General features: G+C 61.3%; 52 protein-coding genes, 5 pseudogenes and 1 other annotated feature (1 of these 58 cut by a window edge). Of the genes and pseudogenes, 20 read left to right on the plus strand and 37 right to left on the minus strand.

From position 1 onward, the window contains the following. Positions 1 to 99: 99 nt before the first annotated feature. The 11 genes and pseudogenes from AC07FD_RS27825 to AC07FD_RS27875 form a co-directional block, all read left to right on the plus strand. Positions 100 to 198: pseudogene (locus AC07FD_RS27825) on the plus strand (IS6 family transposase); the annotation flags it as partial. Positions 199 to 492: 294 nt separating this feature from the next. Next, positions 493 to 930, plus strand: a complete 438-nt coding sequence (locus tag AC07FD_RS27830) for a hypothetical protein (protein WP_478352448.1) — start codon at positions 493 to 495, stop codon at positions 928 to 930. Between the two features lie 340 nt (positions 931 to 1270). After that, positions 1271 to 1585 (plus strand): co-chaperone GroES, encoded by a 315-nt coding sequence (locus AC07FD_RS27835; protein WP_095199210.1) that lies wholly within the window; start codon positions 1271 to 1273, stop codon positions 1583 to 1585. Positions 1586 to 1635: 50 nt separating this feature from the next. Then, positions 1636 to 3279, plus strand: a complete 1644-nt coding sequence (groL, locus tag AC07FD_RS27840; RefSeq protein WP_478352449.1) for a chaperonin GroEL — start codon at positions 1636 to 1638, stop codon at positions 3277 to 3279. Between the two features lie 42 nt (positions 3280 to 3321). Then, a pseudogene (locus tag AC07FD_RS27845) lies at positions 3322 to 3396 on the plus strand (NADH-quinone oxidoreductase subunit D-related protein); the annotation flags it as partial. A 51-nt stretch (positions 3397 to 3447) separates the two neighbouring features. Next, complete coding sequence (locus AC07FD_RS27850) at positions 3448 to 3813, plus strand: 4a-hydroxytetrahydrobiopterin dehydratase (protein WP_136621984.1); 366 nt, start codon at positions 3448 to 3450, stop codon at positions 3811 to 3813. A gap of 35 nt (positions 3814 to 3848) precedes the next feature. Then, positions 3849 to 4175, plus strand: a complete 327-nt coding sequence (locus AC07FD_RS27855; protein ID WP_478352450.1) for an antibiotic biosynthesis monooxygenase family protein — start codon at positions 3849 to 3851, stop codon at positions 4173 to 4175. 67 nt (positions 4176 to 4242) lie between these two features. Further along, positions 4243 to 5163 (plus strand): complex I NDUFA9 subunit family protein, encoded by a 921-nt coding sequence (locus tag AC07FD_RS27860; RefSeq protein WP_478352451.1) that lies wholly within the window; start codon positions 4243 to 4245, stop codon positions 5161 to 5163. A 63-nt stretch (positions 5164 to 5226) separates the two neighbouring features. Next, complete coding sequence (locus AC07FD_RS27865; protein ID WP_095199205.1) at positions 5227 to 5490, plus strand: hypothetical protein; 264 nt, start codon at positions 5227 to 5229, stop codon at positions 5488 to 5490. Beyond that, positions 5490 to 5834, plus strand: a complete 345-nt coding sequence (locus tag AC07FD_RS27870; RefSeq protein WP_478352452.1) for a hypothetical protein — start codon at positions 5490 to 5492, stop codon at positions 5832 to 5834. The genes AC07FD_RS27865 and AC07FD_RS27870 overlap by 1 nt, the downstream gene beginning before the upstream one ends. A 1055-nt stretch (positions 5835 to 6889) precedes the next feature. After that, complete coding sequence (locus AC07FD_RS27875; RefSeq protein ID WP_478352453.1) at positions 6890 to 8104, plus strand: NAD-dependent formate dehydrogenase; 1215 nt, start codon at positions 6890 to 6892, stop codon at positions 8102 to 8104. Between the two features lie 262 nt (positions 8105 to 8366). On the opposite strand, the gene AC07FD_RS27880 is transcribed toward AC07FD_RS27875, so the two are convergent. From AC07FD_RS27880 to AC07FD_RS27895, 4 genes are all read right to left on the minus strand, one after another. Continuing rightward, positions 8367 to 8750: a VOC family protein gene (locus AC07FD_RS27880; RefSeq protein ID WP_478352454.1), complete on the minus strand. Its 384-nt coding sequence runs from the start codon at positions 8748 to 8750 to the stop codon at positions 8367 to 8369. Positions 8751 to 8951: 201 nt separating this feature from the next. Then, positions 8952 to 9431, minus strand: coding sequence for a GNAT family N-acetyltransferase (locus AC07FD_RS27885; protein WP_478352455.1), 480 nt, complete (start codon positions 9429 to 9431; stop codon positions 8952 to 8954). Between the two features lie 280 nt (positions 9432 to 9711). Then, entirely contained in the window at positions 9712 to 10314 is a 603-nt protein-coding gene (locus AC07FD_RS27890; protein WP_478352456.1) for a sulfotransferase family protein, read from the minus strand. Positions 10315 to 10342: 28 nt separating this feature from the next. Next, positions 10343 to 11239 carry a VOC family protein gene (locus AC07FD_RS27895; RefSeq protein WP_478352457.1) on the minus strand — a complete coding sequence of 299 codons (897 nt, stop codon included), beginning with the start codon at positions 11237 to 11239 and terminating at the stop codon, positions 10343 to 10345. Between the two features lie 160 nt (positions 11240 to 11399). Here AC07FD_RS27895 and AC07FD_RS27900 point away from each other — a divergent pair, with 160 nt between their 5' ends. Further along, entirely contained in the window at positions 11400 to 11591 is a 192-nt protein-coding gene (locus AC07FD_RS27900; protein ID WP_478352458.1) for a hypothetical protein, read from the plus strand. A gap of 343 nt (positions 11592 to 11934) precedes the next feature. Here AC07FD_RS27900 and AC07FD_RS27905 read toward each other — a convergent pair whose 3' ends face one another. Continuing rightward, a complete protein-coding gene (locus AC07FD_RS27905; protein ID WP_095199198.1) occupies positions 11935 to 12120 on the minus strand; it encodes a hypothetical protein in 186 nt (61 codons plus the stop codon). Between the two features lie 156 nt (positions 12121 to 12276). On the opposite strand from AC07FD_RS27905, the pseudogene AC07FD_RS27910 reads away from it, so the two are divergent. After that, a pseudogene (locus tag AC07FD_RS27910) lies at positions 12277 to 12625 on the plus strand (sunset domain-containing protein). A gap of 550 nt (positions 12626 to 13175) precedes the next feature. On the opposite strand, the gene AC07FD_RS27915 reads toward AC07FD_RS27910, so the two are convergent. After that, positions 13176 to 14204, minus strand: a complete 1029-nt coding sequence (locus AC07FD_RS27915; protein WP_478352459.1) for an IS110 family RNA-guided transposase — start codon at positions 14202 to 14204, stop codon at positions 13176 to 13178. 106 nt (positions 14205 to 14310) lie between these two features. Between AC07FD_RS27915 and AC07FD_RS27920 the strand changes: the two genes are divergently transcribed. Then, a protein-coding gene (locus tag AC07FD_RS27920) for an IS3 family transposase (protein ID WP_478352460.1) occupies positions 14311 to 15542 on the plus strand; the annotation gives its coding sequence in 2 pieces (ribosomal slippage) (positions 14311 to 14602 and positions 14602 to 15542; 1233 coding nt in all). Then, positions 14595 to 14711: a sequence feature (AL1L pseudoknot), on the plus strand. It overlaps the preceding gene by 117 nt. Positions 15543 to 15593: 51 nt before the next feature. Here the strand turns inward: AC07FD_RS27920 and AC07FD_RS27925 are convergent. Further along, the gene (locus AC07FD_RS27925) at positions 15594 to 16001 is read right to left on the minus strand and encodes a hypothetical protein (RefSeq protein WP_183459610.1); all 408 of its coding nucleotides are present in this window, start codon (positions 15999 to 16001) and stop codon (positions 15594 to 15596) included. Positions 16002 to 16179: 178 nt separating this feature from the next. Between AC07FD_RS27925 and AC07FD_RS27930 the strand changes: the two genes are divergently transcribed. Then, positions 16180 to 16425 carry an aminotransferase class V-fold PLP-dependent enzyme gene (locus tag AC07FD_RS27930; RefSeq protein WP_478352551.1) on the plus strand — a complete coding sequence of 82 codons (246 nt, stop codon included), beginning with the start codon at positions 16180 to 16182 and terminating at the stop codon, positions 16423 to 16425. 136 nt (positions 16426 to 16561) lie between these two features. Here AC07FD_RS27930 and AC07FD_RS27935 read toward each other — a convergent pair. Continuing rightward, positions 16562 to 16705 (minus strand): annotated as a pseudogene (locus tag AC07FD_RS27935) (site-specific integrase); the annotation flags it as partial. Positions 16706 to 17032: 327 nt separating this feature from the next. After that, positions 17033 to 17339: pseudogene (locus AC07FD_RS27940) on the minus strand (Lrp/AsnC family transcriptional regulator); the annotation flags it as partial. Positions 17340 to 17794: 455 nt separating this feature from the next. Between AC07FD_RS27940 and AC07FD_RS27945 the strand changes: the two are divergent. Next, the gene (locus AC07FD_RS27945) at positions 17795 to 18199 is read left to right on the plus strand and encodes a hypothetical protein (RefSeq protein WP_478352461.1); all 405 of its coding nucleotides are present in this window, start codon (positions 17795 to 17797) and stop codon (positions 18197 to 18199) included. A gap of 60 nt (positions 18200 to 18259) precedes the next feature. On the opposite strand, the gene AC07FD_RS27950 is transcribed toward AC07FD_RS27945, so the two are convergent. From AC07FD_RS27950 to AC07FD_RS28030, 17 genes are all read right to left on the minus strand, one after another. Further along, on the minus strand, positions 18260 to 19915 hold the full coding sequence (locus AC07FD_RS27950; RefSeq protein ID WP_478352462.1) for an ABC transporter substrate-binding protein: 1656 nt from the start codon (positions 19913 to 19915) through the stop codon (positions 18260 to 18262). Positions 19916 to 20081: 166 nt separating this feature from the next. Next, positions 20082 to 21437 carry an MmgE/PrpD family protein gene (locus AC07FD_RS27955; protein ID WP_478352463.1) on the minus strand — a complete coding sequence of 452 codons (1356 nt, stop codon included), beginning with the start codon at positions 21435 to 21437 and terminating at the stop codon, positions 20082 to 20084. Between the two features lie 17 nt (positions 21438 to 21454). Beyond that, entirely contained in the window at positions 21455 to 23185 is a 1731-nt protein-coding gene (locus AC07FD_RS27960; protein WP_478352464.1) for a thiamine pyrophosphate-dependent enzyme, read from the minus strand. Positions 23186 to 23240: 55 nt separating this feature from the next. Continuing rightward, complete coding sequence (locus tag AC07FD_RS27965) at positions 23241 to 24140, minus strand: LysR substrate-binding domain-containing protein (RefSeq protein ID WP_478352465.1); 900 nt, start codon at positions 24138 to 24140, stop codon at positions 23241 to 23243. Positions 24141 to 24240: 100 nt separating this feature from the next. Beyond that, positions 24241 to 26658: an FAD-dependent oxidoreductase gene (locus AC07FD_RS27970; RefSeq protein ID WP_478352466.1), complete on the minus strand. Its 2418-nt coding sequence runs from the start codon at positions 26656 to 26658 to the stop codon at positions 24241 to 24243. A gap of 46 nt (positions 26659 to 26704) precedes the next feature. Beyond that, positions 26705 to 28225 carry a trimethylamine methyltransferase family protein gene (locus tag AC07FD_RS27975; RefSeq protein WP_478352467.1) on the minus strand — a complete coding sequence of 507 codons (1521 nt, stop codon included), beginning with the start codon at positions 28223 to 28225 and terminating at the stop codon, positions 26705 to 26707. A gap of 191 nt (positions 28226 to 28416) precedes the next feature. Beyond that, the gene (locus tag AC07FD_RS27980) at positions 28417 to 30279 is read right to left on the minus strand and encodes a D-apionate lactonase family protein (protein ID WP_478352468.1); all 1863 of its coding nucleotides are present in this window, start codon (positions 30277 to 30279) and stop codon (positions 28417 to 28419) included. After that, positions 30276 to 30650 (minus strand): putative quinol monooxygenase, encoded by a 375-nt coding sequence (locus AC07FD_RS27985; RefSeq protein ID WP_478352469.1) that lies wholly within the window; start codon positions 30648 to 30650, stop codon positions 30276 to 30278. The genes AC07FD_RS27980 and AC07FD_RS27985 overlap by 4 nt, the downstream gene beginning before the upstream one ends. Next, the gene (locus AC07FD_RS27990; RefSeq protein WP_478352470.1) at positions 30647 to 31726 is read right to left on the minus strand and encodes a Gfo/Idh/MocA family protein; all 1080 of its coding nucleotides are present in this window, start codon (positions 31724 to 31726) and stop codon (positions 30647 to 30649) included. Before AC07FD_RS27990 ends, AC07FD_RS27985 begins: the two co-directional genes overlap by 4 nt. Before the next feature lie 3 nt (positions 31727 to 31729). Beyond that, a complete protein-coding gene (locus tag AC07FD_RS27995) occupies positions 31730 to 32584 on the minus strand; it encodes a fumarylacetoacetate hydrolase family protein (RefSeq protein ID WP_478352471.1) in 855 nt (284 codons plus the stop codon). Then, entirely contained in the window at positions 32585 to 33601 is a 1017-nt protein-coding gene (locus AC07FD_RS28000) for a zinc-binding alcohol dehydrogenase family protein (RefSeq protein ID WP_478352472.1), read from the minus strand. Between the two features lie 4 nt (positions 33602 to 33605). Beyond that, complete coding sequence (locus AC07FD_RS28005; RefSeq protein WP_478352473.1) at positions 33606 to 34421, minus strand: MBL fold metallo-hydrolase; 816 nt, start codon at positions 34419 to 34421, stop codon at positions 33606 to 33608. Positions 34422 to 34423: 2 nt separating this feature from the next. Further along, positions 34424 to 35638 carry a cytochrome P450 gene (locus AC07FD_RS28010; RefSeq protein ID WP_478352474.1) on the minus strand — a complete coding sequence of 405 codons (1215 nt, stop codon included), beginning with the start codon at positions 35636 to 35638 and terminating at the stop codon, positions 34424 to 34426. A 111-nt stretch (positions 35639 to 35749) separates the two neighbouring features. Further along, entirely contained in the window at positions 35750 to 36769 is a 1020-nt protein-coding gene (locus tag AC07FD_RS28015) for a substrate-binding domain-containing protein (RefSeq protein ID WP_478352475.1), read from the minus strand. An 85-nt stretch (positions 36770 to 36854) separates the two neighbouring features. Further along, positions 36855 to 37871 (minus strand): ABC transporter permease, encoded by a 1017-nt coding sequence (locus AC07FD_RS28020; protein ID WP_478352476.1) that lies wholly within the window; start codon positions 37869 to 37871, stop codon positions 36855 to 36857. Continuing rightward, positions 37868 to 39400 (minus strand): sugar ABC transporter ATP-binding protein, encoded by a 1533-nt coding sequence (locus tag AC07FD_RS28025; protein ID WP_478352477.1) that lies wholly within the window; start codon positions 39398 to 39400, stop codon positions 37868 to 37870. Before AC07FD_RS28025 ends, AC07FD_RS28020 begins: the two co-directional genes overlap by 4 nt. A gap of 4 nt (positions 39401 to 39404) precedes the next feature. Next, positions 39405 to 40343: a ketopantoate reductase family protein gene (locus tag AC07FD_RS28030; protein WP_478352478.1), complete on the minus strand. Its 939-nt coding sequence runs from the start codon at positions 40341 to 40343 to the stop codon at positions 39405 to 39407. A gap of 201 nt (positions 40344 to 40544) precedes the next feature. Here AC07FD_RS28030 and AC07FD_RS28035 point away from each other — a divergent pair, with 201 nt between their 5' ends. From AC07FD_RS28035 to otnC, 3 genes are read left to right on the plus strand one after another with little or no spacing between them, the layout of a single operon-like run. Next, positions 40545 to 41297, plus strand: coding sequence for an FCD domain-containing protein (locus AC07FD_RS28035; protein ID WP_478352479.1), 753 nt, complete (start codon positions 40545 to 40547; stop codon positions 41295 to 41297). Beyond that, on the plus strand, positions 41294 to 42544 hold the full coding sequence (gene otnK, locus AC07FD_RS28040; RefSeq protein ID WP_478352480.1) for a 3-oxo-tetronate kinase: 1251 nt from the start codon (positions 41294 to 41296) through the stop codon (positions 42542 to 42544). Before AC07FD_RS28035 ends, otnK begins: the two co-directional genes overlap by 4 nt. Beyond that, complete coding sequence (otnC, locus tag AC07FD_RS28045; protein WP_478352481.1) at positions 42541 to 43179, plus strand: 3-oxo-tetronate 4-phosphate decarboxylase; 639 nt, start codon at positions 42541 to 42543, stop codon at positions 43177 to 43179. Before otnK ends, otnC begins: the two co-directional genes overlap by 4 nt. Before the next feature lie 742 nt (positions 43180 to 43921). Here the strand turns inward: otnC and AC07FD_RS28050 are convergent. The 6 genes from AC07FD_RS28050 to AC07FD_RS28075 form a co-directional block, all read right to left on the minus strand. Then, a complete protein-coding gene (locus AC07FD_RS28050; protein WP_478352482.1) occupies positions 43922 to 44128 on the minus strand; it encodes an IclR family transcriptional regulator domain-containing protein in 207 nt (68 codons plus the stop codon). Between the two features lie 445 nt (positions 44129 to 44573). Next, positions 44574 to 45533 (minus strand): dihydrodipicolinate synthase family protein, encoded by a 960-nt coding sequence (locus AC07FD_RS28055; protein WP_478352483.1) that lies wholly within the window; start codon positions 45531 to 45533, stop codon positions 44574 to 44576. Positions 45534 to 45587: 54 nt separating this feature from the next. Continuing rightward, positions 45588 to 47279, minus strand: a complete 1692-nt coding sequence (locus tag AC07FD_RS28060) for a hydantoinase B/oxoprolinase family protein (RefSeq protein WP_478352484.1) — start codon at positions 47277 to 47279, stop codon at positions 45588 to 45590. Then, positions 47276 to 49354 carry a hydantoinase/oxoprolinase family protein gene (locus AC07FD_RS28065; protein ID WP_478352485.1) on the minus strand — a complete coding sequence of 693 codons (2079 nt, stop codon included), beginning with the start codon at positions 49352 to 49354 and terminating at the stop codon, positions 47276 to 47278. The genes AC07FD_RS28060 and AC07FD_RS28065 overlap by 4 nt, the downstream gene beginning before the upstream one ends. A 7-nt stretch (positions 49355 to 49361) precedes the next feature. After that, entirely contained in the window at positions 49362 to 49547 is a 186-nt protein-coding gene (locus AC07FD_RS28070) for a 4-oxalocrotonate tautomerase (protein WP_478352486.1), read from the minus strand. 22 nt (positions 49548 to 49569) lie between these two features. Further along, positions 49570 to 51102, minus strand: coding sequence for a UxaA family hydrolase (locus tag AC07FD_RS28075; protein ID WP_478352487.1), 1533 nt, complete (start codon positions 51100 to 51102; stop codon positions 49570 to 49572). Positions 51103 to 51325: 223 nt separating this feature from the next. Here AC07FD_RS28075 and AC07FD_RS28080 point away from each other — a divergent pair, with 223 nt between their 5' ends. Further along, on the plus strand, positions 51326 to 52027 hold the full coding sequence (locus AC07FD_RS28080; RefSeq protein WP_478352488.1) for a GntR family transcriptional regulator: 702 nt from the start codon (positions 51326 to 51328) through the stop codon (positions 52025 to 52027). Positions 52028 to 52056: 29 nt separating this feature from the next. On the opposite strand, the gene AC07FD_RS28085 is transcribed toward AC07FD_RS28080, so the two are convergent. The 5 genes from AC07FD_RS28085 to AC07FD_RS28105 all read right to left on the minus strand — a co-directional run. After that, complete coding sequence (locus AC07FD_RS28085) at positions 52057 to 53100, minus strand: motility associated factor glycosyltransferase family protein (RefSeq protein ID WP_478352489.1); 1044 nt, start codon at positions 53098 to 53100, stop codon at positions 52057 to 52059. Between the two features lie 90 nt (positions 53101 to 53190). After that, the gene (aldA, locus tag AC07FD_RS28090) at positions 53191 to 54660 is read right to left on the minus strand and encodes an aldehyde dehydrogenase (protein WP_478352490.1); all 1470 of its coding nucleotides are present in this window, start codon (positions 54658 to 54660) and stop codon (positions 53191 to 53193) included. A gap of 19 nt (positions 54661 to 54679) precedes the next feature. Then, positions 54680 to 55987, minus strand: a complete 1308-nt coding sequence (locus AC07FD_RS28095; RefSeq protein WP_478352491.1) for a TRAP transporter large permease — start codon at positions 55985 to 55987, stop codon at positions 54680 to 54682. 8 nt (positions 55988 to 55995) lie between these two features. Continuing rightward, positions 55996 to 56433 (minus strand): TRAP transporter small permease, encoded by a 438-nt coding sequence (locus AC07FD_RS28100; RefSeq protein ID WP_478352492.1) that lies wholly within the window; start codon positions 56431 to 56433, stop codon positions 55996 to 55998. 51 nt (positions 56434 to 56484) lie between these two features. Next, positions 56485 to 57283: the 3' portion of a DctP family TRAP transporter solute-binding subunit gene (locus AC07FD_RS28105; RefSeq protein ID WP_478352493.1), read on the minus strand. The gene runs 227 nt beyond the window's last position; 799 of the gene's 1026 nt are visible here — the last part of the coding sequence; the start codon falls outside the window, past its right edge; the stop codon is at positions 56485 to 56487.

The raw sequence follows: 57283 nt of genomic DNA on the forward strand, positions 1-57283 counted from the left end.
GCATCGCCATGCGTGCCGACAAAACCGACAAGAGCTTTGCCGCGTTCATTCACCTCGCCGCCGCCATCATAAGCTCCAGATGAATATCAACAGCCCTTAGCCAGGCGCCAGGTCATGCCGGAAGTCGTACACTGGAGCCACAAGGGTCCCAACGACCGGGCGGAGAACTCGCATCGGCCCGGCCTTCGGCGGTTTCGAAGCTAAACTGCCACTCCCTTGATCCCTCTGCCCCGGCCAGCAATGGAGCCGGGGCACTCCAGTACAGACTCTGCCCATCGATCGGCACGGACTCCAGACCGACATCGTCGAACAGCCGCGCATTTGACCGCGTTCGCCAAATTATGGCCGGATCTTTGCGAAGCCTCCACATCTGCGTGAACGAAGCCCTCCAGGCATCATCGTGATTGGACTTCACGATCCGTTGGAGTCACGCTGGCTGCAGGCATAAGAAGGATATGGGTGGACCAACTATCGTCCGAATAGGAGGCCAAGATGAAGCACCAAACGATCGAGCAACTGCAGATCGTCGCCGAGATCGATCAGGCCTACCCGCGCCAGACCATGTCGCGCAGCGAACGTCTTGAACGCTGGGCGGAGCTCCTCGAACGGAACCCTGACCGGCGCCTCTCGACGCTGCCTCAGACTGAGTACCAGCCGGCTAATGCGCGCGCGATCATGCGCGGCCACGACACGCCGATTTCGATCGCTTTCGAGGATCCTGTCCTGCGCGCCGCCGGGTTGGAAAACGACAACTACGGCGGAGCGAAGCGGTTCTTCGAACTGACCGACAGGCAATTGCATGAGATCATCTGCTATTGCCATTTCGGCGCGACGGTGAACGCCGCAACGGCCGCCCGTCACATCCGTGCGGCGATTGCAGGGAGACAGCCCGGCATGTTCGCTCGGATGCGTGAGGCGTTCGTCGGATAAAGCCGGCGCCGTTTCGCAGCATCATTTTTGAAGCGGCTCGCATGGAAAGCCGCCGCCGCAGCGCAGGCAAGCGCTCCCCACGCGGGAAGGCTGCGTTGCATGAGGGGATGGTGCGGTCATGATTATCCAAGGTCCTTTTCGAGAGCGGCGGCAAGGTCTGCTGGGCAGAGCTGCACCATCTGTTGCGCCGAACTCTGCAGGGCGATTGCCGGCAGGTGAATGAACGCGCCGACGCGTCGCCAGGCAAGCCTGGAAAATTTGGCACTCCTATCATTCGAGTGCCAAAGGGGCTATGTTAAGTGTTGCAGTCGCTCTATGTGCGGCGGCAGAAAGAACCCCAATGAAATTCCGACCACTCCACGACCGCGTCGTCATTCGGCGCGCGGAAGGCGATACCAAATCCAAGGGCGGAATCATCATTCCCGACACCGCCAAGGAAAAGCCCCAGGAAGGCGAAGTGATCGCCGTCGGCCCAGGCTCACGTGACGAGAGCGGCAAGCTGATCCCGCTCGACGTCAAGGCCGGCGATCTCATCCTGTTCGGCAAATGGTCCGGCACCGAGGTCAAGATCGACGGCGAGGATCTCCTGATCATGAAGGAGAGCGACATTATGGGCATCGTCGAGAAGACCAAAGCGGGCAAGAAAGCCGCCTGACCGGGCGATTTGCGCTCTCCTAATTTCTAGGCTGAACTGGACGTAAAATCATGTCTGCCAAGGAAATCAAATTCTCCACCGATGCCCGTGACCGCATGCTGCGCGGTGTCGAGATCCTCAACAATGCCGTGAAGGTGACGCTCGGCCCCAAAGGCCGCAATGTCATCATTGACCGCGCCTATGGCGCGCCGCGCATCACCAAGGACGGGGTCGCCGTCGCCAAGGAAATCGAGCTTGCCGACAAGTTCGAGAACATGGGCGCGCAAATGGTGCGCGAAGTGGCCTCGAAGACCAACGACCTTGCCGGTGACGGGACCACCACCGCCACGGTGCTGGCCGCTTCCATCCTGCGCGAGGGCGCCAAATTCGTTGCCGCGGGCATGAACCCGATGGACCTCAAGCGCGGCATCGATCTTGCTGTGGCTGCCGTGGTGAAGGACGTTCAAGCCCGGGCCAGGAAAGTCAAATCTTCGGACGAGATCGCCCAGGTTGGCACGATCGCCGCCAATGGCGACGCGTCGGTCGGTGCCATGATCGCCAAGGCGATGGACAAGGTCGGCAATGACGGCGTCATCACCGTCGAGGAAGCCAAGACCGCCGAGACCGAACTCGACGTCGTCGAAGGCATGCAATTCGACCGTGGCTATCTTTCTCCCTATTTCGTCACCAATGCCGAGAAGATGCGCGTCGACATGGAGGACCCTTACATCCTCATTCACGAGAAGAAACTCGGAAATCTGCAGGCGATGCTGCCGATCCTTGAAGCCGGGGTGCAAAGCGGCAAGCCGCTGCTGATCATCTCCGAGGACGTCGAAGGCGAAGCGCTGGCGACCCTTGTGGTCAACAAGCTGCGCGGCGGCCTGAAGGTCGCGGCCGTCAAGGCGCCGGGCTTCGGCGACCGTCGCAAGGCCATGCTGGAAGACATTGCGGTGCTCACCGCCGGCCAGATGATTTCCGAAGACCTCGGCATCAAGCTCGAGAACGTCACCATCGACATGCTCGGGCGGGCCAAGCGCGTGCTGATCGAAAAGGACACGACCACGATCATCGACGGCGCCGGCGAAAAAGCCACCATCCAGGCGCGTGTCCAGCAGATCAAGTTGCAGATCGAGGAAACCACCTCCGACTACGACAAGGAGAAACTCCAGGAGCGGCTGGCGAAGCTGGCTGGCGGCGTTGCCGTCATTCGCGTCGGCGGCGCGACCGAGACGGAAGTCAAAGAAAAGAAGGACCGCATCGACGACGCGCTGAACGCCACGCGTGCGGCGGTGGAAGAAGGCATCGTTCCGGGTGGTGGCGTGGCGCTGCTGCGCGCCAGGTCGGCGCTTAACGGGCTGACGGGAGCCAATGCCGATGTGACGGCCGGCATTTCGATCGTGCTGAGGGCGCTCGAGGCGCCGATCCGCCAGATCGCCGAGAATTCCGGCGTCGAAGGCTCGATCGTCGTTGGAAAGCTGATGGACAGCAAGGATCACAATCAAGGTTTCGATGCTCAGACCGAACTCTACGTCGACATGATCAAGGCCGGTATCGTCGACCCCGCCAAGGTCGTTCGGACGGCCCTGCAGGATGCCGGCTCGATTGCCGCGCTCCTGATCACCGCTGAAGCAATGATCGCGGACATTCCGCAGAAGGATGCGCCCGCTATGGGTGGCGCAGGAGGTATGGGCGGAATGGGCGGAATGGACTACTGAGCGGCGCCTGAAACTATAGCCAGGACGCCGGAAGGCCAGCGACGCGGGCACATGCGAGCCGATATCTCGGCGATCATCGGTTCGCTTGACATCGTGTTCGGGGAGATCGATCGATAGGCGCTCGTCGCTGTCGTTTTTGCTGCTAAAAATGGTCTTGGAGACAAGAACATGACCGACACTCTTGCCGAGAAAACATGTACGCCTTGTCGCGGCGGCGTCCCGCCGCTCACGCGTGATGAAGCCCAACGCTTCCAGGCACAGGCTCCAGATTGGGAGCTGGGTGACGATGCCCACCGCATCCAACGGAGCTTTCGATGCCGCAATTTCCGGGACGCGCTCACCCTTGTTCAGGAGATAGGTGAGCTCGCCGAAACCGAAGGCCATCACCCCGACATCAGCTTCGGCTGGGGCTATGTGACGGTTTCCCTGAGCACCAAGAAGATCAAAGGACTGCACGAGAACGATTTCATCATGGCGAGCAAGATCGATCGGGTGCTCGATCGCTCGGGCCGGCCCGTCGACCGCCAGCAGTGACACGGCAGATCCATCGCCAATCTAGCGAGGTTTCCATGACACAGATCCGAACCGACAACCAACCCGTCACCCAAATCACCATCGTCGATTCTGAACCGGACAAGCAGGCCGAGGCATTGTCCGTCATGACCGAGCGGGTGCGCTTTATGGCGCGCCAGCCTGGCTTCATCTCAATCAGCCTGCATCGCAGCCTCGACGGGCGGCGCATCGTCAACTACGTCCAATGGCAGAATCGCGATCTCTTGCGATCGGCTCATCAATCGCCGGAATTCCGGAAGGAGTGGGGTCATTTCGATCAGTTGACGGACGAGATCGATCCCAATCTGTACGAGGTAGCCCAGGTGATAGATAGTGGTCAGTAGGCGTGCCGCCCACGTGACCTGAACCGCCGGGTCGAGACGGCCGACAAGAGCTGACAAAGTCTAAGCCATGGCTGCCATGAACCATCGCGTCGTCACCGTGTTCGGTGGAACCGGGTTTCTCGGCCGCCGCGTTGTTCGGCATCTCCGCGATGGTGAGTTTTTCGTTCGGATCGCATCAAGACATCCGGAACGGGCCAAGAAGCTGTTTGGTTCTGATGATCCGCAACTTCAATCGGTCGAAGCCAATATCCACGATGAGCGGGCGATCGCCGATGCACTTGCCGGTGCTTACGGTGTTGTAAATGCGGTCAGTCTTTATGTCGAACAGGGACAGGAGACCTTTCATTCCGTGCATGTCGAGTCAGCCCGGCGGGTTGCAGCCCAAGCACACCGAGCTGGCGTCGAACGGCTCGCTCACATTTCAGGAATCGGCTCCGATGTTGCCTCGCCGTCGCTCTACATCCGTAAGCGTGGCGAAGGCGAACTGGTGGTGCGTGCAGCGTTTGCTGACGCCACTATCATCCGCCCGGCGGTGATGTTCGGACCGGATGACGCGTTTCTCACCATTGTCCTCAAACTTCTCCGCCGGCTTCCAATCTATCCGATGTTCGGTCGCGGCCTGACGAGATTGCAGCCGGCCTATGTGGGCGATGTGGCAGAGGCGACCGCAAGAGCGCTGCAGGGGACGGAGACGCATGCGATCACGTACGAGTGCGGCGGTCCTCGCGTCTATTCTTACAAGGAATTTCTCAGAGCCGTTGCGCACGAAGCCGGTCTTAAGCCCAAACTGATTCCAATCCCATTTGCCGCTTGGCACGCGCTGGCTTGGTTCGCCGAAATGCTCCCGAGCCCGCCTGTCACTCGGAATCAAGTGGAACTGATGCAGGTCGACAACGTGTCATCGCCGGAGATGCCGGGATTTGGAGAACTTGGAATTTCGCCGTACTCGGTCGAGGAAATGCTCCAGGAGATATTGTGGGATCACTGATCAAAGAGCTTCTTCGGCTAGTGCGCTCCCGCCAAGGGGAACGACAAGGGCAAGGTCGAGGGCATGGTGAAGTATTCCCGCTCGAACTTCATGACGCCGATACCGGCGGCGGCGAGCGTCGATGAGGCTTCGGTCTATCGTCTGCTCAGGGCGCACGACCTGATCAACAGTCCGGCCTTCATCGTCATGAAGGCTGCCAACGAGTTCAAATTGAGTCGTATGTACCAAACCGGCACACTATATATCGATGGTCGCCTGCACCTTCCCGGCAAGCCGGCGAGTGGAAGAGACCACCACGCTTTCGCCCAACAAAGGGAGAAGCGATAATGACGTTCAATGACTCAGCGGACTCAAAGCAGCTTTCAATACTGGCCACAGTGGTCGATGATTATTGCCGTCAGGCCGGGATAGCAGTGGGCGATCCGGCCAGGGAACGTCTTGGCCGTCAAATCATCGAGTTGTTCCAAAGCGGCATGGATCATCCAGACGAGTTGTTGTTGGCCCTAAACCATCACTACGACGAGTGGCTTGGTGAGGTTGGCCTGCCGTCGTCTTGTGCCGACCAAGCCGCATCGCTGATCTCTGGCGCTGCTCCCTCTCCTGCGGATCACCCGTCGATGTCGCCGCTACGCTTCCCCCAACGAAAAACCCCGCAGGGGCGGGGCTTCTAGTATTTTTCGGCGCGGGCTTGCGCGCTCCACTGAAAACAGTGACGGAGCAGTTAGGCGACAGGGCCAGCGTCTGCCGTTACTGCGAGTCAGGATATCGTTGCATCATCGGCGTTCCGAGCCGCGTCGAACGCGACAGGTCGATTCATGACATTGCTGACGGCAGAACCAGCGAGTGTGCGCGTCACGGAAGCCGGAAAGCAGCGGTCGTTCAATTACGGAATTCGGATGCAATTGTATCGACTCCGACTGTCCTTGCACACCCTGCAAAGCTGCGCCGATGGCGCTTGCAAGGACGACAGGAAAACACCACCTATAGACTGATAGCGAACAAGCTGGAAACGTCGGTTCAAGTCCGACGGCCCCGACCAAATCGGGGTTTCGTCTAGGGTAGGACACCACACTTGGTAAACGCCGCTCCCTTCCGGTCGAGCGGCGTTTTCGTATCTTCTGTAAAAAGGTAACAAACGGCCCGCATTGTGGAAAGGCTAGCCTTGTAGCGCTGGCTAGTGCGTCCGCAACTCGAACTTGATCAGGACTTGCATAAGCTGCCTGTCTGTCTCGTCACTTTCGCCATTTCCAAGTGTGACTTCGGTGAGCGTTGCGAACTGGCTTGGCAATACCGTCTGAGCGGCAAGCGATGCGAGATTCCTCTGCTTGATAAGCGCTGACTAACAGGTTGTTTGCAATCTTTGAGGGGATGCAGAAGCCCTTGAGGCCTGCGAAGTCGGAGCCTGTCAGTGATCATGATGCACGGTGCCCAACCACGGCAATTCTGAAGTGTCCGCATCAAGCATTTGTTGTCAGCAGAGCGTGCGCGCGGTCTGAAATAAAGGAACTCGAACGCTGCACCAGTGCCGCCCGCAGCACTTGAAACCATGCCCGGGTCTTCCATGTAATACGCAATAGCGCACAACTTTCCGAATGAGGAAGCGCCGGCAGATGAGTCTGCTCCCCACCAGCAATTCAACAGAGCATCGCCGTGCCGACCATCGTTGGCCGGCAGCGTTAACAACAGAGCGTTTTCCTCTTCGTTGTCAGACGAAGGGAGATACACAATGGCAAAGGTCGTTTGCGTCCTCTATGACGATCCGGTCGACGGTTATCCGACAAAATATGCGCGGGACGGCCTGCCAAAGCTCGACCGCTATCCCGGCGGCCAGACACTTCCCACGCCGAAGGCCATCGACTTTGAACCGGGGGTTCTGCTCGGCAGCGTATCGGGCGAACTCGGCCTCAGGAGATTTATCGAAAGCGCCGGGCACAGCCTGGTTGTGACTGCGGACAAGGACGGTCCCGACAGCGTTTTCGAACGCGAACTCGTCGGCGCTGAAATCGTCATCTCGCAGCCGTTCTGGCCGGCATACCTGACCGAAGAACGCATAGCTAAGGCAAGCAGACTGAAGCTTGCGATCACCGCCGGCATCGGATCCGATCATGTCGATCTTCAGGCCGCCATGGACCGCGGTATCACGGTCGCCGAGGTGACTTACTGCAATTCGATCAGCGTGTCCGAGCATGTGGTCATGATGATCCTGGGGCTCGTGCGCAACTACATCCCGTCCTACCAGTGGGTCGTGAAAGGCGGCTGGAATATCGCCGACTGCGTCGCACGCTCCTACGATATCGAGGGCATGCAGATCGGAACCGTCGGTGCCGGCCGGATCGGCAGCGCGGTGTTGCGCCGGCTGAAGCCGTTCAACGTCAAGTTGCACTACACCGATCGCCACCGCCTGCCTGAGGTGGTCGAGAAAGAGCTTGGCGTCACCTTCCACAAGGACCCCGCATCCATGGTCGGCGTCTGCGACGTGGTCACCATCAATGCACCTCTGCATCCCGAGACGGAAAACCTCTTTGACGAGACGATGATCGCCAGGATGAAACGCGGCGCCTATCTGGTGAACACGGCGCGCGGCAAGATCTGCAATCGTGACGCCATCGCCCGCGCGCTGGAGAGTGGCCAACTCGCTGGCTATGCCGGCGACGTCTGGTTCCCGCAGCCGGCTCCCAAGGATCATCCGTGGCGATCGATGCCGCATCACGGCATGACGCCGCACATTTCAGGATCGTCGCTCTCCGCCCAGGCGCGCTACGCCGCGGGCACCCGCGAAATTCTCGAATGCTGGTTCGAAGGCCGGCCGATCCGTGAGGAATATCTGATCGTCGATGGCGGCAAGCTCGCCGGCGCCGGTGCACATTCCTACAGCGCCGGCGACGCCACCCGCGGTTCGGAAGAGGCAGCACGCTTTAAGGCCAGGAGTGATCCGAGCTAGATCGATTTCCGCTGCGCTCGACTCGGACGGGAAGAAGACAAGGGTGACGTGGGGCAGATCAACATGGGTCCTGCTGCCAAGGTTGACGAAAAGACCAAGGCCGAACTCAAGAAAAATTGGACGATGATGCTGGCCGGTTTGAAAAAGTCCGCTAAAGAAGATTGATGTGTCCGTGCCTCTGATTAGGGTTAACACGCTAGGGCGGAGCGGTTGGACGGGGACTCATCCCAACCGGAACAAGTCAGCATCCGCGCATGTATTCTCAAATTTCGTTGACTGACAAGTCTTCCCGATGTGTCGCGATCTGCCATCTATTCCCCCACGCATCCCGCATCATCGCTCGTCGGTCGCCATAAGGCGTGTCCTTGGGTTCCTCAATCGACTCTCCGCCCGCACCGATTGCACGCCGGTACGTTTCGTCAGCGTCTTCTACATACACATAGAGGAAAGCCGGCATTGCTTCGCGTTCGCCATCGCCGCTGACCATCACGATAGGGTCGCCAATCTTCATCTCTGCCGGCGCCCCAGTCCGGTACTCGCCGGTCGCGTCGAATACGGTTTTGAGAAATTCGACCAAGCCCCTGACGTCGTCGGTGACGATTCTCGGTGTGACGGTGCGCCAGCCATCGGGCTGAAATTTGACCATTTGCTCACCCTATCAATCAGCCACGACAGTTGCATGAGGGGCGAGGGGTTAGCCATGCTGCGCCTCGTAGGCTCTGCACGTTACCGGCGGATCGGCGCGGTTGGCGCTGCAGTCGTTCCTCGAGGGATCCTAAGCTTTCTGCCGCAAGTCGAACAAGAGCGCGTGCTCGGGTTATAGGGCCAGGTTCGGTCCTCAGGGCGCTTACCCACGTAGGAACAGATGAACTTCCTGACCGGGATGTTCAGTGGACGGGTAGGGAGACCCATTGGCCGTGAAACCGCGAGCCGGCAAGATTCGTCGCATGGCGGCATTATTGCTGCGTGTTGTAGCGAACACGGCTGATCCGCTTGCGAATGACAGCGCCGCGTCGACGAGACGCCAGCCCAATTTATGACGGCGATGGCTTTCTGCGACGACCACATACCCTAGTTCGACTGGGTAGGCGGCGGCGTCAGCATTTGATTTCGACTTGGCAAAGACGGCGGTTCGATAGTCCGGCTTTGGATTTATAATCGCGGCAGTTCCGACCAGCTTCTCACCGTCATAGAGCATGACTAGGCCCCGCGCACCCTTGATGCGTTCAAGCAGCCCATAGTGGGAAACTTCGCCCTTCGAAACAACCAACTTGACAAAGGCATCGAGTTCTTTGTCGGCATATCCATGCGGGGGCTTGGCGGTCAACGAACTGAGATGTTGCATTGCTTGACATAGGTCACTCAGATTGAGGTCGCAAATTCATCGACACGGGCGGGCCGAGAGCGAGGCAATTTTCAGGCGTGAATTGCGCGCCGGCGCTCCCGGTCTCTCGGCGAGGCCCTCCGCGCCGCCGGGCTGCCCTAGTAACGGTGCAATTTACGATGCTTGCACAACCGGACAGCAGCGAACGTCTCCTTGTGAGCGCATCACGGTCACCGGTCCTTTGATCCGAAGGTCTGCTTTCCACCCCTTGCAGACGGTCAGACTAGTTCTGTGCAAGAGCCGACTGAAAGTCCTTGGTGTTGTTGCGATTGGGATAGGACTGGTCCGGCACCGGCACGCCGAGATGCAGGCAGAGCGGCTTCCACCCATCTCCCAGATTGTGGACCAGCAGCCGACCCGGCGGCACTGTCGCAATGACCGCCCTTACATTGGCCTCGTAGACGGCTATGGCATTAGCGCGATCGTGCGGCCGGCCGCCGAAGACCTGCCTGGAGATCAAGGCAAGACCCAGCGACTCCTGATCCGTGCTCCGGCTGATGCCTGCCAGGATCGTTTTCTCGAAGCTTTTCCACCAGCTTTCCGGCGATCGGTATGTCAGAATGACCCGGGCGTCTGGATAGAACTCAATCAGGTCACGCCAATAGTGCGCCGAGGGCCAGTCGATGCAGGACGCGTAGCCGGCAAACAGCTGGTTCCAGCCTGGTGCCGCGCCCTGCGCCAGCGCACGCCAAAGCCGCTTCTGGCCTTCATTGGCCATGACTTCGGACATGTGGTGACAGGGGCCGAAGCCAAGGATCGTCAGCGCCTCGCGCATCGAATCCGTTCCTGTCCGGCCAAAGCCCGTTCCGATTACCCTTATCGCCATTGTCCCCCCGTTCAGGCCTACAGCCAGATCAGTCGCTTGCGAGCACCAGGCGGTTTCCCTCAGGGTCGGAGAGGTCCAGCGCCCCCTCCGTTTGCAGCGAGGGCACCTGCGCATCGCCGAGACGTCGCGCGACGGCCGCGAGGTCTTCCCGGGTAGGAATCACGACGGTAAAATGCTCCAGACCCGCCGCGCCGAGCGGTGGCTCCTTCAGCTCGTCGCGAGCCCAGATGTTGAACGCCACCATGTGTGTGCGTTCCTCGGTGCCGCAGTCGAACAGGCCAAACGTTGCAGACTGGATATGTGGCCTGAAGCCAAGCACTCCGAGGTAGAACGCCATCAGCGTTTCGGGCGACCGTGCGCGCATATGAATGTGACCGATGAAGGTATCCGCCGCCAGCGGAACTTTGACGCGGTCCGCCGGGTCGAGCTCCTGCAGCAATCGATCGATATCCAGAGGTTCGAGCCCGGAATGCCTTGTGCCGTCCTTGGCGACAAGCGAAACACCGCCGCCAGCCATCTCTTCCCTGGAAGCGAAGCGCCCGGGTGTGTCGAAGCAGATCTCGATCCCGTTGCCGGAAGGGTCGGAAACGTAAAGGGATTCCGAGATCAGGTGATCCTGGGCGCTGTGCCTCAGGCCGGAGGCCCGCAGCCGGGCGGCGACTCGGGCCAATTCCTTGCGTGTCGTGACCTGGATGGCGACATGAAAAAGATCGCGGGACTTTGACGGCAGGACGGTTGTTGCCCCGGCAGGCAGCACAATAAGGATCTTGCCGTCGACGCCGAGTTCGGCGATCCCGCCGTCCCTGGTCAGGGTCGAGAGGCCGACCACGTCACGCCAGACCGGTAAGGCGGCTGGAATGTCGACGACGCGCAGATGAACCGGGCCGAGACGGGTGGTGCTGGCCAGAATTTCTTGGCTCTTCATCGGCCGTTGTCTCCCTGCAGCGCTGGAACATTAGCTGCGAAAGATATGCCTGTCTTGCGCATAGTTCGGGTCGACCGCTCCCGGGCGCGTATTCGCCTGTGGTAGCCGGGCCGTTGCCGCTCCTGCTGTCATTTGCGATATCCGGCGGATGGGGGAGCAGATGGACAAGGCAAGCGCGGAGCACCGCTACGAGGACTGGGACAAGCTCAACGCGGAGCAGGATGCGCTCGGCGCCTTCGAGCCTGTCATGACGCATTCCTTCGGAATTGATCCGCAGGACGGCCGGCCCGTGATGTTCCACTTTCAGATGATCTGCGACCTAGCGACCGTCGTCGACTTCGGTGAGTCGTGATCGCCGAGCCTAAGCACATATTGAGGCCGACCGCTGGCTCTCCGCCCCAATGCCGCATCGTGGAGGTGGTGCGTCGCTACCGCGTAGGGTGGTCGTGGCATGAGTGCCGATGTCCGCTTGGGTCAAAGTCGACATTCAGCCGGCAGGCAAATCAAGCTAACAGAGTAGCCGAGAATTTCGTCCAGTTCAGATCGCCACCGTGCACTGGTGGCTCTGAATCAGGTGCTTCTGCAAACGGTGAAGGAAGTCCCCAGACCGCCCCTTGGATCTTGTAGGGCTCTACAGGGCCGGTGAAGCCGCCCCTACGGTTGGGTAGCGACTGCGCGAGACCGGATGGCCATCGCTAGCTCTCCGCATGGCTAAAGACCACAGCGCCGTTGTCGTTACGAACTTCAACGGCGACGATTCCATCGTCACCTTTTCGGGTCTGGAACATCTTGATTGCATGGTCTTTCGCAGTCTTCTCGGCGTCGAACGTCTCCTTGTCGACGATGCCCTGTCTTCCGTACCAGATGACAGTGAAGGCCATTTTTGGTCGTTCCTTTGCACCAAGCATACAGGAATTCAGGGCGGTAGGGATGAAAGCACGGTGCCACATTCAAGCATTGGCGCTCCACAGGGCCGGTGAACTAGCCGCGTCTGGACAAACGGCAAGAGGTCGCATTCTGCCCTGGGGGAAGAGGGCGTGGACAAGCACCCCTACGACAATCGCTCTGGACAGTGGCGCAAGGGTACCGCCGGCAAACGCCGTCGTCGTTCTGGCAGCCCGTCGTGGTGGGTGTCCATCTTTGCGGGCGGCGCATTTCTGGCCGGCTTGCTGACCCTTGAAATCGGCCCACCTCTCGTAGGCTGCAACATCAAGGGCAATATCAGCTACAACACAGGCGAGCGCATCTACCATGTTCCCCGGACAGGAATACTACTGGCAGACACGTATAAGCCTTTGGAAGGGGGAGCGGTGGTTTTGCTCTGAAGCGGCCGCCCGCAAAGCTGGCTGGCGGAAATCGAGACCGGCCTTTCTATTGAGCATATGAGCCCAGTACGAAGACGCCATGTGGCGCGCTCGCCCAGTGTTACGACGCTGAGCTGAAGATCCACATGCAACGCCAGTTGCGAAGCGTCTCTTCGCTCAGCTGTCCGCGGTAGTGAGCGATGACGTCTTAAAGAGTGAGGTAGTTCGAGTCAGACACCGGGCGCTATTGCGTTGATGGAGTTCTTGATCGGCGACCGCCCCTGGCTACCAAGCGCAACGAACGCCGGCGGAAGAAAGAGGCGGCTTAAGGAAGTGAACCGCCCCGGGTTGATCGGAGGCTCCATGTGTGGATGCCCCGTTTCATGCAAGTGCCTTTCGCGTCTTCGAGCATGTGATCGGGTGCGGTCATGTGTCAGGCCTGTGATGCGGCGTCGGAGGTGCCGCTGGCCGTCATGGAGATACGCGGATCAGGCGCAAATCAACTCGACGAGCTTTTCGCTCTTGGAGCCTCGGTGCATTTCCTGATCCCGATCAGACCGATCATTTGCCCCTGACGTTCACGACCTCCTCACATGCCGCCCATCATGGCCTCGCAGTCGCCGAGTGCATGCTCATGCTGCCGCGCTGCCAAGATCCCGGTAATCCTCTTTCTTTGTCAACATCGCCCATACCGAGCGAGCCATCTTGTTGGCCAACGCCATGGCAACCAGCATCAGCGGTTTGCGATCCAGCATTCGGGCGAGCCATGATCCTGGCCGCGCACCGCGGCGGGAGGCCCACTGGATGACGGACATTGCGCCGATGATCAGCAACCGTCGGATGTCCCGCTGGCCCATTTTAGACGTTCGGCCGAGCCGCTGCTTGCCACCGGTCGAGTGCTGGATAGGCACAAGTCCGAGCCAAGCGGCAAAGTCACGGCCGCGCTTGAAGGTCGACATTGGGGGCGCAAACGCTTCCACCGCCATGGCCGTGATCGGGCCGACTCCCGGCATGGTCTGAAGGCGGCGTGTATCCTCCCCGCACTGGGCTTCGCGGCGGAGGATTTTCTCCAGCTCGGCAACTTCGCAGCTCAACCGATCGACCTGCTCCAAGTAGACGCGACCAACGTCGATAACCAGTTGGGGCATCGTAGATTCGGCGGCATCAATCGCGGCAGCCAAGGTTTTCAGGTGAGCCGGACCTTGCGGTGCGATGACGCCGTGTTCGGCAAGATGACCGCGCAAGGCGTTGATCAGTTGCGTGCGCTGGCGCACCAAGAGGTCGCGCGTCCGGAACACCATCGACCTCGCTTGCTGCTCTTCCGTCTTCACCGCCACAAACCGCATCGTTGGTCGAGATCCCGCTTCAGCTATGGCCTCGGCATCGGCGGTGTCGTTCTTCTGGCGCTTTACATAAGGCTTGACGTAGCTGGGCGGGATGAGCCTCACCTCGTGGCCCAGCTCCCGAATTGCCCGGCCCCATTCGTGTGCGCTCGCGCAGGCCTCCATGGCGACCACACAGGTTGGCTGTCGGGCCAAAAACGGGAGGACCTGAGAGCGAGCCATTCTCTTCCGGAATGCGACGCCGCCGTCGGCGTGAGCGCCATGAGCGTGGAAGACGCGCTTCGCCAGATCGATGCCAATGATGGTGACGTTGTTCATGTCGTTCCTCCTGTTGTCCGCAGCCCATTCTGCGATGGCAATTCTGCCACGCCGCTGGCTCGGCGGGAGGGGCATCCACTCCATCAACTCCTGAAAAGGTGGAGCCATGACAAGCAAGACGACCAACAAGTTCTCTCCCGAGGTGCGAGCCCGTGCGGTGCGGCTGGTTCTGGATCACGAAGGCGAGCATGCCTCGCGGTGGGCGGCGGTCTCGTCGATCGCCGCCAAGATAAGCTGCACGGCGCAGACGCTGCATGAGTGGGTGAAGAAGGCTGAGCGCGACAGTGGCGTGCGAGTCGGTGTGCCTACGGATGTGGCGACGAAACTCAAGGCTTTGGAACGCGAGAACCGCGAGCTTCGCCAGGCCAACGAGATCCTTCGCAAGGCTTCCGCGTATTTTGCCCAGGCGGAGCTCGACCGCCGGTTCAAGCCATGATCGCGTTCATCGACGATCACCGCGAGGCGCATGGGGTCGAGCCGATCTGCAAGGTGCTGCCGATCGCCCCGTCGACCTACCACGACCATGTCGCCAAGCGCATCGATCCCTCCCGGCTGTCGGCTCGGGTGAAGCGGGATGAGGCTTTGAGGGATGAGGTCCGACGCGTGTTCGAGGCGAACTTCCGCGTCTACGGCGTTCGCAAGATCTGGCGGCAGTTGCAACGCGAGGGCTTCGATGTCGCCCGCTGCACGGTTGCCCGCCTGATGAAGGCCATGGGCCTCGAAGGCATCATCCGCGGCAAGCCGATCCGCACCACGGTGAGCGACAAGGCGACACCATGCCCTCTCGATCACGTCAATCGCCAGTTCCATGCTCCGGCGCCGAACATGCTGTGGGTCTCCGACTTCACTTATGTCGCGACCTGGACCGGCTTCGTCTACGTGGCTTTCGTCATCGACACCTATGCCCGCCGGATCGTCGGCTGGCGGGTGAGCCGGACGGCGCATGCAGCCTTCGTTCTCGATGCCCTGGAACAGGCTCTCCATGATCGGCCGCCCGTGCAGGGAGGCGGGCTCATCCATCACAGCGATAGAGGCAGCCAATACGTCTCTATCAGATACACCGAGCGCCTGGCGGAGGCCGGCGTCGAGCCTTCGGTAGGCAGCGTCGGCGACAGCTACGACAATGCTCTCGCCGAAACGATCAACGGTCTTTACAAGGCCGAGGTGATCCATCGACGCGGACCATGGCGTAACTTCGAAGCCGTCGAGTTCGCTACGCTCGAATGGGTCGACTGGTTCAATAATCGCCGGCTGCTGGAGCCCATCGGCAACATCCCGCCGGCCGAAGCCGAGGAACGCTACTACGCCATGCTGGATGAACCAGCCATAGCCGCGTGACTCAAACGAAACGGCCTCCGGAAAACCCGGAGCGGTTCAGAAGTGACTTGGCTAGATCAACCGATGCCGCTCCTTAGATTCGTTTGCCCGTCGCCTCGTGCCATTGGTGTCAGTGGTTTTAGCTCGATGCGCCGCGTCGCTTTGAGCCCGATCTGTGTTCTTCTTCCTTCCGCTAGCGCCGCCTTCATTCTCCCATCGCTCGATCGCCCTCCGTTCGAGCGCCTTACGCGTCTTAAGCACGTCGAACTCGATGCCGACGCCAGCCGACAGAGCTTCGCTCGCGATGGCGTCGGCAAGATCGGCGTCGGAGATTTCCAGTTCAGGAAAGATCTGTCTTATTGCTGCTAGGGCTTCCGAGAGAGCAAATGATTTTGGGTCTCTTTGGACCTCGTTGAGGAAGGCGCTAATTGCGGCGCGCACTTCAGGCTGAATTCGGTGGGTCGGGTCCGCGCTATTCATGGCGATTCTCCCTGGCAATCGTCTTAACGGTTCATACACGTTGAGGGTTCCCTCACGCCCGCGGGCAGCAGTATCCGCGGGTATGAGTGGTTGGCCGCATTCACCGTGGCATTTATTCGCCTAGTTCTCCGGCCATTCGCGCAGGACGAGCTGATGACGATGTGGAAGATTGGGCGCGATGTCGGCAATATGTACCGTTGGAACGGCCGGCTTCTGCCGGTCGAGGATCTGCGAGGATCTGCGCGCCCTGGCACGCGAACATGACATCATCACCGTGGTCGACGGAGCGCAGACCTTCGCCCAGATGCCGCTCAGCTTCCGAAAGCTCGACTGCGACATCTTCGTGACGAGCTTGCATAAATGGCTCGGCGCGCCGGTGGGCAACGGCATGTTAGTTGTCAGGGATGGAAGAAAAAGGAATTGACCTGCGGGCTGTCGCGCGTGTTCTGTAAAAAGGTTGGATCGGATACAACATCGCGTCCAAGATATTCTAATCCTCTTTGAGCCGACCACCGGGGAAAGCTGGGGCGCTAATGGCAAGCAAAGATGGGCAAAATCAGAGTGACCCGCGTTGGCATAGGCTTTAGGACCAAGACAAGACGGCCGGTGCCGTGTCCTTCGCCATCGACGAGGCTTAGCTGTTTTCCGGTTTGCTCCACCTGCTTCAATGCCCGGCGAATTTCTCCATCAGTAAGACTAGGCAGGTCTACATCGCGCTCGGCAATGCGAGCGCCGGGCTCGGTCTCACCTCCGGCTTGGCGATTGCGCTAGTTGCTGCCATGGTGGCTGATCGTATCATCTGCGGTTGGTATGATCGGCACCAGTCGGCCCGCGAGGGCCATCAACTGAACGAGTATTTGATCGCAGTCGCAATAGACCTGCACGACCTTAGGGCTGACCGCTCCCCAACCGGAGACGCTGCCGCACGACGTGCGCGTCCTTCTCGAGCGCCTACCGGATGGGGGAGGCAATGCGCAATAATCGAACCTGCTAAATCCGTTGCCTTTGACAACCCGCCACAGCTAGGTCAGTCATGCTCGGGTCGTCCGCGGCGTCGCCAGGAGCAAACAGGTTTCGCTGCCCATTATCCCGGCTATGAGCCGAATGCGCCGTAGCACAGCATCGAAATCAGGCAATGAGGCCGTTCCAAGCTCGACCACCAGATCCCAGCGGCCGTTGGTCGTGTGGATGTTGGAGACTTCGGGCAAGCCACCCAGCGCCCGGATCACGCGGTCGGCAGCGTGGCCCTCAAATCTCTACGAGCATGATGCCACGGATGCGCTGATCCACCGCGTCGGCACGCAAAACAACCGTGTAGCCGATGATCTCGCCGGATCGCCGGTCATGAAGCTCGCGCGTAACCGTATAGATGCCATCTGATGACGGCATCTCCTTTTTGAGCAGGCTGCGGCCCGCAATGGCAGCCGCAATTTCAAGTTCAGGCTATATGGTAGCGGCGGGGTTTTGAACCCCCGAGACGATACGTCTTTATTATCAACCAGTTGAGAGGAATCAGGCCTGTCGGAGTCGGTACTCCTGACCTGTTCGCCAAAAATCGACAGCCGGAACAAGCGCCACCACCCCGGACGTTCACTCTGGCCTGCGAACTGCGATTTCAATATGTCGCGAATATTCGCTGAATTTCACTAAGGTCTGTTGTTCGACAGCTCGGTCGCCCCCGCTATTCGGCACATTTCCCATTTGGAGCCGCCAGCCGGACTCCCAACCTCTTCGGCAAACAATAGAGGCTGCACACGGCAGATAGTGAATTCTCCGTCGCCGACATCGAGAGCATGCCGCGCGTCGACATTGCCCACAGCTACGCCGGCGCGGACGGGACGGCGACAAATGCCTTCACTGATGCCGGTGCGAAGGGCATCGTGCTCGCCGGTTTCGCGCCGGGAATGGGCACGCCGGCGGAGGTCGCGGCGCTTGAAGACGCCATCTCCAGGGGTGTCGTGGCCGCTGCAATCATCTCGTGCGGGAAGCGGCTGTGCCCTGGACAGCGCCAGGCACCGCGCCATTGGCATGTCAGCGCGAGGCCGAGCAGAATGCGTGCCTTCTGGGGCGTCAGATTGTCCGCCGTCATGATGGACAGCGTCATGAATGCCGGCCAGATTATCGAGGATGGCACTCCGGACAGCTTCTTCGGCAACCCCCAACATGCCGGACCAAGCTGTTCCTCGGTCAGATTTTGAAACACTGAACCGGCGCAATCGCTGGCGCTGGTGATGCACAGCGCCACGCTCGCACGGATGTCAGGTGGTTTCGTCCAACCAGACGTTTTCGAAATTCTGTTCGAAAGTCGGGTGGATGCCATAGTTCTTCACCGACTTTGACGAGTGGTTATAGATCTTCCGCCAATAGGGCTGGATGATGACCCCGGACGTCTGCAGGATCTTCTCGATATCGACCATCAGTTCACGCCTTTTGTCGACATCAGCGACGGTCAGCGCCTTGGCGATCTTCTCGTCTAGTTCCTTGTTGGAATAGGCAGACTCATTCCAGGATTCGCCGGTGCGGTAGGCCAGCGCGATGACCTGCACGCCAAGCGGGCGCATGTTCCAGTTGGTCATCGAGAAGGGATATTTCGTCCAGTCGTTCCAGAAGGTGGAGCCCGGCAGGACGGTTCGCTTGACCTTGAAGCCGGCCTCGCGGAGCTGGGCAGCGATCGCATCGGCGGTGTTCTTGTGCCAGTCCTGGTCGAGCCCGATCAGTTCGTGCTCGAAGTCCATCTGGCCGGCCTCGGTCATCAAGGCTTTGGCTTTGGCGATGTCGCGCGACACTTTCGGCAGTTCGGCGTATTCGGGATGGATGGCGCAGACATGATGGTTTTCGCCGAGTGTGCCGGCATCGCCATAGCCAAGCTTCAGCACGGTCGCATTGTCGACGGCGAGCTGGATCGCCTGACGCACCTTCTGTTCGTCGTAAGGCTTGTTGTTGACGTTGGTGCGCGCCACGATGGTGTTGGCCGTCACCACCTCGTGCTTGACCAGACCCATCTTGTCGAGAATGTCGACATAGTCCGCCGTGGTCTCGTAGTTGGTATTGACCTCGCCGGATTCGAAGGCGCTGATCATCGCGTTGGCCTCGGTGCCGTAGTCGATGAACTCGATGCCATCGAGATGAGCCTCGCCGCCCCACCATTTGCCGTTGACGCGGCGCTTCAGCACGACTTTCGAGCCGACATCGTAGGACACCAGTTCGAACGGTCCGGTGCCGATCGGATTCTTCACGAAATTGCTGCCCATCTTCTCGTAGTCGCGGTGCACGATCAGCGCCGGATAATCGGAGAAGCCCGCGATGATCGAGATGTCGGAAGACGGCAATTTCAGCTTGATCGTGTAGTCGTCGACTTTGGTGATGGCACCTTCGAGCGGCTTGCCCGTCTTGGCATCGATGAGCACGCCCATCCGCGCCGCCATCGAATTGCCCGCGGCCGACTTGTCGCACCAGCGCGTCAGGTTGAAGACCACATCGTTGGCGTTGAAATCATCGCCATTGTTCCATTTGACGCCCCGCCGAACCTTCAGCGTGTATTCGGTGGCGTCGTCGTTGATGTCCCAGCTTTCGAGCAGGATCGGCTTGAAGGTGAATTCGTTGGTGTATTTGACCAGCGGCTCGAGTGTCTGTCGGGTGACATTGGCCATTTCCGACCAGTCATACGTCCGCGGATCCTTCTGTTCCTTGACGCTGGTTGCGACTTTCAGCACGCCGCCTTTTTTCGGCTCCTCGGCCCGCGCGACGCTCGGCGCGGCGAGGCCAATCATTGCGTAGGCCGCTGCGGTCGTTGCCCCGAATGCGCTGGCGATCGCCAGGAACTCGCGACGGTCGACCGCCCCGGCCTTGGCGCTCTCGGCCATCGCCGTGACGAAATCAGGAATGCGGCCGCCATTGTTCTTGAACATTGTCACTGCGTTCTCCCATTGGTTTCAGTCCCTCACGCGCTGTTGCTTGCAGCGACTTTGTTGGCCCATCGTAGACATTGGGCGGCACCCAACAGGATCGAAAAGCATTCACCGCAGGCTGAGAATAATTCCGCGCATCGCTGCGATGGCGGTTGTCCGCCCCTTGGAGGTTTCAGCGGTCGAGCGGCGCGACCGTCAGATCGATCAGCCTGCCAAGCCCCTTGCTGTCCAGAGCATCGAAGGACAGCGCCATCGCTTCCATCTCGTCGGCCCGGTCCTTGCCGATCAGCCCGTCGGTGAAGGTCACATATTTCTGGTGAAACTCGTCGTCGCTCATCGGGTTGTCGCGATCGCCTTTCGGCGTGCGCGGTTCCGACATGATCTCGCGTCCGTCTTTCAGGTAGAGCGTCACGTCGGCCCAGCGCTTGCCGACGCTGATGCGGGTGTAGTGTTCGGTCTCGACCAACTCGGTGGCATTGGAAATACGACGGATCTCTTCATCCCCTAGAACCTGCGGCAGCAACTCCTGCGGTCCGATCTTGCCGCGCACGATCATCGTCGCGACCGGGAACGCGATCGAATAGCTCATCTCGTCCAGCGTCTTCGGATTGTGGCCGGCAAGCCGCACCGCATAGTGAAAGGTCTGGATGCGCACGCGCGCGACATCCTTGCTGGAAAGCTTGTTGTCACGCATCAGGTCGCGCGCCGCATCGATCGATGGATGGGCCCAGCGGCAGACCGGGTAGGGTTTGTACGAGGTATCTTCGACGACGCGCCACGCCTGTCCGAGATCGCTCCACCAGGGAGCAGCAGCTGCGCCTTCGGCCGTAATCGCCGGTGCCCCGGTGAAACCGAGTTCCGCCATGTAGGCCGCCATGACGCCGGATGGAGCGCCCCAGCCGACGCCGTCGCGCAGCATGGTCGGGAAATCGATGCAGCGCATCATCTGGCTGCGCGGACCGTGATACTCGGCAATGCCCGCGGCATGGCGCGTCTGCTCCTGGCCGAGCCCGAGCAGCCGAGAAACACCGGCCGCGACGCCGACTGCGGCCCACGCCCCGGAGGTGTGATAGTCGGGCACGGTAGCGTGCAGGGTCAGCCCGGCGCGGTAGGAAACCTCGTAGGCGACGGCCAGTGCGACCATCAGCTCTTGGCCGGAGAGTGCGCCCCCCGAGGCCCTGAGTGAATCCGCAACGGCGAGCAGGGCCGGAAACACGGCCGAGCCTGCATGGCCTTTGCAAGGACTAGTGGTGTCATGTCCATCGATGGAATCGATGGTGAAGGCGCCGGCAAAGGCGGCACCAGCCGGGCTGACGGGGCGCCCGTCGAAGATCATCCGGGCCGCGATTTCGGGCGAGGAACGCCACAGCCGATCGGCGATCTTTTTGGTGATCGACGCGATCTCCGTGGTCGAGCCCACCGCAGCCACGCCAAGCGTGTCGGCAAAGCTGCGCCTCAGCACGGCACGCATCTCTTCGGGAATGGCGTGGTATGTCAGGCTGCCGGCAAACTCGGAAAAGCTAGTCACGTTAAAGTCTCCCACATTCAATTCGATAGGCGTTGCCTGACGGTGCGCCGGCTGTTCAAGGCTGACACCGTCATGTTCGGCCCAAGATGATCGGCGCCAACCTTTATGTGGATGACCGCCGCCTTGCCGCTGGCCAGCGCGCGTTCGAACGCCGGCTCGAAATCGTCGGTCGCTTCCACCGTTTCACCGTGGCCGCCATAGCCGATCGCCACGGTTGCGAACTCTGGATTGGTGAGACCGGTGCCGGAATTGCGGCCCGGAAAGGCGCGTTCCTGGTGCATGCGGATGGTGCCGTAGGAACGGTTGTCGACGATGATGAAGATCGGGTCGAGGCCGTACTGAATCGCGGTCGCGAACTCTTGGCCATTCATCAGGAAGTCGCCGTCGCCGCCGATGTAGATGGCGGGCGCGTCGGGATCGGCGATCTTGGCGGCAACCGCTGCCGGCACGCCAAAGCCCATGGCGCCGCACACCGGCGCCAGCGCGCCGCGAAACCGGCGATAGCGGAAATGGATGTTGGGCCAGTCGGAGGCATTGCCGGCACCTGTGGTCATGAAGGCATCGGCCGGCAGCCGCAGGCTCAGGAACCGCATCACCGCGCCCATGTCGACGGGACCGGCCTGCACGGCAAGATCGAGCATGGCCAGGTAGCGCTGCCTTGCCGAAGCGCAGATCGCCGCGCGCCCCGGATTGCCGCCGGGCGGAACGATGGCCGCCAGGGCAAGTGCAAAAGCGTTGGGGTCGGCCTGCACCAGAAGGTCGGCCTGATAGAGCCTGCCAAGCTCCTCGGCACCCGGATGCACATGCACCAATGGGCAGTGCGGAACAGGCGATGATATCAGCGAGAATTTCAGCGTCGTGCCGTCACCCAGCCGGGACCCGACGGCAAGGATGAGATCAGCTTGCCGGCAATAGTCGTTGGGCATCGGCGCACCACCGAAACCAAGGTTGCCGATGTAGTTTGGATGATCGTGAGGAAACAGCCCCTGGCGGCGGAAGCCGACAGCGACGGGAAGGCCGATGTTCTCCGAGGCCTGAATGATGGCCTCGTGGCCGGCTTGGGTCCAGTTGGCACCGCCAAGCACCAGCAGCGGCCGCCTCGAGCGCGCCAGCATGGTTTCGATCGCCGCCATGTCGGCAGCCAGCGGCGCGACAGGCGTCGCCATCGCCGGCTTCAGGTCGGGTGTGTCGGATTCGGCCTTGAGCACATCTTCCGGCAACACCAGAATGACGGGACCGGGGCGGCCGGAAATCGCCGTCCGCCAGGCCCGATTGACATATTCGGGGATGCGCGACGGATGATCGATTTCCGCCACCCATTTGCACATCGGACCAAAGACGCGGCGATAGTCGAGTTCCTGGACGGCTTCGCGGTCGCGATGCGCGGTCGGGATCTGCCCAACCAGAAGGATGAGCGGCGTCGAGCCTTGATAGGCCGCATGCAGGCCTATCGCGGCGTTCATGGCGCCCGGACCGCGGGTGACGAAACAGACGCCCGGGTCGCCGGTGGCGTCGGCGTAGGCAGCCGCCATGAAGCAGGCACCGCCTTCGTGACGACAGGTGATGTAGCGGACCAAATTGGCGCGCTGCCACAGCGCATCGAGCGCCGTCAGATAGCTTTCACCCGGCACGCCGAAGACGGCCTTGCAGCTGTTTTGCAACAGAGCGCTGATGAGTATCTGACCGCCGTTTCGCAAGATCGCCCCGCTTTTCTTGGCGACCGTAGGGGCGTGTCCATAGCGTCTCAATCGAATAAAATTTCGCTGCCGATGAATTTGATTTCCGAGCGGCGGCGAGAGCCCGTCAGTGACTGCGAAGGCTGGTGCTGAGTGACAGCAGCCAGGCCTTGAAATGCTTGACGCGGGCGAGACCGGCCGAGCGCTTGGGTGCGATGAAGTAATAGGCGCCCCCGGTGGGTACGTCTTCGGCAAACGGTGCGATCAGCGAGCCTCGCTTCAGCAGGAGATCGCCATAGGGCCGCCGGTTCATCGCCACGCCCATGCCTTCGCTTGCGGCAAGCAAGGCGTGCGAGCGGGAATCGAACATCAGCTTCGGGACCTGGTTCGAGCCTGGAACACCCATCTTCTCGAACCAGAAATCCCATTCATGCGGCACGTATTCGCAGCCGATCAGTCGCCGCCCGAGCAGGTCCTGTGGCGTCTCGATCGGCCCGTTGTGGCGCAGATAGTCCGGCGAGACCACCGGCGCGATAACCTCGTCGATCAGCTTCTCGCACATATGTTCCGCCGGCGCCGTCATGGCATAGCGAATGTCGATGTCGATGCTGGAGCCGGAAAATTCGATGTCGTCCGGCTTGGTAATCAGCTTGACTGTGATCTCGGGGTTGGACGACAGGAAATCGTCCAGTTGCGGGATCAGCCACATCTGCGCCAACGACTGGAACAGATGGATGGTCAGTCCGCCATTCTTGGTGTCCTGCATCACCGACAACGTGCTCGCCTCGATGCGGTCGAGCGCGTCGCCCAGCCCTTCCAGATATTTTTCCCCAATCTCGGTGAGCTTCAGGCCGGTCTGCTCACGCAGGAAAAGCTTGGCACTGACGAAGGTCTCCAGCGACTTGATCTGGTGGCTGACGGCGGAGCTCGAAATCAGCAATTCTTCGGCGGCATCGGCCAGGCTGCCGGCCCGTGCCGCCGCCTCGAAGGCCCGCAGCGCGGCAAATGGAGGTAACCGCCTTGCCATTCTTGCTAACTCCTCCACCCGCCGGAACCGAGCGCTCCAGTGCGGCACCTATAGGGGGTTTCAAGAGGCGGTGGAAGATTTGGGTTTTTGGGTAGTTTCGTCACGCCCGCATGCGCAGCCCCTGCGGGTCGTAGCGCGGGCCGTCTGAAACCGACGCGGCGCGGCGTTTGCCGTTGATCTCGACCTCGAAGCCGGCGCCGCTATCGACAATGTGCGATCTGAGATAACCGAGTGCCAGGCTTTCGTTCGTCGCGTAGCCATAAGCCCCCGACGTGACGTAACCGACATAGACATCGTCGCGGAACACCGGCTCGCCGCCGCTGCAATCGGCGTCTCCGGCATCGACGGACAAGGTAACGAAGCGCTCGGCGGCGCCCTGCGCACGATGTTTGCGCGCCGCTTCCTCGCCGATGAAGCCGGAGCGTTTCCAGTCGACGAAACGCTCCATGCCGGTCTCCATCACCGTGTAGTCCGGCGCCAGATCGAAGCCCCAGCTCTTGAAGGCTTTTTCGACGCGCAGGCTGGCCAGTGCCCGGCTGCCGGCCGGCACCAGGTCAAGGTCGGCGCCGGCGCGCAAAAGCGCATTGTAGAGGCCGGCCTGGTACATTGCAGGCGTGTAGATCTCATAGCCGAGCTCGCCCGAAAACGAGACCCTGAGCACGATCGCGTCGGTTGCCGCCTCGAGTTCCATGCGCCTGACCGACAGGAACGGAAACGCATCGTTCGACACATCGCCGTGTGTCACTCCGGCCAGAATCTGCCGCGCGTTCGGCCCGGCGAGCATCAGCCCGCTCCAGCTGTCGGACAGGTTCTCGACCGAGATGCCGGGTGTCTTGTGGGCGTCGAACCAGCGCATATGCTGGCCCTGCATGGTGCCAGCGCCCAGCAGGAGGTAGCTGCCGTCGTCAAGCTTGGACACGGTCACGTCGCCGATTAATCGGCCTTTTTCAGACAGCATCGGCGACAGCGCGACAGCTCCAGATCGTTCGGGGATCCGCCCCGCCAGCAGCCACCGCAGCCAGCCACAGGCGGCATCGCCCGAAATCCGATATTTGGCGAAGGTCGATATCTCGAACAGGCCAGCAGCGCTTCGCACCGCCTTGCATTCCTCGCCGACAGTCTTCCACCAGGTCTGGCGGGCATAGCCGAAAATGTCGCGTTGTTCGTCACCAGGCCGCGCAAACCACAGCGGCTGCTCCCAGCCATTGTTGAAGCCGAAGACGGCGCCCTTGGCCTTCTGTGCGGCGTAGGCTGGAAATGTCCGCAACGGCCGGCCGGCGGCGCATTCGAGATGCGGGTAGGGGCGCTCCTGCCGGTTTTCGTAGTAATATTTGGTCCGTTCGAAGGTGAAGTGCTTGCCGGCCCAGCGGCCGAAGCGGGCGACGTCCCAGAAATTCACGTCCACCTCCGGCTCGCCGTCGACGATCCATTCCGAGATGACCTTGCCGATGCCGGCGCCCTGGTTCAGGCCACTCATCACGCCGCAGGCGCAGAAATAGTTCGTCAGCTCCGGATGCGGTCCAAGCAGCGGCCCAAGGTCGGGCGAGAAGATCATCGGTCCGTTGATGACGCGCTTGATGCCGGCCTCGCCGAGGCATGGCATACGGTCCATCGCCACCTCGAAATTGCGATCCATGCGGGCCAGATCGTTGGGTAGCAGCTCGTGGCCGAAGTCGAGCGGCGTGCCGTCGAAGGCCCAGTGGTGGCAGGTGCTTTCATAGGCGCCGAGCAGGATGCCCTTGCCCTCCTGGCGTGAATAATAGCCGGCTTCGCTCTCGCCGATCGTCGGCAACTCGTGGTCCATGGCTTCGATTTCGGGGATCGCCTCGGTCACCAGGTAGTGATGTTCGACCGGCAGCAGCGGCAGCTTTATGCCGGCCAGCGCGCCAACCTCGCGCGCCCACAGGCCAGCGGCGTTGACGACGAAGTCGGCGTGGATCGTGCCGCCTGGCGTTTCGACGTCCCAGCCGCCATCGGTGCGCGGCGTCGTCGCCGTCACCGGCGTGTGACGATGGATCTTCGCGCCGAGCTTGCGCGCCGCCGCGGCAAAGGCATTGGTCGCCGAGGAGGGATCGACATGGCCCTTGATCGGCTCCCACAGCACCGCCTTGAGGCTTTTTGTGTCGAGAACCGGCGCGCGGTCCTTGGCTTCCTCGAAGCTGATCCATTCCGCCTCGACGCCATTGCGCCGGGCGCGCGCCCGCGCAATCGCCAGCGTCGTCACCTCGTCGTTCGATGCCGCCAGATGCATGCCGCCGGTCGGATGGTAGCCGACAGCCTGTCCGCTCTCGCGTTCGATCTCCGGATAGAGGTTGATCGTGTAGACCTGCAGCCGCTGGGCGTTGGAGGGCCTGGTCAGCGAGAACAGATTTCCGGCGGCGTGCCAGGTAGAGCCCGATGTCAGTTCCGAGCGCTCCAGCAGCACCACATCCTTCCAACCCTTCTTGGCCAAGTGATAGAGGATGGCGCAGCCGGTTATCCCACCGCCGATCACCACCACGCGGGCATGTGTATCCATTCCGTCAGACATCCATTCGGTTTTTTTTAAAAAGGGGAGGAAGCATCTAGCGCAGCGCTTCGAGCTCGATCTTGCGCCGCGCGACATAGTCCTCGAGTTCCTCGATCACCGCCGCGTCGATGGCTGGCGCCTCATACTCGTTGACCATCTGCTTCCAGATGCCGTTGGCGCGGCGGGCGGCGTCGGGGCTGCCCTTGTCCTGCCAGTTTTCGAAGTTCGACCAGTCGGAAACCAGCGGCTTGTAGAAGGCGTTTTCGTAGCGGGCGAGTGTATGCGCGGTGCCGAAGAAGTGGCCGCCGGGACCGACTTCCTTGATCGAATCGAGGCCTATCGTGTCGGCGTTGACGGTGAGCGGCGTCATCCAGGCGCACATCATGCGCACCATCTCGATGTCGAGGATGAACTTCTCGTAACAGCCAACCAGGCCGCCCTCCAGCCAGCCGGCGCCATGGTTGAAGACACTGGCGTGACCGGTCAGCGCTCCCCATAGCGACATCATGGATTCGTAGGCCGCCTGCGCGTCCGGCGCGTTCGATGCGTTGACGTTGGACGAGCGCCACGGCAAGCCATAGCGGCGCGCCATCTGGCCGGTGGCTTGCGCGCCGAGCGTGAATTCGGGTGTGCCGAAGGCCGGCGATCCGGTCTTCATATCGGCATTGCAGATGAAGCCACCGTAGATGTACGGGCAGCCGGGGCGGATGATCTGGGTCAGCGCGCAGCACGCTAGGGTCTCGGCATTCTGCATCACCAGCGCACCGGCAACGGTGGCGGGCGCCATCGCACCGGCAAGGCCAAAGGGCGTCACGCAGACGACCTGACCTAGCCGCGCATATTCAATCACGCCTTGCGCGATCTCGCCGTCGAGCACCAGTGGTGTATTGGTGTTGGTGTTGACGAAGAATACGGGGTTGGCGGCAAGGCTGTCCTCGTCCTCGCCATACCAGATCTTGGCCATCTCGATGGCGTCCCGGGCGCGGTGGCGGCCGATGGTCAGCGGCTTCCACGGCTTGTCCGAGAGTTTGCAGCAGGCCAGGTAGAAATCGAGATAGCGGGTATCGGCGGGCAGGTCCTGGGCCTCGACGCTGGTGCCGCCCTCGATCTGCAGCACGTCGGTCATGTGCGTCATCTTCAGGAAGTTTTCCTGGTCGCGAAACGTGCCAGCGCGGCGGCCGTGGTCGAGGTCGGACACGAAGGGCGGGCCGCTAACCGCTGTGAAAGCAACCTGGCCTTGGCCCATGAACAGCTTCTTCGCCGGGTCGCGGCCACGCACGGTAACGACCGGTGGCGCCTTCGCGACCAGTGCCAGCAGGCCCTCGCGATCGAAGACGACGCGCTCGGTGGCGTGATCGACGGCAAAGCCGGCGCTGGCGAAGAGCTTGCGCGTCTCCTCGTCCTGGATCCGCATACCGACATCTTCGAGCACCGACATCGAGGCGTCGTGGATGGTCTCGATCTGCTCTTCGCTCAGCACCTCGATCGGGGCATGAGGATTGCGCAGTTGTAGCCACTCTCTGGAGAATTCCAGCCTGCCGTCGCGCACCCTGCGCACCCTGGCCGTTGTTCGCATGCTTCCCCGCAGAGGTTCGATCCTAAGCGGCGAGTTGATGAGCTTTGGCGACGAACGGCAATTGAAAACGCTTCAGCCGGCAATGAGTGAATTTCGCCGTCCCCGTACACTGCGATACTCGCTTGGCCTACCGCTGGCGAATTCAGCGAAGGAGCAAGATTACTCTATTCCGGCGCCGCTATGCGCGGGGTTCATATCGATGCGGGTGCAGTGAGCATTATCGTTCGATAGCGATCCAGAATTAACGGCTTGCTTTGCAATGCCTCCATCTTCGCCGACGGCTCGATGATACCGACAATCTGGATAGCCGGTGGGATCGAAAGCTCGATATCTTCAGCAGTGAGATTTGCGATCAGGATGCGGGTGCTCTCGCCGGTGCGATAGGCGACAGCCGCGATGCCGGAGCGATCGACCGCAACTTCGCAGCGTTCGGCGCCCGACGCTGCCGCCAGTTCGGCGTGGACTGCCTGGATCGGCTGGCGTCCCCCGGCATTGTTAAGCAATCCGAACTGCCCCGTGGGGGCCGCGAGGATGAGACGATCCACCCTGGCGGCGGCAGCCTGAGCCGCCACGCCGACAGCGAACGCCGCCCCAAACAACGCGCCATGTCGTGGATCGACGCCGGCAGCAGGCGTGCGCATAAGTGCAGGATTTGCGGCCACAACCTGGCCGTAGGGATTGTGGCGCATGCCGATCGTGCATGGGCCAAGCCAGATCGGTTTTCCTGGACACAGACGTTGCGCGGTGGCGATGACAGATGGATAGACGCTCACGGTCTCCATGACCGAAAGATCGTCGGCGGCATGGACGACGGCAGCGTTGCCGAAGAAAACGAAATCGGCGTCGCCGGTCGGTGGGTTTCGATTGAATTCCGTGAAGAAGGAAGGCGTCCCGGCTCCGACAGCAGCTTCAATGCCAGTCGCCTTCAGAGCATCCAAAAGATTGCTGATAGGCCATTCGTTCGACGGCAACAGGTTCGACGCCCTTGTCTTAAATTCGCGCCGTGGCGAAATCAGGATGGCGCTGGGATCGACGCCCGACGAACGGATTGCATCGACGACAGTCTTTGCCTCGGCTGGCGGGTCGACTGCATCGAAGATCGCCTCGATCGCTAACCGGGCTCCGATCGAGGCGGCGAGGCCGAATGCCTTTGTCAGCATCTGCGCATCATGTCCACGCGCGCTGTCGAAGCGGACAATGACTTCCTGTGCCGGCCCAAGCAGGGATGCCGCGGGCACGGCTGCGGGCAGATCATCTGGATCGAGAAACAAAGCCATGGACGGCATCCGTCCAGCAGGTCCACCGAGCGTCAGTGTCGCCCTGTCGGCGGCTCGGGGTCGCAACGCCGATGACTTGGCCTCAATGGAGACAACGACACGCTGGATATCGTTCGACCCCTTGGGGATAACATAAGGGCGGGGTTTCGACAGCGGGCGGACATATGTCTTGAACGAGGCGTCGGTCCAGTTGCGCTGGTCCTCCATCTCGAAGGCATCGCCTTCCATGGTGACGGTGCAGACCATTCCAGGTTCCGGCTCATGGGTCAGCGCGGCAATGTCGAAGGCCGGTTGCTCCGGGCTGATCGTCTCGGGGAATGTCGTCTCCTCGATCTCGCCGTCGCTGGGTCGGATGGTCAGTCGCCCGCCGGCAGCCTCCGATGGATGCAGGACGACGAATCCGGTGCGATTGGTTGGGAAATCGGTGAGAGCAACGCCTTCCGCTTCCATTGTCAGGACGCCGGAAGCGTTGCCGGCAATCTTCATCCGGTAGGAAAAGCTACCCTGCGGACCCGCACAAAGTCCTTCATAACCAACCTCGAACGCGGCATCGCCTTCCGAGATACGCATATTCGAAAGTTCAGCCTTGTAGGTTCCCCAGGACGCATCCCGCGCCAGATAGTTGATCGCACGCACCGCTTCCACACCGGCGAAGCAGATCGTGCGAAGATTGCCCCCTTCGAGGATGGCTGACAGCGGTCCCGCGGTAAGGATCCGGCGCTCGGCAACCAGCTCGTCCGTGCCGAACAGATCGAACGCACTCAAATTGCCGCTCACGTCGTTTCCCTGATCTTGGCGTTTTCCTGCACGGAATACGCGAGAACGGTCTTGCTGATCACGAGGTCGCGCGAACGTTGGTCGAATTGGCGGAAATGCTCCGAGGCAAGATGGAGGTCGAAGGCTGCGCGATCCTTATAAATTTCATAGAGGAAGACATGCTTTGGACCTGCCGCATCCGCAGGCGTCAGCACATCAAAGCGCAGGCAATCTGGCTCCAGTTTCACGGAAAGAGCCGCGTTCTCGGCAACCAGCCGATGGAATTCGGGAAAGGCCCCTTCAAGCAGTTCGAATACAACGGTGATCGCGAAGGCAAAGGCGCCCCCGCTTTCCTTCGTTCTTTTCGACGTCTTTTGCCGATCCGATGTCATTGCGCCCTCCGATCATTTGAGACGGCGGTGACATATGCGTTCCACTGTGCCGGGAGGATCGCCCGGTGTTCCTCCGCCGCGCGGTATGCGGCGTCAACCAGAGCGTAAGTCCTGAGATTGTCGCTTCCCGACGTCTCGGCGGGCACGCCGCGCTTGAGACAATCGAGAAAATGGCGACAGGCAACGAACGCGCCCTCTTGCGCGACATGCCAGCGATCGCTGGTCCACGAGCGCAGCGGTGAGCCAATGTCTTGCTCGATCGTCGTCCCATTGCTGGTAACCCGCATGCGCGACCCCGGGAGAACGATGATCGAGCCGTTATCGCCCTCGATCTCGACCAGCGTTTCGGGGAACGGATCGGGGTCGCGCCGCGCCTCATAGGTGCATTCAACGACGCTGACGGCGCCGCTTCGATGGCGCAGCAGCATCGTGGCCGTGTCCTCGGCTCGCACCTTCGGATTGCGGCGCTGGGTTTCGCACGAGATGCGCTCGACTTCGCCCAGGAAGACGCGTGCGAGGTCGAGCACGTGGATGCCGACATCGGCGATTGCCAGGCGCTCCTCGTCGTAGAAGTAGGGCTGCGTGCGATAAACATCGAAGCCGGTGCGAAACATTATGCGGCCCCAGCTCGGCGCGCCGATGGCGCCGCTGTCGATGACGCGGCGGACATGGCGCATCGGCGTCTGGAAGCGGAAATTCTCGTGAACCGCCAGCCACACTCCGGCCTTTTCGGCTGCTTCGATGATGGCGACGCAGTCCTCCCAGGTCGGTGCGAACGGCTTCTGCACGACGGTTGCGATGCCGCGCGAAATCGCCAGTTCGCAGAGCGCACGGTGTGTGTCGTGCCGGGTGACGATGTCGACGGCGTCAAGCTGTTCGCTTGCAAGCATGATTGCGGCGTCCTTATAGAACGGCACGCCGAAAGCACGGCCGGCCGCTTCCGCCTTGCCGGCGTCGACATCGCAGACAGCGGCAAGCACGGCGCCTTCGCTCGCGAGGTCCTTCCACGCATGCAGATGGTTCTGCGCGTAGAAGCCGCAGCCGATCACGCCGATCCGGATCGCCCCCCTCGCCATTTTCTATCCCGCAACGATCGGAGTTCTGAGGATGCCGATGCCCTCGGCTTCGATCTCGACGATGTCGCCGGCCTTCATGAAGATCGGCGGCTTCTGGAAGATGCCAACGCCGGCCGGCGTTCCCGTCGATACGATGTCGCCAGGTTCGAGCGGAATGTATTGCGATAGGAAGGAAATCAGCAGCGGCAGCGAAAACAGCCAGTCCGAGGTGCTGCCGTCCTGCAGCGTCTTGCCGTTCAGCCGCGTCTTCAGTGCGACATTGTCGGGATGCGGCATCGCGTCAGCCGTCACGATGCAGGGACCGATCGGAGAGAAGCCGGCAAAGTTCTTGCCGATGGTGATCTGATTGTCCTTGAACTGCACGTCGCGTGCCGAAATGTCGTTGAGCAGCGTGTAGCCGAAGATCGCCGGCATCACCTCGGCTTCCCCAGCCTTGTGCAGTCTCTTGCCGATGACGGCCGAGAACTCCACCTCGTAGTCCATCTGCTCGGTTCTGACAGGCTTTTCCACCGGCACGTCCGGGCCAACCACCGAGGTCGGCAGCTTGGTAAAGAAGAACGGTTCAGTCGGCATTTTCGCGTTGGGGTTTTCCTCGGCGTGGCCCTTGTAGTTGATGCCCGAGCACAGGACCTTGCCCGGTCGGATCGGCGCTTCGAGCGTCACGTCGACCAGCGGATAGCGCGGCGCCTTGGCGACGCCAGCGCGGATCGCATCCAGCATCGCCTTGCCGCCAAGTACGATCTCCATGACGCTGCCGGCGATGCCGGCTTCAGTCAGGCACGCGACGTGATCGCCGTCGAGCACGCCGGCATGATGGGCATGGCCTCCCTTGCGATGGGAGAAAGTAATAAGCTTCATCTAGTTCTCCGAAATGAACACGGCCTTGTGCAAGGCCATTGGATTGTCAGCGAGTCTTTGGAAGACGCCGGGGGCTTCGCCGAGCGCGAAGGAGCTTGCGATCTTCGGGTAATGGATCTTCCCGGAGGCAAGCAGGGCCAGTGCTTCTGGGAAACAATCGACGGAGGCGCGCGAGCCGAGGATCGTCACTTCCTTGCGGGTGAAATCGAGGCCGGGATAGGTGATGCCCTGGCCCTTCCTGACCAGGCCGAGAATGACGATGCGTCCACCGGCGGCGACGAGATCGATCGTCTCTTCCATCATTGTCGCAGCTCCCGTCGCCTCCATGACAACCGGCATGCCTTCGCCTTTGGTGATCTCAAGCACGCGTTCCAGAAGACCGGCACCGCCGGCAATTGGTATGGCGCCGAGGTCGGCTGCCGTGGACAGGCGCTCGGCCGACAGATCTGTCCCGTAGACCTTTGCACCAACCGCACGGGCCACCTCGACGATCGCAAGGCCAATCGGTCCGGCGCCGAGCACCAGCACGGTATCCTCTGAGGTGACCATGCCGCGCCGGCAGCCCTGCACGCCGATGGCCACCGGCTCGGCGAAGGCCGCCTCGAAGTCGGTGAGCGTTTTCGGCACGATGTTGAGATTCTGCACCGGCGCCGTCACGAAATCGGCGAAGCCACCCTCTCTGTGAACCCCGACAATGGTGAGGTTGGCGCAGCAGTTGCGCTTGCCGATCCGACAGGGATAGCAGTGGCCGCAACCGATGAAAGGGTCGACAACGACGCGTGTGCCGATTGCCGGTCCGCTGGTGCCTGGACCATAGGCTTCGACGACGCCGGCAATTTCGTGGCAGCCGATACGGGGATAGGTCACGTAAGGGTTTTTGCCGGTGTAGATGTAAAGGTCGCCGGCGCAAAGGCCGGCGGCTTTCACCCGAACCAACACCTCTCCGTCTCGCGGCTGCGGCTTCGGCGCCTCGGCCATGCGGATCAAAAAGGGTGCGTCGAAGATCGCTGCACGCATGTGCTCAGGCCGCCTTGGCCGGCCGCACGACCTTGCCGTCGCGGTCGAACTCGATCCAGTCGCCGGCACGCAGCAGATAGGGATCGGCAATCGCTTCGCCGCGCGCCTTTGCTTCGCGATGGTGCATCATATATTCGGCGACATCCTTGTCGCCATCGAGTTTGATGTAGTGACAGGGCAGCACCGTCTCGAGGCCAAGCCATTGCGTGGCAAGCACGCCTTCATACGGGCTCATCTCGCCAGTCAACATTTCGCCCGGCATCGGGTTGAGATGCAGGATCTCCTGCGGATTGGCGATGCCGATGCAGCCGACATTCGGCTTGTAGAGCTCGGCCTGCAGCTTGAGATCCGAGAAGATCGCGGTGTCGCCGTAGTGGTAAAAACGCAGATTGTCGTCGGCATAGACGATGAAAGCCATCGGCACGCCGGAAATGAAGGAATTATCCTTCAGCCTGATTTGCGACCAGTGATGGCATTCGAGGGGCTGGATTTCGATACCTGCCACCTTGACCCGGATGCCCCAGGTGGTGGCGCGGATCTGGGTGGCCGGAATGCCGCGATCCATCAGCCAGGCTTTCACCTCTCCGCCGCAGACGACTGGACAGCCATATTTCGCGGCGATCTTGTCGGTGTCGCCGAGATGGTCATAGGCCGCATGGCTGACGATCACGAGATCGACATGATCGAAGTCGGTCGACTTGGTCGCCGCGCCGGGGTTCTGGTCCAAGAACGGATCGCACAGGATGCGCAGTCCGTCGCGCGTCAGGATTTCGTAAGCGGCGACGCCATGGAAGCGCATGCGGGTGGTGGGGTGGGTCATGGTCAATCCGCCTTCTTCTTTTCGATGAGCAGGGGCAAGCTTGCAAAACCGCGTCGATCGCCCCTGGTCTTCCAGCGCGGCGCGACCGCCAGGTCGAGCGCAAGGCCAATTCCGGCCTCGATCAGAGCCTCCAGCGTCACTGCGAATTCCATGCGGGCGACACCGGCGCCAGCGCAGAGATGCGGCCCTGCGCCAAAGGTGAGATGCCTGTTCGGCTTTCGGTCCAGGCGCAATTCGTCTGGCGCCTCGAACACGGTCGGATCGCGGTTGGCTGAGCCGAAGGCCAATGCGACGATGTCGCCGGCCGTTATTCGGCGCTCGTGCACGGACAGGTCGCGCGCGGCGTTGCGGCCGAAAATCTGGATCGGCGCGGAAAAACGCAGGAATTCCTCGATCGCCGTCGGGATCAGGCTCGGCTCGGCGGCCAACCGCGCCAGGCAGCCCGGATTTTCGGCGAGCCAGTGCAGCATGACCGAGAGGCCGTCGGCGGTGGTCTCGAAACCGGCGCCGAAAACCACGGTCATGAAGGACCGTATCTGACCGTCGTCGAGACTTTCGCCATCGATCTCGGCGGCCATCAGCATGCTGATGAAGTCGCCCGTCGGCGCCGCCCGGCGTGCGGCTATCAGCCCGTCGATATAGGCAACGAGTTCGCGGCTCGCAGCCGCGCCGGCAAGGGGATCGCTGACGTCGAACATTTTGGTGATCCAGCCGACCCAACGTTCGGAATCAGCCAGCGGCACGTCGGTGAAGGCGGCAAGCGAAGCGATCGCGACCGGCACACAGAATTCGGCCACGGCGTCGGCGTTGCCTTTCTCCGCCATGCGATCGAGGATGGACCGCGCGAGGTTTTTGATGCGCGGCGTGATTTCCGCGACCCGTTCCGGCGTGAACACCGGATTGACGAGGGCGCGATAACGGGAATGGCGCGGCGGATCGATCTCGATCGGCAGCATCGGTTCGGTGCGCGGCGTGATGACCGGGATAGCGGTCACGCCCGCGACACTCGACGTATAGTCGCGCCAGTTGATGGCGCCGGCGCGCACGTCCTCGTAGCGGGTCATCAGCCAGAAGCCACCATGTTTGTTGGAGCGGGCGATCGGGCACTCACGACGCAACCGATCGTACGCGGCGAACGGATCGCGCACGAACGCCGGATCGTGGATGTCCACGTCTTCCGGAATCTGCGGTTCGTTCATTGCTGCGGTGTTCGACATGGTTTCGGTCTTGCCAGATGACGTTTGAATTGGCCGTCCGGCGGCGGCGAGATGACGCCGCTGGACGCTGCTTGAGCCTTGAACCAAGACTCCGCGATGTCCGCGTTCAGCCTATTTCACATTCAGAGCGGTCAGCACCTTGTCGACATTGTCCTTGGTGATCAGGATCACGCCCGTATCCAGCGAGTCCGGAATCGGACGGCCGCCGTCTTTCGACGAGAGGCCTGCCGACTTCAACGTGTTGGTGTTGTAGTCGTGGAGCAGCTTGACTGCGTAGTAGATGAAGAGCTCACGGTTCTGCACGACGATGCCATCGACCCAGCCCTCTTTCGCAGATTTGAAGAAGTCCGGCGTCTGCTCCATTGCGGTCACCTTGATGTCGCCGGGGTTCTTGCCGGCTTCACGCAATGCCGTGACGATACCGGCACCGGATTCGGAATCGAAACCGGCAAGACCGGCGATGTCGGGATGGGCGGCCAGGATCGCCGCCGTCACCTGCGCCGCCTTCTGTGCGTCGCCACCGTCATCCTCATTGGCGACGATGGTGTATTTGCCGCCACCATTGGCCTCGACATAGGCTTTGAAGCCGGCCACCGCTTCGCGCATGTTGCCGGCGTTGATGATCGACATCGACGCAACCTTGCCACCTTTCGGCAGCATTTCCATCAGCTTCTTGGCCTGGGCGACGCCGACCTGCGTCCAGTTCGTGCCGATATAGGCGAGACGGCCGGAGTCGGGCAGATCGCCGTCATCGACGACCGTCGGCACGCCTTGCTCCATGCACTTCTTGACGGATTCGGTCAGTGACGGATCCCAGCCGCCGACGACGGAGACACCGCTCGGCTTCTGCGCACAGACCTGGTCGACAGCGGAGATGAAGCCAGGCACGTCGAAGTCCGTCGGCCCGGCGACGATCACCTTGACGCCGAGTTCTTCAGCGATCCGCTTCATGCCGACATAGTCATACTGCACGAAGAGCGGCAGGTTGGCCTTGTTGGAGATCCAGTAGTAGGTCTCCTTGGCGTCGGCCGGCCCGAAGGATGATTCCTGCGCGGCGGCTGGAAAAGTGTAGAGCAATGCGGTGGCCGCAAGCGCTGCACCGGAAAGTATCGTTCTCATTATCGATTTCATGCCCGTTTCCTCCTGATGTTTTTGTGTGTTCAGTTCCTGCGTGTCATCCGGTTGTCCGAATGCCTCCTCCCGTCCTCGCCTAAAGTCAGGCGCGGCCGCTGGTCTTGAAACGATCGAGCGAAACGGCGAACAGCAGGACCAGACCCACCACCAGCCCTTGCCAGAACACGCCGATCGCATTGATGATCATGGCGTTCTCGATCAATGCGATGAAAAGCACGCCGAGAATGCCACCCAGGATCGTGCCTTCGCCGCCTTTCAGGCTCGCTCCTCCGAGCACCGTGGCGGTGATGACCTTGAGTTCGATGCCGACGCCGGCGTTGACGACCGCACTGTTGAGACGCGCCGCACCCAGCACACCGGCAAGACCCGCCAGCGCCCCCATGATGACGAAGCCGATCAGGATGAGGCGGTCGACGCGAATGCCCGAGAGTTGGGCTGCGCGCGGATTGCCGCCGATGAAATAGAACTGCCGGAAGAAGCGCGTCCGCGCCACCAGCCAGCCGCCGACGAGCACCAGCACCAGCATCGCCCAGAACGGCGACTGGATCCTGAGCAGCGGGTCGGCGGCGCGGCCATATTCGGCGAAAGCATCGGTGATCGGGGTGACGCCGGTGCCGGCGGTGACATAGGTCAGGCTGCGATAGATGGTGAGCGTGCCAAGGGTTGCGATCAGTGCATTGATGCCGATGCGGGTGACGATCAAACCATTGACCAGACCACACAGCGCACCAACCAGGATGCCGACCAGAACCGCAACCTCGGCCGGCCAGCCCCACCAACCGGCGACGACCGCGGCCCACACACCGGAGAAGGCGAGCGTGGACCCGACCGATAGATCAAAGGTGCCGCCGATCATCAGCAGCATCATGCCGCAGACAAGAATGCCGACCGGGGCAAGATTGAGCAACACGGCGCGCATGTTGGAAGCGGTGGGAAAATTGTTCGGGTAGACGATGCTCATCGCCAGCGCGAGCGCCATGACGAGCACGAACAGCGTCAACTCCCTGGAATCGGCAAGGCGCCGCACGATACGCACGAAAAGGTTTTCGCGCCTGTGTTCGGCATTCTCAGCCATCGGTTGCGTCATCTGCATCGTCATGCCTCTGCCATTCCTGGTTCCTTGCGGACTTCAGCAACCGAAGCCGTGTATCTGGTAGCCAGCCGCAGCACGTGTTCCTCGCTTGCCCCGTCGCCTGGCAATTCGCCAACCGTCCTGCCTTCCGCCATCACGACGATGCGGTCGGCAAGCGCCAGCACCTCCGGCAGGTCCGAGGACACAACGAGCAGCGCGACGCCCTTGTCGGCGAGCGCTCGCAGAAGCCGGTAAATTTCCGATCGTGCCCCAACGTCGACGCCGCGTGTCGGTTCGTCGACGATCAGCAGGCGCGGCTCCATCGCCAGCCATTTGGCCAGAAGCACTTTCTGCTGATTGCCGCCGGAGAGATTGCCGACGATCTGGCGCACGCTCGGCGTCGCGATGCGCAGCTCGTTGACAAAATTCTTGGCCAGCGCCTCGGCCTTGCGGTTGGAGAAATTGGCGCCCGAGGAAACCTTAGAAAGAACCGTCGCGGCAACATTGTTGACGATGTCCATGCCAAGGAACAGACCCGCTGCCTTGCGGTCTTCCGGAACCATGCCGATGCCGGCGTGCTTGCCGTCCCACGGACCTCTCGGATCGATAGGCTTTCCGCCAATCCGGATTGAGCCGCCACGCCGTCGGCGTGCGCCAAATATCGCCTCGCAGAATTCGCTGCGGCCAGACCCGATAAGCCCGGCAAGACAGACGATCTCGCCAGCCCGCACGGTGATCGATGCCGACCGTACAAGCGGTGGCGCGTCAATGGCTTCGGCATCAAGCACGATGTCGCCTATCTTTCGCCCCGCCGCCGCCCGCGAAAAATGCACGTCGCGTCCCACCATCAGGCGGATCAATTCGTCCGTCGTGGTTTCGGCAACGCGGCGTGTTCCGGCAAGCCTCCCGTCCTTGAGCACGGTCACGGAATGGCAAAGCGCGAAAATCTCGGCAAGGCGGTGCGAAACGTAGATCACCGAAACGCCATTGCTCGCCAGCCGGCGCACCACGTCGAACAGTTTCTCGGTTTCGGTAAGGGTCAATGCCGCGGTCGGCTCGTCGAGAATCAAAATCCTGAGGTCTCGCGACAGCGCCTTGGCAATCTCGACGATCTGGGCCTGCGCCGGCGAAAGGGTCGACACCTTCAATGCCGGATCGATGGCGACGCCAAGCTGCGCGATAAGCACCCTTGCACGATCGCGCATAGTGCGAACATCGACCTGGCCCAGCCATTGCGTAGGCTGCCGGCCGGCGAAGATGTTCTCTGCAACAGAAAGCTGCGGAACGAGCGAGCCTTCCTGATGCACGATGCCGATGCCGAGATCGCCCGCTGCTTTCTCGTCGAGGTCAGCGATTTCGGCGCCGTCGACCAGGATGGTGCCCTGATTTCGCGTATAGACACCGGCGACGATCTTGCCGAGGGTCGATTTGCCGGCGCCGTTTTCGCCGAGCAATGCACGGATCTCACCGCCCTCGACGCTCATCGAAACGTCGTCCAGCGCCCGCACACCGGGGAAGAACTTGGAAAGGCCTTCGATTTCCAGCCGCGGCGCCATAGCCCTATTGAGCCTTAACCTGGAGGTAGTGGGCCTGCTTTGCCTGGATCATCCAGACCATCGTTTCGTTGACAGGCGTGGCCACGCCAGTGCGTTTGCCTGCATCGACAATGGCACCGTTGATGACCTCGATTTCAGTCTGCCGTTTGGCTTCGACATCCTGCAGCATCGAAGCCTTGCCGCCGATCGCCTTCTCCAGCAGGCCGGTGATCGCAGCCCAGCGCTCGTCATAGTCGAGCGCGATGCCTTCGGCGTTTGCCACGGCCACGACCTCCTTGAGAATGGCTGCCATCAGATGCTTGGTGTCATCGAAGGCGACGAGCTCGTGCGACATGAAATTCAACAACCCGGCGACCGGCAGCGTGCAGGCATTCAGCGCCAGCTTCTTCCAGACCTCGTCCAGGATCCTGTCGGACTGCGTCGTCTCGATCTGCGCCGCACAGAACGTCTCGATGACCTTGCCAAGGCGCTCGCTCGGCTTGCCGGTAAGCTCGCCGATATAAGTCATGCCGGAGCCTGGGTGCTTCACCCGGCCAGGCGCCAGCAACGTGCCGCCATGATAGGTCAGGCCGACTAGCACGCGGTCTTCGCCGACGATGGATGCGATGCGCGGTGCATTGCCCCAGCCGTTCTGCAGGCTGAGCACGGCTGTATCCCTGGCGATCATGGGTGCCGCAGCCCGAACGGCCGCTTCCGTGTGATAGCATTTGACGAAATTGATGATGAGATCGACCGCTCCGACGCTTGCAGGATTGTCGCTTGCCGGCACCTTGATCACCGGCTGCGAACCATCCTTTTCCTCGATGGTCAGTCCGTTGTCGTTGATCGCCTTCACGGCCGCCTTGGAGACGTCGATCAGCGTGACGTCATTGCCGGCGCGGGCCAGATATCCACCGAATATCCCGCCCATAGCTCCGCCGCCGCCCAGAATGGCGATTTTCATGCATCTTCCTCCCTTGGCGATCGCAATCGCCGCCTCAAAAGCAAGTTGATTTGCAGGGGGCGGAGCTGCCTTGAGGGCGCCCAAACCGGTGCTAGCCGATGCTCATGGAGCCCGGCCTTGTCTTCCCGCTTTTTTTCAATCTTGTGTTTTCAGCATTGCAAGCTGTTGCATGGTTGTCAAGCATGATGGTATGAAAGGTCTATGGTCGACCCTCTTGTCATAGAACGAAAGAAACTCTTCGAGCATGTGGCAACACATCTCGAGGGACAGATCCTCTCCGGCAAACTCAAGCCGGGAGACCAGTTGCCGCCCGAGCGTGACCTGCAGTCGCGCTTCGGCGTCGGCCGCCCGGCCATTCGTGAAGCACTGATCTCGCTGCAGAAGGCCGGCCTCGTCGAACTCACCAATGGTGCTCGCGCCAAAGTCTTGATGCCGACCGCCAGCCATATTTTCACCGGCATGGCACCTGCGGTCAGGCAGATGCTGTCGACGGAATTGGGACAGCGTTCCTTTCAGGGCGCGCGCATGTTCTTCGAGGTTGGCCTCGCCCGGGAAGCCGCCCGGACGGCGACGTCAGAAGATCTGGCCTCGTTGCGTGAGGCGCTCGAAGCCAATCGGCTGGCGATCGGCGACCGTGACCGTTTCACCAGCACCGACATCGCCTTTCACTTCGAACTCGCCCGTATTGCCCGCAACCTCGTCTTCGTCGCCCTGCACGACCAGATTTCCGAATGGCTCAAGGAACAGCGCATTGTGACGCTGGCCGCCGACGGTCAGGAGCAGACGGCGTATGAGGCGCATCGCGCCATTTACGATGGGATCGTTGCGCGCGATCCCGATCGCGCCGAACAGGCAATGCGGTCACATTTGGATCAGCTGACGACGATGTTCTGGCGCCAGCGGGCAAGTGATCATGAGGCTGATGATCATGAGATGGGCGACCACGACGCATGAAGATCGGCGTCATCGGCGACGATTTCACCGGTTCCGGTGACATCGCCAACACGCTCGCCAAGGCCGGTGCGCGCACTGTTCAGTATGTCGGCACGCCGACGGGAAGACTGAAGACTGAGATCGACGCCGCGGTTATTGCGCTGAAGACGCGCTCGATTGACGCCGGCGATGCGGTGACCCAATCGCTCGCTGCCTGCAGATGGCTGATTGCCAACGGCGCCGAGCAGGTCGTTTTCAAATACTGCTCGACTTTCGATTCCACGCCGCAAGGCAACATCGGACCGGTCGCGGAAGCGCTGCTCGTGGAACTGGACACGACACTGGCGCTGGTCTGCCCGGCTTTCCCTGCCAATCGCCGGACGCTCTACAACGGCCATCTCTTCGTCGGCGACCGCCTGCTGAGTGAGTCTGGCATGGAAAACCACCCGCTGACACCGATGACCGATCCCGACATAAGGCGATGGCTTGCGCGGCAGACCACGCTCAAGGTCGGCCATCTCTCTCTGGAAAGCCTGCGTTCGGGCAACGCTCAGGCCGCCTTGCGCCTGGCAAAGCACAACGACGAAAGACTGATCGTCGCCGACGCGATCTCGGATGACGATCTCCTGGCGCTGGGCCGGATAGTCAGGACCCACAGGCTGGTTACAGGCGGATCCGGCATTGCCATGGGCCTGCCCGGCAATTTTGGCATCCAACCGGCAATGGATCGGCAGCCGTTCGCGGGGAGCGATGGTCCTGGTTTCATTCTCTCCGGCAGTTGCTCTTCGGCGACACGCAGGCAGATTGCCGCGTATGACGGCGGTCACCCGTCGAAGCGTCTTGATGCCGCCGACGCGCTCGATCCGGGTGCTGCCGTCGCGAGTTGCCTCGATTTTCTCGTCAGCCACAAGGATACAGGCCCGCTCGTCTATTCGACCGCGGAACCATCGGAGGTGGCTGCAGCCCAAGCCCAATATGGACGCGAAAGGCTGGCGGCATCGTTCGACACCATCTTTGCCGAGCTCGCTATCAAGGCAGTGGCTGCCGGCTTCCGGCGGATCGTGGTTGCGGGTGGCGAAACGTCCGGCGCGGTTGCCTCGGCGTTCGGAGCGGCAGCACTCGAGGTCGGGCCGGAGATCGACACCGGAGTGCCGGTACTCATTCTCGACGGAAAGCCGAGGCTGGTCTTAGCGCTGAAGTCGGGCAATTTCGGCGCCGACGATTTTTTCGAACGTGCACTCGCTACCCTGAAAGGTAGGGCCTCATGACCTTGGAAGAACAGCAGCTTCGCGACGAGTTTTGCCGCTGGGGCGAGTCCCTGTTCATGCGCGGCTACACTGCCGGCTCGTCCGGCAATCTGTCGGCTCGGCTTACCGATGGTTTCCTAGTCACGCCGACCAATTCCTGTCTGGGTTATCTCGATCCCGCCAGGCTGTCGAAACTGGATGCCCAAGGTGTTGCTGTATCGGGCGATGCCCCGACCAAGGAGATTCCGCTTCACATGGCATTCTATGAGGCGCGGCCGCAGACAGCCGGCGTCGTGCATCTTCACTCGACCTACGCCACGGCGCTCTCCTGCCTTGAAGACACCGACCCTGACGATGCTATTCCGCCAATCACGCCTTACGTGGTGATGCGCGTCGGCCGAGTGCCGCTTTTGCCTTACACCCACCCAGGCTCTGCTAACGTAAGGCCGCTGGTGTTGGCCAAGGCCCATGAACATGCCGCCGTCCTGCTGGCCAATCATGGTCCGGTGGTCTCGGGGCGCAGTTTTCGCGATGCTGTTTTTGCCGCAGAGGAGCTGGAGGAAACGGCAAAGCTGGTATGTCTGACAAAAGGGTTGGCTGTGCGGCAATTGGCTAAGCAGATCGTCACCGAGCTCGAGCAACGTAGACAAAAGTGAATGCCTGGAACCGGCGCAAGGAGACGGAGGACTCGCCAAGCTCGGCTCTTTGGCGGTCGTGAAACTATGCGGAACGATAGAAGACTTCTGATTTTGGCCCGCGAAAAGCCAACAAATCAAGGTCCTCTGGCAACTTCCGAGCCCAACTGATCATTGATTTTGCGCCGAAAAAGATGCCCTAGGTGGAGCGGTGACGGTACTGTTCGAGATGGTTTGGGTGCGTTGTCGAACGCACAAAAGTGCAAAAATCGCCCGATTGATCCCGATAGTTGGTGAAACCACAAAATATTTTCTTGTGGCGATTTTCCCTTTAAAATCAAAAGCGTAATTTTTTGATGGTCCTAGTGTCGGTATTTGCACGGCACAAAGAAATATTTGACAGAGATTTCAATGGGTTACACACTGATTAAACAATCGAGTGGGAGTGAGGGTACAAACGGCGGCAATAGCGTAATTCCGGCGGCGATTTTCGCCGCTCCGCGGTTGTCGTCCCAGATCGTTTCTCGTTCTCCTTTATCTAGCGTTCCCATCTCTGCCTAACAGGTCCCATCTGCACTCACTTTCAGGATGGTTGTAAAGTGGGTTCGAAGAGCGAGAGTGCTTTGGCCTAGAATGGCGTGCAGAAGGGCGGGTCTGCTTCGCGCCTCAAGTCGGCCGCTCAGGCTCTCTAGTCGGTGAGCAGACATTTGGTACGCAAAGCGTATTGTCTGCGTCCAAAGCAGTTCACGCCTCCTGGTCGCAGTTACCTGGCTGAGGCGATGCGAGAACCTTCGAGGGGATTCAGCGCCTCTTCAATTTGGCGGGTCTCTCGATGCAGCAATCCAACCAGCGATACCAAACGGTCCGGAGCCAGTCGCGCACTCGTCATGTTTATTGCAATAGCAGCGATTACATCTCTTCCGCGAGGCAAAATGGGAACTGCGAGCGCCGAAATGCCAGCGACCAGCATCGTCGAACGCGTAACCGCGATCTCTAATCACCGCCAGCGCCGCACGCACCTTGATACCTGTGAGGTTTCCGTATCGGCGATAAACGCCTGCATTTGTGTCGATAATGACCTTTGCCTCGTCCTCCGGCAAAATGATGCCAAGATGGCTTGACTGGCGGGTCCGACGCCCATCGGGATCTGCCCTCCGACGTGGCCGGTCAAACTGTCGATTACATAGGCGCCTTCCTGCCGGTCATCCACTCAAACCGTGTTGAATCCAGCGCGCGCCATCAAAAAACGGTGTCGCCAGTCTCCGCAAACAGCCGCATTAATGCAGGGCCATCCTGTATGCCACCTCAGCAGTACTCAGGCGCCCGGCCAGCCACTTTGTCGGACAGAAGAATCCGGGTGGATTGTGCCCGCTCGACGTTGGCGTCAAGGGCCTCACTCTGCCGGCATTCAAGGGCTAGCTTTTGCTTTGCACTTCGCCACAGACATCACTGGCGGCCACATCAGCCCTTCCAACTTTGCGACCGGCCAAGCATGATAGATCTGAAATCGCCTGCCTGATAATCTCCTCGACGTTCGCCCGTTCCTCACCAGTGATCGGGAGGCGTGGCTTTCGGACATGCTCTGGGGCGCCGTCCACCAGATGCTCGGCAAGTTTTATGTACTGGACCAACTTGACGTCGGTATCGAGATGGAACGCCGGCGTCAGCAGCCGGTACAAAGGAAGTGCCGCCGCGAAGTCACCGCCGCGTGCCGTGTTGAACAGGGATACGCACTCGGCTGGCCATGCATTCGTCATGCCGGAGACCCAGCCAATGGCGCCCAGCGCCAGGCTTTCAAGGATCAGATCGTCCACGCCGCAAAAGATATCGAAGCGATCGCCGAAGGCGTTAAACAGGTCGGTGACCCTGCGGATGTCACCGGTTTCTTCCTTGACGGCCACGATGCCAGGTACGTCGACCAGCGCCTTTAGCGTTTCGACATCAACGTCAACTTTGTAGGCAATCGGGTTGTTGTAGATCATGACCGGAAGATCGCTCGCTTCAGCCACCGACCTGTACCAGGCTACGGTCTCGTGGCGGTCGGTGCGATAGGCGAGGCTGGGGAAGGCCATCAGGCCTTCGGCCCCCAGCTGTTGGTAGTTGCGGGCCGCGGCGACCGCGTTGTCGGTCGACAGTTCAGCAAGGCCTGACAGCAGGGGCACCCTTCCGGCCACCACTTCTTTCGCGGCGCGAACAACGGTGTCACGTTCGGACTGGGTGAGCGTGGCATTTTCGCCAAGCATCGGCAGCACGATCACACCGGAGACGCCATTTTTAATGAGCCTATCGATGCTGTTCTGGGTGGCTTCGATATCGATGGCTCCCGAGGCTTGCATCTTCGTGGTGACAGCGGGAAATACGCCTGTCCAAGTCATGTCCAGATCTCCAGTTTTTGCGAGCACGTTGGCCGGCATTGTGTGTGTTGAAAGTCAGGTTGAAGTGTCGTCGCCGTCTGTCCTTGGCTCTCCCTCAAAACGATAGTCGGCCATGGCGCGCGCCGTTGAGATCTTGCCGTTGGCCAGGTCGGTCGCGATGGAGTCTCGGCCGCGGCTTGCCGGATCGCCCCAACCACCGCCGCCAGCCTGTTCATGGCGGATTACGGTGTCCTTGCCGATCTCCAGCGTCACCTTTGCCGGCAGCACGCGCCATTCGCCATCTTGCATCAGAAGGTTCCTCGAACTTGCGGCCGGCTGGCCACCGAACAGCCCATAGGGCGCATGCTCGTGCCGGTCCGCGCGCAGTTGCAGGACCGCCGTGTCCGCCAGCAGGCGATATTGCCGCACCAGTCCAAGCCCACCACGAAATTGCCCGGCGCCGCCGGAATCTTCCCGCAGCGCATACTCCTCTATCATCACGGGATAGCGCGCTTCGATCGTCTCGATCGGCAGGTTCGACATGTTCTGGCTGGGATTGGTGATGCCTTCGATACCGTCCTTGTCGGACCTGCCGCCCCAGGCACCGTTGATCATATCCACCAGGATAAACGGTTTTCGCTCAGGTCCGTGATAGCCGCCGATGGCGACCACCGTGTTGCCGCCTTCGCCTGCCGCCATCAGCCGCTTCGGCGCGATCTGCGCCAGAGCCCCCATCACCGTGTCGACGACGCGGTAGCCGGTCAGCGCCCGCGCCGCCACCGGAGCCGGCATGTTCGGATTGAGGATCGATCCCTCCGGCGCCGTCACCGTGATGCAGCGATAGACGCCGGCATTGTTGGGAACGTCGTGGTCGAGGGCGCAGCGGATCGTGAGATAGGTCGACGACTTGACGAAAGAGAGCGTCGAATTGATCGCGCCCTTCACCTGCGGCGACGAGCCGGCGAAGTCGACCCACAGATGGTCGCCCTTCACCGTGATCCGACAGACGATCGGGATCGGCGCGGGCGAGAAGCCATCGCCGTCGATGTAATCGATGAAGGCGTACTCGCCATCCGGCCAGCCGGCGATCGCCTTGCGCGTCAGTTCCTCGCCGTAGTCGATCAGTCGGTCGAAATAGGCTTCCAGTTCCTCGCCGTACCGCTCGAACAGCCGCAACATCTCGCGCTCGCCAATGTTGCAGGTGGCGTATTGCGCATCGAGATCGCCGAGCACAAGAGCCGGCAGCCGCACGTTCTTCTCGATGATCTTGAACAACGTCTTGTTGGGCAGGCCGCGCTCATAGAGCTTCATCGGCGCGATCCGCAGACCTTCCTGGAAAATCTCGGTAGAATCCGACGCATTCGAGCCCGGCACCCGGCCACCGACATCGCAATGATGGGCAATCACGACGGAGAAACCGATCAGGCGTTGCTCGGAAAAAATCGGCTTGAACATGAAGATGTCGGGCAGGTGCATACCCCCGTCATAGGGATCGTTGAGCACGATCACGTCGCCGGGGAACATGTCGTCGCGGAAGCGATCGACGATCACGTCCATTGCGTCTGGCACGGCGCCCAGATGCAGCGCCACGGTTTTGGCCTGGCTGAGGATCCGCCCCTGGGCGTCGCAGAGCGTGACCGAATAATCGAGAACGTCGCGCACAATCGGCGAGCGCGCGGTCCGCATCACCGCGTAGGCCATGTCGTCGACGATGGTGTCGAGCCCCGACTTGATGACCGCGAAAGTGATGGGATCGATGGCGGTCATCGAGCAGCGTCCAGCGTCGCGATGAGGCAGCCGGTCGCATTTGGCTCGACCCGCGTTCGGGGCGGAACGACGATAGTGGTGTCCGCGCCCTCTATGATCACCGGTCCCGAGAGCGCCGACACCACTGCCCCTCGTGGTACGATCGTCGTCTCGATTGCCGCGTCACGGGTGAAGTGCACCATGCGCCTGTCCTCACGCGCACCGACATCGGTTCGTGCGGCCTTGAGTGCGGTGAAATCGAGCGGCTCCGATATCCGCGCGTGAGCATGTAGCCGCAGCGCCACCGCTTCCACCGCGTCGTTTGGCGTGTAGCCGTAGGTGTCGCGATAGGCCGCGATGAACGCCGGCCGCAGGGAAGCCGCGTCTAACGCACCGGAGAACGGTATGGACAGCGACGCGTCCTGTCCCTCGAGGCGCAGATCGATCGCCTCGCTGAAGCCGACCGTCTCGGCCGCATAGCCTTGTCTTGTCAGCGCCGTGGTCGCGGCCGCGCGCATCTCGCGCCGCAACCTTTCAACCACTTCATACCCCAGCAGATCGAGCCTCGTTTGCGCCGACCGCAACTCGTGATGTTCGATGCTGCCGGCCAGCATGCCCATTGCCGTGAACACCCCTGGCGACGGCGGAAACACAACCCGTGTGATGCCGAGCGTTCTGGCGAGATCGCAGGCATGCACCGGACCCGAGCCGCCGAAGGCAAGCAGCGTGAGGTCGCGCGGATCGAGACCTCGCTCGACCGTCACGGCACGGATGGCGCGAACCATGTTGGCGTTGGCGATCTCCCGGATCCCGCAGGCCGCCGCTGCCGCGGAGAGCCCGAGTGGGCTTCCCAGCATCTTGTCGATCGCTAGGCGCGCCGCCTCGACGTCCAGCCTCAGCGTGCCGCCAGCCAGTCGCGGCGGCAGATAGCCAAGCACGACATTGGCATCCGTTACCGTCGGCCGTGCGCCACCCAGCCCATAGCAGATGGGACCGGGATCGGCGCCCGCCGAAATCGGGCCGACAGTGAGCAGGCCCGCGGCGTCGATCGCGGCGATGGAACCGGCGCCGTTGCCGACCTCGGCCACATCCACCGTCGGCACCCGCATCATGTAGCCACCCGCCTTGATGAAGCGCGATGGCACCGACATTCCGGCGCGGAACTCGTATTCATGCGTGCGGCTCAGTACGCCACGGTGGACGAGTGCCGCTGATGCCGTCGTTCCGCCCATGTCGAAGGCAACGAGATTGGGTTCGCCCAGAGCCGCGCCGAGGCGTGCGGCGCCAACGGCACCTGAAGAACGGCCCGACGATATAAAGAAAACCGGCTTGCTCTGCGCGGTGGCGGAGGCTGACAGGCCGCCGTTGGAATTGCCGATCAACAGCGGCGCGGTGACGCCCGCCGACCGCAATTTGTTCTCGAGACGCTCAAGATATCCCTTGAGCGGCGGCAGCACGTAGGCATTCACAGCCACCGTCGAGGTACGCTCGTATTCGCCCGCTTCGGGCAGCACATCGACGGAGGCCGTCACCGCGATCTCGGCGAATGCCTGCGAGAAGATTTGCGCCGCGCTGCGTTCATTCTCTGGGTTTTTGTAAGAATTGAGAAAGCAGATGGCGACCGACTGGATGCCTTCGTCACGAAAGAAGGCGCCTGCCCTGAGCACGTCCCCGGCGACAACCGGAGTTTGGATGGTGCCGTCCGCCAGTGTCCTCTCGGCCACTTCCAGCCGGTAGCGCCTGGCAACTAGCGGTTCCGGCTTATCCCAGGTCAGGTCGAACATGCCCGGCGTGCGCAGCCGGCCGATCTCCAACACGTCGCGAAAACCCTTGGTTGTGATCAGCCCCGTGCGGGCGCCAAGTTGCTGCAGCAGCGTGTTCGAACCGACGGTCGTCCCGTGCAAAACCTCAGTGAGGGCGGCGGCAGGGATGTCGGCCACAGCCAGCATTTCGACCATGCCCGATATGACGGCGTCCTCGGGTGCAGCCGGCGTCGAGCTGACCTTGGCCGAGAAGGTGAGGCCATCACTTCTGAGCAGTACCAGATCGGTGAACGTGCCACCGATATCGACGCTGAGCCGAGCCGACTGCATCATTGGCACGCTATTTGTCGGACGCCAGCTTGCCGCCCACCGCCCAATCGTGCTTCTCGACATCCTCGAAAATGATGTCGATCACGTCAGGCCCGCATTTGAGGATGCGAGCCGCTTCGCGCGTCACGACCTCGACGAATTCGCGTTTCTGATCGATGCTGCGTCCCTTGAGCAGCCTGACGCTGATTGTCGGCATAGTGTCCCTCCGAATTCCTGGCCTATAGCCACGCGTTGACATGCCATGGCGCGAACTCGTCGTCGCCATAGCCGAGCAGTTCGCTCTTGGTGGCTTTGCCCGAAGCGGTGGCGATCATCTCGCGAAAGATCGCTTCGCCCATCTCGTCGATCGACCTGTCGCCATCGAGGATCGATCCGCAATTAATGTCCATGTCCTCTTCCATGCGGGCATACATTTCGGAGTTGGTGGCGAGCTTGATCGAGGGCGCCGGCCGGCAGCCGAAGCACGAGCCCCGCCCGGTGGTGAATGCGATCAAATTGGCGCCGCACGCGACCTGTCCGGTCGCCGACATCGGATCGAAACCGGGCGAGTCCATGAACACCAGGCCGCGCTTGTCGATTGGACGTCCATAGCCGTAGACTTCGACGAGGTTGGTGGTGCCGCCCTTCGCCACCGCGCCCAGCGATTTCTCGAGGATGGTGGTCAATCCACCTGCCTTGTTGCCTGGCGAAGGGTTGTTGTCGAAACCTTGCGGTTCGCGGCTGGTGTAGTCGTCCCACCATTCGAGCAGCCCGATCAGCCGCTCACCGACCTCGTTGCTCACGGCGCGTTCCAGCAACAGGTTTTCGGCACCATAGATTTCCGGTGTCTCCGCCAGGATCGCCGTACCGCCGCAGGCGACGAGACGGTCCACCGCGGCACCAAGTGCGGGATTGGCGGAAATTCCCGAGAAGCTGTCCGAGCCGCCGCATTGCAACCCGACCATGATCTCGCTCGCCGGGACCTTCTGGCGTTGCTTCTTCGCCGCCTTCTCCAGCATGGCTTCGACCATCTCGATGCCGCGCGAAATGCTTGAGCGAGTTCCGCCGGTTTCCTGCATCACCAGCTTGGCCAAGTCGTCGCCGAGTTCGAGTTGCTCTTCGTCGATCAATTGGTCGATCTGATTGTCCTCGCAGCCAAGCCCGACAAGCAGCACGCCGGAAAAGTTCCGGTGCTGCGCGTAACCCGCGAGCGTCCGCCGCAGCATTTTCATCGACATCGAGCCATCGGCGACGCTGCAACCTGACTTGTGGGTCAACGCCACGACCCCGTCGACGCCCGGGTAGGGCAGCAACCGGCTGGGATCACGGAAATGATCTGCAATCATGCGCGCGACCAGCGCCGAGCAATTCACAGAGGTCAGGACGCCGACATAGTTGCGTGTTCCAACCTTGCCATCCGCGCGAAGATAGCCATCGAAGGTCGGGATATCCGATGGCGACCGGGCTGGCGCATTCGATAGCCGTGTGCCGATCGCACGCCCTGCCATCGATGCCTCGAAACTCATATTGTGAAGGTGGACATGCCCCCCTGCAGAGATCGCGGCCGTCGCCAGACCGATAGGCTGGCCGAGGCGGTGGATCACCTCTCCCTGTTCCAGCGGTCGCAGCGCCACCTTGTGACCGAAGGGGATAGCGGTTGTGGCAAGCAGGGCAAACGGCAGCAGGCTCTCGCCGGCATGGACGTCGCGAAGCGCCACGGCCACCTCGTCGCCGGGCTTCAGTTGCAGAACCACACTTTTCACTTCTGCCATTGCCCACTCCTGGGGAAGCAATCAAAACATACTTTTGCTTGATTGTCAGCAATCAACAAACATAAATCTATGTGCCACCTCCAAGGCTCTCTCATCCCGAGCGACTTTGGTGCCAAACAGCATTTCATCACAGCGATGAGCTATCGTTAATTGTCAGCAATGCCGGTTGCGTGGGCCAAGGCGCCGGAATATGTAGATTGCACCGTTGGCCATGAGTCGATTGATGACGAAGCTTACAAGTCTCAAGTCTGAAAAGCGTCTGCTCGACCGCAGGGCCGCCGACCAGATACGCTCCCACATACTGGAAGGCGTGCTGCCGGCCGGCGAACGGCTACTTGAGACCCAACTGTCAGAGGAACTTGAAGTCAGCCGCGGCACGGTGCGTTCGGCACTGGCACAACTGGCCAATGAAGGTCTTGTCCAGCAGGTGGCCTTCACCCGCTGGGAGGTTTCGGGCACCTCTACTGTCGACGCCTGGGAAATCTACACGCTGCGCGGCGCGCTGGAAGGGTTGGGCGCGCGCCTTGCCGCGGCCAACGTTACCGAGATAGATGGAATGCGCCTGCGTGCCATTGCCGACGACCTGCTGCACGCCATTCGCGAGGCCCGCTTCCAGGACGCAACAGGGATCGATTTCGACCTGCATGCGGCGATCATCGAGCTCGCCAGGCATGAGCGCCTGGCCGAACAACACCGTTTCATCGTCCAGCAGGTTCGTTTCCACATGGTGCAATCGGGCTTTCTGCCCAACGACTATGAAGAGCTGATTGCCGAGCACAAGGCGCTGATCGAGGCGGTGATCGCCGGCGATGCCGACCGGGCCGAAAAGCTGGCGCGCAATCACAACGATGCCGAGGTCAAGCTGCTGGCGAAACTGCTGAAGCAAGGCGGCAGCGCCAAGCCCATCCGCGAAAAGGCGTCCTGAGGGCGCCAGCTACAGTACGACAAGGCCGGTTATCCAGGGGTTTGGAGCGCGGCGCGCAGATTGTCGCTGAGGATAATCTTTTCGCCCTTGAAACCGCCCAAAGCGGTGCGGATCAACGCCAGGTCGATCTCGGCGCTGTGTTCGCGCGAGTAGCCGTCAAACGCTGCCGCATCGCCGGGATAGCGTCCGTCCGGGTGCTGGTAGAGGTCCATTCCGGCTATCACGATCCGTTCGACTCCAAGTGCCGCAGCAACGGCAATCATCAAAGCACCGTTGGTCGGGATCATTGGTCCAGACAGATCCGCGAGCGGTGGATCGAAGGTATCGAGGAAAACATAGCCGGCGGACGGAGGTCGCATCGCTCTCGTATGGCGCATCAGGATCGGACGGCCGATCGCTACGGTCGGAAAGGTGATGATCGGCCGCCGGCCAAAACCGGGAAGGTCGGGATCGGCGGTGAAGACAACAACGGGCTCCGTCATCCGGCCGCGCCCGCGCCAGTTCCAGTTGACGCGAAACAGCGTGGCGTCGCGATAGTCCGATAGTCTCGGATCCTCGGATGATGGACCGTTGCCAAGACAGACTATTGCTCGTGGATTGCCGAGCCGCGTCTTGAGGTCGGCCAGCGAAGCGATACGACGTCCACCCAGCAGGTCGATCAGGAATGTGCTGGTGGAAACCGGGCGGGCCGGCAAGTCGCCGGGCGGCAACATTGCAGCGACCGTCCCGGCTGTCATGGGCCCGTTGCTGTCGAGGACGCCGGACTTCCCAAATTCCGCGTTCAGTTTCGCCGGACCGATGACCAGGATCGCTTCCAGGCGACGCCGCCAAAGCCCGGCGCCCGCTGAATAGGGCAAGGGGAGCACGAGTTCATGAGGATATCGCCGGCGCAGTTCCGAGAGGTCTTCGGCCGCCGCTGCCAGCACAAGCCGATAGCCGGGTCGCTGCCGGAGCGCTGCATCGACCGTCTCATAGACCCGGCCGATCTCGTCCGGCGTGACTGCCAGCACCACTGTCGCGCGGCCTTGCGGCAGAAACAGCCCGAAGCGCTGTAGTTGATCGGCAAAACTCATCGCACCGCCCGCGCCGTTACGGCCAGCCTTACGGTCCCGGCGGCGAAGGCGCAATGCCTTGCCGACGGGATCGCGCCCCGACGAAACGGCTCAGGCGTAATTGACGTAGATAGTCTTCTTCTGGAAATAGGCGTCCAGCCCGTACTTGCCGTCCTCGCCACCGATGCCGCTGTCACGAATACCGGCGTGGTGGGCATGCACGGCGTCTCCGCCGGACCGATTGACATAGATCTCGCCGAACTTCAGCTCGCGCACCAGCCGCATCACCCGGCGCATATCCTTGGTGAAGACGTAGGCCGACAGGCCGTAGTTCGATTCATTGGCAAGCCGCAGCCCTTCATCGAAATCACCCACTGTCATCACAGGCACGACCGGGCCGAACACCTCATCCTGCATGATGCGCATCTGGTTGTCGGTGACGGTCATCACCGTCGGCTCGTACCAGTGTCCGCGCGCGAATTCGCCCTCTGTCAGGCGCCGCCCGCCGGTCAGCACTTCAGCACCGGCGAAGCGTGCCGTCTCAACCATGCGCTCGACCTTGTCGAGTTCCATGCCGCTGAATTTCGGCCCGACATCGACCAATGTGGTAGGGTCGCCGATCTTTAGTGCCTTCACCGCCCGGGTGAACTTTTCCAGGAACTCGTCGGCGACGCGCCTATGCACATACATGCGCTCATTGCAGATGCAGATCTGGCCGCAATTCTCGAAGCGCGACAGCACGGCCGCGCGAACGGCGGCGCCGATGTCGGCATCCTCGGCGACGACGAAAGGCGCCTTGCCGCCGAGCTCGAGCCGCAGCAATTTAAGATCTTCAGCGGCGGCACGGAATATCTCCTTGCCGGCGCGCACGCTGCCGGTGAGCGTGATGAGACGTGGGATAGGATGCCGCACCAGCGCCGCACCGATGCCTTCGCCGGTGCCGCTGACGACATTGATGACGCCGGGCGGGAAGTCGAGCTGCGAGGAGAGCTGCGCGATCTCCAGCGCCGAGATCGGCGTGCCCTCATGCGACTTGATGACGATGGTGTTTCCGGCGAGCAGCGCCGGCCCCATCTTGCGGCACATCAGCGCCGCCGGATAGTTCCAGGCGGTCAGGGCGATGACGACGCCATGGGCGACACGCTGGATCCAGATCTGCTCGTCCGGCACGTCGGACGGGATGATGTCGCCGGTGATGCGGCGCGCTTCCTCGGCGGCGTAGGTGAGATAGAGCGCCGCCCCCTCGATTTCGCCGCGCGCCTCATGGATCGGCTTGCCTTGTTCGGCAACGACGATGCGCGCCAGCCGCTCGCGGTTTTCCAGGATCAGCCGTGCCAGATCCTTCAGCAATTGTCCGCGTGCCGCCGGCGGCAGGGCTTCCCAACCAGGCTGGGCAGCGCGAGCCGCGACCAGCGCCCGGTCGGCATCGTCCTCGCCGCCTTTCGGCACCGAGGCGATCACCGCCTGTGTCGCCGGGTTTTCGACCTCGATCCATTCCTTGATGGTGGAATCGACCCACTCGCCATTAATGTATTGGCGGTAGCGATCGGTGCCTTTGACCAGTTCCTTCATTGCGGGCATGTCACGTCCTCGTGGTATTTCAGTGGAATGTTCCTACCGGCACGTAGCCCGCCATCTCCGGCAGCCAGAGCGTAATCTGGGGCACGAAGACGAGGACGAAGAGCGCCAGGATCAAGATGAAAAGCAGGAACCAGACTTCGCCAAGAATTGTCGCGACCTTGATGCCGGTAATGCCCGATATGAGGAAAACCAGCTGGCCCATCGGCGGTGTAATCAGTCCGATCATCATATTCACCGTGGAGACGACGCCGAAATAGACGGGATCGATGCCAAGTTCCCGCACGGTCGGCATCAGGATCGGGATGACGATCAGCAGCATCAGCAAGGTGTCGAGCAGTGCGCCGAGGATCAGGAACAGAACCGTCACCAGCAGCATGAACATCAGCGGGCTGAGGTCCAGCGAGGCAATCCAGCTTCCGAGCTGATCCGGTATCTGCTCCGCCGCGACGACGTAGTTCATCAGCACGGCACCGGCGATGGTGATCGCAACGATGGCGGTCGAGCGCGACGATTCCATCAACACATTGAACAGGACCTTTGGCGACAGGGTCCGGTACCAGAACAGCGCCAGCAGCAAGGCACAGAAAGCCGCCACCGCCGCCGCTTCGGTCGGAGTGACCGCGCCCGAGTAGATGCCGCCGAGCAGGATGACGGGCAACACCAGGGTCGGTGCCGCGTCGCGTGTCACGGCAATCGCTTCTTGCCGGGTTGGCTTCGGCTGCGTCGGAAAATTCTGCAGCCGCGCCTGCACCGCCACCACGGCCATCATGACCAGCGCCAGAAAGATGCCGGGGCCGACACCCCCCATGAAAAGATAGCCGATCGACGTGTTGGAAACGACGCCGTAGAGCACCATCGGGATGGAGGGTGGAATGATCGGTCCCAGGATCGAGGATGCCGACGTGAGCGCCGCTGCAAAACCGGGGCGGTAGCCAGCCTTGATCATCATGTCGATGGAAATCTTGCCGGGGCCTGCCGCGTCCGCCAGCGCGCTGCCGCTCATGCCGGCAAAGATCACGCTCGCGACGATGTTGACATGAGCAAGTCCGCCTCGAAACCGGCCGACGAGGAGGTTGGCGAAGCCGAACATCTTGTCGGTCATCTTGCCCGCATTCATCAATTCGGCGGCGAAGATGAACAACGGCACCGCAAGCATGACGAAGTTGCCGTAGATCCCGTTGAGGCTCTGGCTGGCGACCAGGCCCATGTCGCGGCCGGTGATGACGAAGTAGACGATACCGGAGGCCAGCATGGCGTGGCCGAGCGGCATACCGGCGAACATCCAGACGAAGAACAAAGCGAACATCACCTCGACGGCGAAGGACATGAAAATTCCTAGATATGCTGTTCCCAACCGGGTCGGAACAATTGCCAGAGGCGCCGAAGCGCGCTGACGACTACGGCGACAAGGAAGATCAGGAAGCTTCCGAACACGAACTGCATGGGCAGATGCAGCAACGTTGAGTGACGGGTACGAAGGAACAGGATGTAGTCGAAAGTGCCGGGCAGGGCGGCAAGGAACACCACCGCCAGGGAAAGCGTCACGAAAACGGCCAGGACCCGTCGGGACCGGGGTGGAAACAGGCCGTAGATAACGTCGAAGACAATGTGCTGCCGCTCTTTGATCAGTACGTCGCTCGTCCAAAACACGATCCACACATAAGCGACCACGCAAAGCTCGTTCGTCCACGATATCGGCGCGTTGAAGACGTAGCGGGCGACGATGCCGACGACGAAGCCGGCGAACATCACGGCAAAAGCCACGACGCTCACCGACTCCGCCAGTCGCTTCCAGACGATAGCCAAGGACTGCATCAACAGAGCTTAGGCAGCGCCGATACGATCAAGCATGCCCTTGGGCCAGTTTTTCGAGAAGTCCGAATTGACGAAAGCATCCAGTACATGTTTTTGGAAAGCCGCCACGTCCGGGGTCGTCACCGTGTTGCCGTGAGCCTCGAGGAACGCCTTGCCATCGTTTTCGGTGGCGATCACGCCGTCGTCGTTGACCTTCTTGGCCACTTCCTCGGCCGCGAGGATCGCCTTCTTCTCGTCGTCGCTGAGCCCGTCCCAGAACGCCGTCGGCATGGTGAAGAAGACATTCGCCACTTGGTGGCCGGTCAGTACGACCTGTTTCGACACCTCGTAGAACTTTGACGCGATGGCGTCCGGAAGCGGGTTTTCGAGCCCGTCGATCGTGCCGGTCTGCATAGCAAGATAGACTTCCTCGAAGGCCAGCGGGGTGGCGCTGGCGCCAAGCGCGTTCCCAAGGAATTGCCAGGCAGCCGAACCCGGCATGCGCAACTTCACGCCCTTAAGATCCGCCGGCACGTTGACGGTGCGAGGTGTACGCAGGATGACATGTCGGGTGCCGAGATACTGGCTCCTGAGGATCTGCAATTTCAGATCGCTCGCCACCTTGTCCTTGAATTCCTTGCCGACGTCGCCGCCGTACACCGCATCCAGGTGTTTGGCATCGCGGAACAGATAGCCGGTGGTGAAGATCGAAAATTCCGGGATCAACTCGGAAATATCCGAAGGCGAGGTGAGGGCGATTTCGAGATTGCCGCGCTGCATCGCCTCGATTTCGGTGCCCTGTGCGAACAGCGTGCCGTTGTAGTGCAAC

This window comes from Mesorhizobium waitakense (assembly GCF_056431085.1).

Bases quoted from the DNA above. Each gene is read 5' to 3' on its own strand.
- AC07FD_RS27830 (WP_478352448.1), top strand. From the start codon at position 493: ATGAAGCACCAAACGATCGAGCAACTGCAGATCGTCGCCGAGATCGAT.
- AC07FD_RS27835 (WP_095199210.1), top strand. From the start codon at position 1,271: ATGAAATTCCGACCACTCCACGACCGCGTCGTCATTCGGCGCGCGGAA.
- groL (WP_478352449.1), top strand. From the start codon at position 1,636: ATGTCTGCCAAGGAAATCAAATTCTCCACCGATGCCCGTGACCGCATG.
- AC07FD_RS27850 (WP_136621984.1), top strand. From the start codon at position 3,448: ATGACCGACACTCTTGCCGAGAAAACATGTACGCCTTGTCGCGGCGGC.
- AC07FD_RS27855 (WP_478352450.1), top strand. From the start codon at position 3,849: ATGACACAGATCCGAACCGACAACCAACCCGTCACCCAAATCACCATC.
- AC07FD_RS27860 (WP_478352451.1), top strand. From the start codon at position 4,243: ATGGCTGCCATGAACCATCGCGTCGTCACCGTGTTCGGTGGAACCGGG.
- AC07FD_RS27865 (WP_095199205.1), top strand. From the start codon at position 5,227: ATGGTGAAGTATTCCCGCTCGAACTTCATGACGCCGATACCGGCGGCG.
- AC07FD_RS27870 (WP_478352452.1), top strand. From the start codon at position 5,490: ATGACGTTCAATGACTCAGCGGACTCAAAGCAGCTTTCAATACTGGCC.
- AC07FD_RS27875 (WP_478352453.1), top strand. From the start codon at position 6,890: ATGGCAAAGGTCGTTTGCGTCCTCTATGACGATCCGGTCGACGGTTAT.
- AC07FD_RS27880 (WP_478352454.1), bottom strand. From the start codon at position 8,750: ATGGTCAAATTTCAGCCCGATGGCTGGCGCACCGTCACACCGAGAATC.
- AC07FD_RS27890 (WP_478352456.1), bottom strand. From the start codon at position 10,314: ATGGCGATAAGGGTAATCGGAACGGGCTTTGGCCGGACAGGAACGGAT.
- AC07FD_RS27895 (WP_478352457.1), bottom strand. From the start codon at position 11,239: ATGAAGAGCCAAGAAATTCTGGCCAGCACCACCCGTCTCGGCCCGGTT.
- AC07FD_RS27900 (WP_478352458.1), top strand. From the start codon at position 11,400: ATGGACAAGGCAAGCGCGGAGCACCGCTACGAGGACTGGGACAAGCTC.
- AC07FD_RS27905 (WP_095199198.1), bottom strand. From the start codon at position 12,120: ATGGCCTTCACTGTCATCTGGTACGGAAGACAGGGCATCGTCGACAAG.
- AC07FD_RS27915 (WP_478352459.1), bottom strand. From the start codon at position 14,204: ATGAACAACGTCACCATCATTGGCATCGATCTGGCGAAGCGCGTCTTC.
- AC07FD_RS27925 (WP_183459610.1), bottom strand. From the start codon at position 16,001: ATGAATAGCGCGGACCCGACCCACCGAATTCAGCCTGAAGTGCGCGCC.
- AC07FD_RS27930 (WP_478352551.1), top strand. From the start codon at position 16,180: ATGTCGGCAATATGTACCGTTGGAACGGCCGGCTTCTGCCGGTCGAGG.
- AC07FD_RS27945 (WP_478352461.1), top strand. From the start codon at position 17,795: ATGCCGCGCGTCGACATTGCCCACAGCTACGCCGGCGCGGACGGGACG.
- AC07FD_RS27965 (WP_478352465.1), bottom strand. From the start codon at position 24,140: ATGGCAAGGCGGTTACCTCCATTTGCCGCGCTGCGGGCCTTCGAGGCG.
- AC07FD_RS27970 (WP_478352466.1), bottom strand. From the start codon at position 26,658: ATGGATACACATGCCCGCGTGGTGGTGATCGGCGGTGGGATAACCGGC.
- AC07FD_RS27975 (WP_478352467.1), bottom strand. From the start codon at position 28,225: ATGCGAACAACGGCCAGGGTGCGCAGGGTGCGCGACGGCAGGCTGGAA.
- AC07FD_RS27985 (WP_478352469.1), bottom strand. From the start codon at position 30,650: ATGACATCGGATCGGCAAAAGACGTCGAAAAGAACGAAGGAAAGCGGG.
- AC07FD_RS27990 (WP_478352470.1), bottom strand. From the start codon at position 31,726: ATGGCGAGGGGGGCGATCCGGATCGGCGTGATCGGCTGCGGCTTCTAC.
- AC07FD_RS27995 (WP_478352471.1), bottom strand. From the start codon at position 32,584: ATGAAGCTTATTACTTTCTCCCATCGCAAGGGAGGCCATGCCCATCAT.
- AC07FD_RS28000 (WP_478352472.1), bottom strand. From the start codon at position 33,601: ATGCGTGCAGCGATCTTCGACGCACCCTTTTTGATCCGCATGGCCGAG.
- AC07FD_RS28005 (WP_478352473.1), bottom strand. From the start codon at position 34,421: ATGACCCACCCCACCACCCGCATGCGCTTCCATGGCGTCGCCGCTTAC.
- AC07FD_RS28010 (WP_478352474.1), bottom strand. From the start codon at position 35,638: ATGTCGAACACCGCAGCAATGAACGAACCGCAGATTCCGGAAGACGTG.
- AC07FD_RS28015 (WP_478352475.1), bottom strand. From the start codon at position 36,769: ATGAAATCGATAATGAGAACGATACTTTCCGGTGCAGCGCTTGCGGCC.
- AC07FD_RS28020 (WP_478352476.1), bottom strand. From the start codon at position 37,871: ATGACGATGCAGATGACGCAACCGATGGCTGAGAATGCCGAACACAGG.
- AC07FD_RS28025 (WP_478352477.1), bottom strand. From the start codon at position 39,400: ATGGCGCCGCGGCTGGAAATCGAAGGCCTTTCCAAGTTCTTCCCCGGT.
- AC07FD_RS28030 (WP_478352478.1), bottom strand. From the start codon at position 40,343: ATGAAAATCGCCATTCTGGGCGGCGGCGGAGCTATGGGCGGGATATTC.
- AC07FD_RS28035 (WP_478352479.1), top strand. From the start codon at position 40,545: ATGGTCGACCCTCTTGTCATAGAACGAAAGAAACTCTTCGAGCATGTG.
- otnK (WP_478352480.1), top strand. From the start codon at position 41,294: ATGAAGATCGGCGTCATCGGCGACGATTTCACCGGTTCCGGTGACATC.
- otnC (WP_478352481.1), top strand. From the start codon at position 42,541: ATGACCTTGGAAGAACAGCAGCTTCGCGACGAGTTTTGCCGCTGGGGC.
- AC07FD_RS28050 (WP_478352482.1), bottom strand. From the start codon at position 44,128: ATGCTGGTCGCTGGCATTTCGGCGCTCGCAGTTCCCATTTTGCCTCGC.
- AC07FD_RS28055 (WP_478352483.1), bottom strand. From the start codon at position 45,533: ATGACTTGGACAGGCGTATTTCCCGCTGTCACCACGAAGATGCAAGCC.
- AC07FD_RS28060 (WP_478352484.1), bottom strand. From the start codon at position 47,279: ATGACCGCCATCGATCCCATCACTTTCGCGGTCATCAAGTCGGGGCTC.
- AC07FD_RS28065 (WP_478352485.1), bottom strand. From the start codon at position 49,354: ATGATGCAGTCGGCTCGGCTCAGCGTCGATATCGGTGGCACGTTCACC.
- AC07FD_RS28070 (WP_478352486.1), bottom strand. From the start codon at position 49,547: ATGCCGACAATCAGCGTCAGGCTGCTCAAGGGACGCAGCATCGATCAG.
- AC07FD_RS28075 (WP_478352487.1), bottom strand. From the start codon at position 51,102: ATGGCAGAAGTGAAAAGTGTGGTTCTGCAACTGAAGCCCGGCGACGAG.
- AC07FD_RS28080 (WP_478352488.1), top strand. From the start codon at position 51,326: ATGACGAAGCTTACAAGTCTCAAGTCTGAAAAGCGTCTGCTCGACCGC.
- AC07FD_RS28085 (WP_478352489.1), bottom strand. From the start codon at position 53,100: ATGAGTTTTGCCGATCAACTACAGCGCTTCGGGCTGTTTCTGCCGCAA.
- aldA (WP_478352490.1), bottom strand. From the start codon at position 54,660: ATGCCCGCAATGAAGGAACTGGTCAAAGGCACCGATCGCTACCGCCAA.
- AC07FD_RS28095 (WP_478352491.1), bottom strand. From the start codon at position 55,987: ATGTCCTTCGCCGTCGAGGTGATGTTCGCTTTGTTCTTCGTCTGGATG.